A 57,171-nucleotide genomic window follows, 5' to 3' on the forward strand; every position below is an offset into this window, starting at 1 on the left:
CGGTCGACCGGCCCGACGCCGACGAGCCCGGTTTCCTGTCCCCGGTCGCCACCGACGACGACGGCGCCAGCCGGCTCGCCGAGGCGCTGCGGACGCAGGGCGTGCCGGTACGCCGGGAGACGGATCTGGCGGCGGCGCTGCGTACCGCCGGGGCCGGGCCGAGCACGCTGTTCGTGCCCGCGCCCGGCCTGGTGCACCCGGACCTGCTCGACGGGCTGACCACCCTGCCGCCCGGCAGCCGGCTGGTGCTCGTCGAGCCGTCCCGGCGGGTGCTCGCCGAGTTGGACACCCCTGTCGAACCGGCCGGCGGGCGCTGGGCCGCCCGCGCGGTGCCGCCGGACGCCGACGGCACGCCCTGCCCGCTGCCCGAGGCGGTCCGGGCCGGCACGGCCGCGATCGACCTCCAGCGGTACGCCGGACCGGCCGAGGTGGACCACTGCTACGGCGGCGCGCTGCTGCGCGTCCCCGGCCGGGTCGAGGTGGTGCTGGCCGGCGCCAGCGACCCGTTCCGCAACGACCGGATCGGCGAGTGGGGCAACGAGGCCCTCGCCACCGGCCTGCTCGGCGGCGACCGCCCGCTGGTCTGGCTCGACCTGCCCGAGCCGGCGTCGGCCCCGACCGCTCCGAGCTGGTCCCCGGAGCCGTTCACCGAGGAGCCCGCTCCGGCCGGCAGCGGCAGGTCGGAACGGCCCGACCCGCCCGACCGCGCCGATCCGCCGCGGGAGAACCCGCTCTGGGGCGCCTTCCCGCAGTGGTTCTGGGCCCTCCTGGTGCAGCTCGCCCTGGCCGGCCTGCTCGTGGTGCTCTGGCGGGCCCGCCGGCTCGGGCCGCCGGTGTCGGAGCCGCTGCCGGTGACCGTCCGGTCCGCCGAGACGGTACGCGGCCGGGCGCGGCTCTACCGCCGGGCGGGCGCCCGGGACACCGTCGCCGCGACGCTGCGCGCCGCCGCGCTGGACCGGCTGACGACCCGGCTCAACCTGCCCCCGGGCACGCCCGACGACGAGGTGGCCGCCCGGGTCGCCGAGCGCGCCGGCGCCGACCCGGAACGGGTGGCCGACCTGCTCCACGGCCCCGCCCCGGAGAAGGACCGCGAGCTGCTGGAGCTGGCCCGCGAACTGGACGTCCTGACCCGTACCCTGGCCCCGCATCCCAGCGAAGGAGACACCCGGTGACCGGACCCGTCACGACCACCGCCCCGTCCGGCGCCCGCGCCGCCCTGCACCGGCTGCGCGCCGAGGTCGCCAAGGCCGTCGTCGGGCAGGACGCCGTGGTGACCGGCCTGGTGATCGCCCTGCTCTGCCGGGGGCACGTGCTGCTGGAGGGCGTACCGGGAGTGGCCAAGACGCTGCTGGTGCGGACGCTGGCGGCCGCGCTCGACCTGGACGCCAAGCGGGTGCAGTTCACCCCCGACCTGATGCCCGGCGACGTCACCGGCTCGCTGATCTTCGACCAGCGCACCGCCGCGTTCACGTTCCGGGAGGGGCCGGTCTTCACCAACCTGCTGCTCGCCGACGAGATCAACCGCACCCCGCCCAAGACGCAGTCGGCGCTGCTGGAGGTGATGGAGGAGCGGCAGGTCTCCGTCGAGGGCGAGCGCCGCCCGCTGCCCGACCCGTTCATCGTCGCGGCCACCCAGAACCCGGTCGAGTACGAGGGCACCTACCCGCTGCCCGAGGCGCAGCTCGACCGTTTCCTGCTCAAGCTGACTGTGCCGCTGCCGGAGCGCGAGGAGGAACTGGGCGTGCTGCGGGCGCACCACGCCGGCTTCGACCCGCGCGACCTGCGTGCCGCGGGCGTACGCCCGGTGGCCGGCGCGTCGGACCTGGCCGCCGCCCGGGCCGAGGTGCGGATGGTGCACGTGGCCGAGCCGGTGCTCGGCTACATCGTGGACCTGTGCCGGGGCACCCGGTCCGCTCCGGCGCTGGAGCTGGGCGCGTCCCCCCGGGGCGCCACCGCGCTGCTGAACGCCGCCAAGGCGTGGTCCTGGCTGGCCGGCCGCGACCACGTCACCCCGGACGACGTCAAGGCGGTCGCCCGGCCCACGCTGCGGCACCGGCTGCGCCCGCGTCCGGAGGCGGAACTCGAGGGCGTGACTGTGGACGCCGTGCTGGACTCGGTGCTGGCCACCGTGCCGACGCCGCGATGACCTGGCGGGCGGGTCTGCTGCTGGGCGCGGGCGCGCTGACCCTGCCGGCCTGGCCGGCGCCGTTCCTCGGCGTCGCCGTACTGACCGCGACGGTGCTGCTGCTGGTGCTGCTCGACCGGGCGATGGCGGTCCCGCCGGACGCGCTCACGGTGACCCGGTCCGGGGAGCGGACGGTCCGCCTCGGCGGCACCGCCACCGTCACCCTGCACCTGGCCAACCCCACCGATCGCACGCTCCACGCCCAGGTACGCGACGCCTGGGTGCCGTCGGCCGGGGCGCGCCCGGACGTGCCGCCGGACCGCCTGCTCACCGTGCCGCCCGGTGGCACCGCCACGCTGCCGGTCCGGCTCACCCCGACCCGGCGCGGCGACCGGCCGGCGGTGGCGCTGACCGTACGCTCGCTCGGGCCGATGCGCCTGGGCGCGAGGCAACGCGCCGGGCATCCCGCCACGCCACAGTGGACGCTGCGGGTGCTGCCGCGCTTCGACTCCCGCCGGCACCTGCCGGAGAAGCTGGCCCGGCTGCGGGTCATCGACGGCGTGCAGGTGACCCGGGGGCGCGGTCACGGCACCGAGTTCGACACGCTGCGCGAGTACGCGGTGGGCGACGACGTCCGCTCGATCGACTGGCGAGGCAGCGCCCGCCGCGCCGACGTGCTGGTGCGCACCTGGCGCCCGGAGCGGGACCGGCGGCTGGTCTGCGTCCTGGACACCGGCCGCACGTCGGCGGTACGCCTCGGTGACGAGCCGCGGCTGGACACCGCCATCGACGCGGCGCTGCTGCTCACCGCGCTCGCCGCCCGGGCCGGTGACCGGGTGGACCTGCTGGCGGCGGACACGGAGATCCGGGCCCGGGTGACCGGCAGCGGCCGTCCGGCGCTGCTCGCCCGGCTGGTCGACGCGGTGGCGCCGTTGCAGCCCGCGCTGGCCGAGACCGACTTCGAGCTGATCGCCGCCGAGGTGCTGCGCCGGGAGCGGCAGCGCAGCCTGGTGGTGCTGTTCACCGCGCTGGAGGCGGGCGCGATCGGCGACGGGCTGCTGCCGGTGCTGCCCCGGCTGGCGACCCGGCACCGGGTGGTGCTGGCCGCGGCCGGCGACCCGGTGCTGAACCGGCTCGCCACTGCCACCCCGGCCGGCCCGGACGACCCGTACGCGGCCGCGTCGGCGTGGCGGGCGCTGGCCGAACGGGACCGGGTACGCGCCGCCCTGTCGCGCTACGGCGTGACTGTGGTGGACGTACCGGGGCACCGGCTGGCCCCGGCCGTCGCCGACACCTATCTGCGGCTCAAGTCTCTCGGCCAGCTCTGACCGCGCGCCGGCCGAGCACCAGCGCGTACGCCAGGAAGGCCAGCCACACCGCGGCGCCGGCGGCCACCCGCAGCGGGATCGGCACCGGCGCCGGGGTCACGAACGCCTCGATCAGCGCGGAGACCGCGAAGAGGCCGACCAGGCCGGCGGCGACCACGACGGCGAGCCGTCCCGCCTCGGCGACCGCGCGGCCGCGCCCGAGGTGCGCGGGCGGAGCGATCCAGGCCCAGGCGGTCCGCAGTCCGACCCCGGCGGCGACGAAGATGCCGGTCAGCTCCAGCAGTCCGTGCGGGGTGATCATGCCGAAGAAGACGTCCGCCCGGCCGTAGGAGATCATCACGCCGCCGACCACGCCGATGTTCAGCGCGTTCTGCCACAGCAGCCAGAGCACCGGTACCACGAGCACGCCGGCGGCCAGGCACTGGGCGGCCAGCCAGGCGTTGTGCGTCCACAGGTGGAACGCGAACGTGGGCGCGGCGAACTCGGTGTAGTAGCCGGCGAAACCGGAGTCCACGAGCTGCCGGGCCGCCTCGGGGCCGACGAACGCGGCGGCGGTGTCCGGGTTACCGGCGACGAACCAGATGAGGAAGGCGCTCAGGGCGCTGAACGCCGTGGCCACGCCGCACCACCACGGCCAGGCCCGGTAGAGGGCGGCGGGCAGGTCGGCGGCCAGGAACCGGCCCACCGCCGCCCAGGACAGCCGGGGGCGGCCGGTGACCCGGGCCCGGGCGGCGAGGACCAGGTGGGACAGGCGGTTCACCAGCGTCGGCTCGGGTGCCCGGGCGCGCAGCGCGGAGAGGTGTGTGGCGCTGCGCTGGTAGAGCGCCACCAGTTCGTCGACCTCGGCCGCGTCGAGGCGACGCCGGCCGGTCAGGTGTTCCAGCCGCCGCCATTCGGCGCCGTGCTCGGCCACGTACGCGTCGAGATCCACTCACCCTCCCCCGTTCAGCGTCCATGGTGTTCACTGTCGGGGTGCGCGCGCAACCTCCCCCACCGCCCAGTTGGGCCGACGCCGGTCTGGTCAGCGGCGAGGCGGTGGAGCTGGACGTCCGGGTGGCCCGGCTGGGCTCCCGGGTGCTCGCCCTGCTGATCGACGCCGTGATCCAGCTCGTGCTGTTCCTGCTGCTCGGCGCAGTGCTGGCCATGGTGGCGCTCGCCCTGCTGGGCGACCTCCTCGACGCCGCGCTGGCCGGCGCGCTCCAGGTCGTGCTGCTGGTGCTGGTCCTGCTCGGCTATCCGGTGGTGATGGAGCGCTTCGCCGGTGGCCGGACGGTGGGCAAGCTGGCCGTGGGGCTGCGGGTGGTGCGGGCCGACGGCGGCCCGGTGGGGGTGGGCCAGTCGCTGACCCGGGCGCTCGTGGGCGTCGCGGTGGAGTGGCCCGGGCTGGTGCTGCCGCTGCTGAGCTGGGCGGCGAGCGTCACGGTGATGCTCACCGACCCGCGCGGCCGCCGGCTGGGTGACCTGGTCGCCGGCACGCTCGTGGTGCACAGTCGAGGCGCCGCGCTGTGGCGGCCGCTGCCGCCGGCTCCGCCGCCGCTGCTGGCCTGGGCGACCACGCTCGACCTGACCCGGTTCGACGACGGGCTGGCGCTGGCCGTCCGGCAGTATCTGGACCGGCTGCCTCAGCTCGCCGAGCCGGACCGTTCCCGGCTGGGCCGGGCGTTGTGGGTGGAGGCCGCGGCGGTCACCTCGCCGCCTCCGCCGTGGTCCGCGCCGGACTGGGTCTACCTGTCCGCCGTGCTGGCCGAGCGGGGGCGCCGGGCCGCGCTCCGGCTGGGCCGCGCCCGGGCGGTCACCGCCACGCTCTGGCCGGAGCTGGTCCCGCCCCCGGCCGCGGTGCCGCACGCCGTCGCGCCGGCCACCCTGCGTCCCGCCGCGCCGGCCGTCGGCCGGTTGCGGTCCGCGGCGCCGGAGGCCGCCCCCGATCCGGTACGCCGCTGAGCCGGGCTCAGCCGAACAGCCCTCGCCCCCACCAGTCGGCAGCGTCGCGTACGCCGGGCGGGCAGGCGAACAGGCCGCTGGAGACGTGCCGCAGGTACTCGTTCATCGCGTCGTTGCGGGCCAGCCGGGTCTGGATCGGCACGAACTGCCGGCGCGGATCCCGCTGGTAGGCGATGAAGAACAGACCGGCGTCGAGCCGGCCCAGCCCGTCCGAGCCGTCCACGAAGTTGTAGCCGCGGCGCAGCAGGCGGGCGCCGTTGTTCGCGTCCGGGTGGGCGAGCCGTACGTGTGCGGTGTCGGCGATGAGCGGCTCCCCGTCGTCGCCCTTCGCAGCGAAGTCCGGTTCGTCGAACTCGTCCCGGAGGCCCAGCGGCGCGCCGCTGCCCTTGGTCCGCCCGACGATCATCTCCTGCTCGGCCAGCGGGCTGCGGTCCCACGTCTCGATCAGCATCCGGATCTTCCGGGTGACCAGGTAGGAGCCACCCGTCATCCACTCCGGGCCGTCACCGGGCTGCACCCAGAGCTGGTCGCGGAGCAGGCCCGCGTCCTCGGCCTTGAGGTTGGCGGTGCCGTCCTTGAAGCCGAACAGGTTGCGCGGCGTGGCCTGGTCCCGCGACGTCGACGAGGTACGCCCGAAGCCGAGCTGCGACCAGCGGACGCTCACCACGCCCATGCCGATCCGGGCCAGGTTACGGATGGCGTGCACCGCCACCTGCGGATCGTTGGCGCAGGCCTGAACGCAGAGGTCGCCGCCGGACAGCTCCGGCCTGAGCGCGTCCCCGGCGAAGTGCGGCAGGTCGGCGAGGGCGGCCGGGCGGCGGGCGGCGATGCCGAAGCGGTCCCGGCCCTGCGCGTCGCGGAACAGCGTCGGCCCGAAGCCCACAGTGAGGGTGAGCTGCGACGGGGGCAGTCCGAGCGCCTCGCCGGTGTCGTCCGGCGGGGCCTCGGGCATGCCGCCGACGGCGCCGATCACCCCGGCGTCCTTGCCGGCGGTCATCCGGGCCGCGGCGGCGGTCCACTCCTGGAGCATGGCGACCAACCGGTCCCGGTCCTTCGTGACCACGTCGAACGCGACGAAGTGCAGCCGGTCCTGGGCCGGGGTGGTGATGCCGGCCTGGTGCTCGCCGAGGAACGGCACCGACCCTGCGGCGGAGCCGGTGGCTGAGGCCTCGTTCCCGCCGGCGAGCAGCGCGCCAGCGCCGCCCGCCACCCCGGCGACGCCGGCCACACCGACGCCGGCCAGGGTCATCGCCCGGCGCCGGGACAGGCCGCGACCGGTCCGCTCGCGGTTCGGCTCGCTCGTCGCGTCACCACCGGCCGGGCCGGTCATCGCGCGACTGCCGCCGCGACCTTGCTGACCGGCTCGGCCAGCGCGTTCACCGCGTCCGACAGCTCCTTGAGCTCGGCCTTGCCGAGCTGGGTGTGCAGCTTCCAGCCATCGCCGTCCCGGTGCTTGCCGAGGGTTGCCTCCACGTTCGCGAACTCGCTGTCGAGCTGCTTCACCAGGTCGGGCGCGCGCTGCTCCAACGCCGGGCGCAGCGCCGCGATCGCCGCCTTCGAGCCCTCCAGGTTGGCGTTGAAGTCCCAGAGGTCGGTGTGCGAGTAACGCTCCTCCTCGCCGGTGATCTTGCCGCTGGCGACCTCGTCGAGCAGCGCCTTGGCGCCGTTGGCGAGCTGGAGCGGGGTGAGCTTCTCGGCGTCCGCCTTGGCGACGATCGCCTTCACGTCGACCAGGAGCCGGTCGGCGATCGGGCCGTCCTTGCTGACGTCCCCGGTGGTCCAGAGGTCCTTCTCGATCCGGTGGAAGCCGGTGAACTCCATGCCCTCCTCGACCACCTCCTCGCGGCCGTCGATCTTCGGGTCGAGGTCGCCGAAGCTCTCCGCGACCGGCTCGATCCGCTCCCAGTAGGTGCGGGCCACCGGGTACAGCGCCTTGGCCTTGGCCACGTCGTTCGCCTTGACCGCCGCCACAAACTCCTCGGTCTTCGTCAGCAGCGCGGCGGTCTGGCTGCGCACGTACCGCTGGTAGCTCTCGGTCGCCTGGGTCAGCGCCGCATCAGGGGCGACAGTCGCGGCGGTGCCGGAGACCTTCAGCGCGCCCCGGATGCCCCGGCCGCTCATCCCCGGCTTGCAGGCCGTCTCGTACGTGCCGGCGGTCAGCTCGACGCGCAGCTCGCGGCTGAGCCCGGGGGCGATGTTCTCCACCTCGCCCATCACCCGGTCACCGGCCGCGTAGACGTAGAACTCGTTGACCTTGGAACCGGTGTTCGTCACCTTGAAGGTCACCTGACCGGCGTCGATCTCGGTGTCGCCGACCTCGCAGACGGTGTCGGTGGCCTTGACGGCGATCGGCCCGCCGTTCGTGGCGTCGGCGTCGTCACCGCCCCCGCAGCCGGTCAGGCCGGCGACGGCGAGCAGCCCGGCGGCGGCGGGCGCGACGAGTCGAGTGGTACGCATCGTGCGGGGTCTCCTCGGAAACGGGCGGGTCAGGAGCGGGGGGACGGAACGGCGGCGTCGGCGGCCGGCGCGGCGGACGTCTCGGCGGCCGGCTCGTCGGGCTGAACCGGCTCGGCGGACTGCACCGGCTTCGCGGGCTTGGCCGGCTTGCGCAGGAAGAGGACGAGCACCGGCACCGCGTACGCGACCCAGGCGACCAGTTCCAGCACCGTCGGCGCGGCGGTGACGTTGAACATGCCGGCGAGCAGTGCGCCGTACCAGGAGCCCGGGTCGAGCGTGCCCGAGATGTCGAAGGCCAGGTCGTTCAGGCCGGGCAGCACGCCGGCCTCCTGGAAGTCGTGCACGCCGTACTTGAGGATGCCGGCCGCGACCAGGATGAGCAGCGCGCCGGTCCAGGTGAAGAACCGGCTCAGGTTGATCCGCACCGCGCTGCGGTAGAGCAGGAAGCCGATCACGACGGCGGTGGCGATGCCGCCGGCCAGGGCGAGCAGCGAGCCGGGCCCGGTTCCGCCGGCGGCGCTCTCGGCCGCGGCGTAGAAGATCAGCGCGGTCTCCAGACCCTCGCGGATCACCGCGAGGAACGCCATGCCGGCGACCGCCAGGGAGCCGACGGCGAGCGCGTCGGTGAGCTTGCCGCGCAGCTCACCGGCGATGGTGCGGGCGGCCCGGCGCATCCAGAAGATCATCCAGGTCACGAAGACCACGGCGGCGACCGAGGTGACCGCCTCGAACAGCTCGCGCGACTCGGAGGTGCGCAGCAGCGAGGTGGAGGTGTACTGGATCAGGGAGCCGAAGCCGACGGAGAGCGCCAGGGCCAGGCCGACGCCGGCCCACACCTGCGGCAGCCGGTCCCGGCGCTGCGACTTGACCAGGAAGGCGACGAGGATGCTGACCACGAGCGTCGCTTCCAGGCCCTCGCGCAGGCCGATCAGGTACGTGGCGAACATGGATACTCCGTAGTCAGGCTTGCCTCAGTTAACTTAGGGCAGCCATACCTTGCTCCTGTTCACAGCAAACGTCAAGCCGATCCGGGTAACGTCACCCGGTTCGACATCCGCCGGACTCCCCCGTACGCGAAAAGGACCGGGACGGCCGCGCGGCGGCCGACCCCGGTCCTTTCGGGAGCGTGGGACTCAGTAGCGGTAGTGGTCCGACTTGAACGGGCCCTCCGGGGAGACGCCCAGGTAGGCGGCCTGCTCCTTGGTCAGCGTGGTCAGCTTCGCGCCGAGCGCGTCCAGGTGCAGCCGGGCGACCTTCTCGTCCAGGTGCTTGGGCAGCACGTAGACGCCGATCGGGTATTCCTCGGTCTTGGTGAACAGCTCGATCTGGGCGATCGTCTGGTTGGCGAACGAGTTCGACATCACGAAGCTCGGGTGGCCGGTGGCGTTGCCCAGGTTCAGCAGGCGGCCCTCGGAGAGCACGATGATGGCGTGGCCGTCGTCGAAGCGCCACACGTCGACCTGCGGCTTGATGTTCTCCCGGGTCACGTCGCTGCGCTTGGCCAGGCCGGCCATGTCGATCTCGTTGTCGAAGTGGCCGATGTTGCCCACGATGGCCTGGTGCTTCATCCGGGCCATGTGCTCGTTGGTGATGACGTCGAAGCAGCCGGTCGCGGTGATGAAGATGTCGGCCTGCTCCACCACGTCGTCGAGCGTGGCGACCTGGTAGCCGTCCATCGCCGCCTGGAGCGCGCAGATCGGGTCGACCTCGGTCACCACGACCCGGGCGCCCTGGCCGCGCAGCGACTCGGCGCAGCCCTTGCCCACGTCGCCGTAGCCCATGACGACAGCCATCTTGCCGCCGATCAGCACGTCGGTGGCGCGGTTGATGCCGTCGATGAGCGAGTGGCGGCAGCCGTACTTGTTGTCGAACTTGCTCTTGGTCACCGAGTCGTTGACGTTGATGGCCGGGAAGAGCAGCGTGCCGGCGCGGTGCATCTCGTAGAGCCGGTGCACACCGGTGGTGGTCTCCTCGGTGACGCCCTTGATGCCGGCGGCGATCCGGGTCCAGCGCTGGCCGTCCTCGGCCAGCGAGCGGTGCAGCAGTTCGAGGATGACCGCGTACTCCTCGGAGTCGGCGGACTCGACCGGCGGCACGACGCCGGCCTTCTCGAACTCGGCGCCCTTGTGGACGAGCAGGGTGGCGTCGCCGCCGTCGTCCAGGATCATGTTCGGGCCCTGCCCGTCGGGCCACGCCAGCACCTGCTCGGTGCACCACCAGTACTCCGGCAGCGTCTCGCCCTTCCAGGCGTAGACCGGCACGCCGGCCGGGGCCTCCGGGGTGCCCTCGGGGCCGACCACGATCGCCGCGGCGGCGTGGTCCTGGGTGGAGAAGATGTTGCAGGACGCCCAGCGGACCTGCGCGCCGAGCGCGACAAGGGTCTCGATCAGGACGGCGGTCTGAACGGTCATGTGCAGCGAACCGGTGATGCGGGCGCCGGCCAGCGGCTGGGCCTCGGCGAACTCACGCCGGATCGCCATCAGGCCGGGCATCTCGTGCTCGGCGAGCCGGATCTCCTTGCGCCCGAACGCGGCGAGCGACAGATCCGCCACCTTGTAGTCGCCCTCGGCGAGGGTGCTCGGCCGGGCCTGCGACGACGCGCCGCTGGAGGCCGCCGGGAGGGTGCTGGTCATGGAAGCTCCTGTCGAACGATGGTGGTGCGCAGCCTTCCACCTTACGCTCGCGGGCCACTCGACCCGTGCCCGGTTGGCCGACCGCGCAATCGGCCGGTCGGCGGACAGCGCACGGGGCGGTCGGTCGTGAGCGGACTTTCCACCCACGGCCCGGCCGCCCCGCGCATCCCCCCGGTTTGGTTCCCCCGCACGTCACCGGACCTTCGTCGCGACAACGCTGCGTACCCATAGAGTCACACCACGCAGCGTGACCGTCAAGCCATTTCGGGAAAGTCGGACTTGCGCAGATCAGTGCATGCCGCAAGTGGCGACGAACGCCTCGCCCGCCCCGCCCACCGTCAGCGGGCCACCGGCCGCCGTACCGACCGCTGCCTCACCCGCGTCCAGCGTCACCACGCCCACGCCGTCGTCAACGGTCAGCTTCCCGGCCCGGCAGAGCACCACACGCGGCCCGGGCAGCGTCAGCCGCACCCCCGGCGACCCGGCAGCCACCTCGACCCGGTGCAGCGCGAAGTCCTCCACCGGCACCGGCCAGGTCAGCACCCCCGGCTCCACCTGCTCCGGCCGCAGCACCGGCTGGGTCAGCACCTCGAACCGGAGCACCCGCAGCAGCTCGTCCACGTCGACCCGCTTCGGGGTCAGCCCGCCGCGCAGCACGTTGTCACTGGCCGCCATGATCTCGACGCCGGTGCCGTGCAGGTAGGCGTGCAGGTTCCCGGCCGGCATCCAGATGCCCTCGCCGGGCGCCAGCCGGACGTGGTGCAGCAGCAACGCCACCACCACGCCCGGGTCGGCCGGATAGCCCGACGCGAGCGTGCGAACCAGCTCGGCGTCCGCCGAGGCCGGCCCGGCCTCCGCCGCCGCCAGCACGGCCGCCACCAGCCCCGCCCGCTCCGCCCGGGGCCAGCTCAACAGCAGGCGTACCGCCTCCCGCAGCCCCGCCGGCCCGTCGCGCAACGCCGCCACCACAGGCTCCAGCGCGGGTACGCCGAACGCGGCGATCGCCGCCGCCGACTCCCCCGGATCGCGGAAGCCGCACAGCGCGTCGAACTCCGAGAGCGCCACCAGCAACTCCGGCTTGTGGTACGGGTCGACGTAGTTGACCCGCCCCACGTCGGCGGCGTGCCCGGCGCGGGCCTGCTCGGCGTCCGGATGCGCCTGGAGGCTCAGCGGCGCGTCGGCGGCCAGCACCTTCAGCAGGAACGGCAGCCGGGTGCCGAACCGGCCGACCAGCCGCTCACCCAGCCAGTGGCCCGGCTCGGCCACCAGCAGTTCGGTGAGGCTGACCGGTCGGCCGTCGCGCTGCACAGTGGCCGGGGCGCCCGGGTGGGCGCCCAGCCACAGCTCCGCCTCCGGCCCGTTGCTCGGCACCGGCCGCCCCTGCAACTCGGCGATCGCGGTGCGCGAGCCCCAGGCGTAGTCACGGATCCGGCCCTGCAACAACTCCATCGGTCAGCTCCCGGGCCGCCCGGCCACCTCGTCGGCCGGCTGCGCCCCACCACTGGTCACGGCCTCCGGGACGGCGGTGTCCGCCGCCTGCCCGGTGCCGGCCCGCTCGGCGGCGGGCGAGTAGATGTCCGGCTCCAGGTAGATCACCCGGGCGGTGGGCACCTCGCGGCGGATCCGCGCCTCGACCGCGTTGATGTCACGCGCCAGGTCCTGGGCGGTCTCCCAGGCCGGCACCGCGATCTTCGCGGCCACCATCAGCTCCTCGGGGCCGAGGTAGAGCGTCTTCATGTGGATGATCCGCTCGACCTCGGGACCGCTGGTCACAGCCTGCTCGATCTTGTCCAGCTCGCTCTGCTCGGCACCCTCGCCGAGCAGCAGGCTCTTGGTCTCGATCGCCAGCGTGATCGCGATGATCACCAGCAGCACACCGATCATCGCGGTGCCCGCGGCGTCCCACATGCCGTCTCCGGTGATCAGCGTCATGCCGACGCCGAACAACGCGAAGACCAGACCGACCAGGGCGCCGAAGTCCTCCAGCAGCACCACCGGCAGCTCCGGCGCCTTGGCGCGACGGATGAACCGGACCCAGGACTGCTTGCCCCGGACCAGGTTCGACTCCTTGATCGCGGTACGGAAGGAGAAGCCCTCCATCACGATCGCCGCGACCAGCACCACCACCGGCACCCACTGCCACTCCGTGATCGCGTGCGGGTCGGACGCCTTGTGGTACGCCTCGTAGAGCGCGAACAGGCCACCGATGCTGAACAGCACGATCGCCACGATGAAGGCGTAGATGTAGCGCTCCCGGCCGTACCCGAACGGGTGCTGCGGCGTGGCCTGCCGCTTGGCCCGCCGGCCGCCGAGCAGCAGCAGGCCCTGGTTACCCGAGTCGGCCACCGAGTGGATCGACTCGGCCAGCATCGACGACGAGCCGGTGAGGGCGAACGCGATGAACTTGGTGACGGCGATGCCGAGGTTCGCCGCCAGGGCGGCGACGATCGCCTTCGTGCCCCCGTTTGCGCTCATTCCCCGCCTCGCTCGATGCCCCGTGTGCTCACTGGTTTGCCAGCTCCTTCATCTCCGTGATTGCCGGTACCGCCATCGGGTCCAGCCCGTGCGCCAGGGCCAGGTAGATCGAGGCGAAGTCGGGGACCGCCACCAGCGACGCGAGCCGCTCCAGCGCGGAGCCGCCCTCGGCGGTCACCACGTCGCAGCGCACCCCGCGCCGCTCGGCAAGCGTCTGCACCGCGTCCGCGCGGCGCTCCTCGACCGCCAGCGGCTCGTCGGTGTCGTCGTCGGCGTTGAGCCCGCCGTCGCGCAGCAGCACCAGCCGTAGCCGGGTGCCGTCGGGCTCGTCGTCGCCCGGGTCGGCGAAGATGTCCCGCTCGCCCTCGGCCAGACCGCCGAACACGCCGTCGAGCAGGCCGACGCGGCCCCGGCCCGCCTCGCCCAGCGCACCGGCGACCACCGGGTAGCGGGCGTTCGCGGACAACGTGTCACCGAACCGCCGGGCGGCCACGGTGGCCAGCGGGGACGAACCCCACACGATCGGGATCGAACCGGACAGGCCGAGCGCCAGCGACTTCGCCGGGTTGACGAAGGACTCGGCGGTCGGCCGGCATCGATCGGCGTCGGCGTCCAGCCGGGCCGCCGTCTCGGCCAGATCCGCCTCGTTGACCTTCACGAGCCCGAGGGTACGGGCGGCCAGCAGAACCGGCACGGTGAGCGCCCAGAGGCTGGCCCGGGCCGGCGCGCGCCGGGGCACCGGGATGAACGGCGCGCGGGCCCGCTCGGCCACCGACTGGAGCTGCGAGTCGGGCGCGCCGACCGCGACCAGCCGGGCACCGCGCCGGTGCGCCGCCTCGGCCGCGCCCAGCGCCTCCGGGCTGCGGCCCGACGCGCTCACCGCGATGACCACGTCCGCCGCGCCCACCCAGCCCGGCACGCCGGCGCTGCGGTGCGGGATGACCGGCACCGGGCAGCGCGGCCCGGCGACGGTGGCCAGCACGTCACCGGTACGCCCGGCGGTGCCGATGCCGGCGATGACCACCGCGCGGGGTCGCCCGTCGTCGGCGAGCACCGACAGGTTCGCCTCGGCGGCCAGCGCCGCCGACTCGCGCACCTGGGCGCCCGCGGACGCGGTGAACCGGAGCATGCCGCCCGGATCCCGCTCGGAGAGCTGCGCCGCGTCGTCCAGCAGGGCCTCGTCGGCCTGCCGGTGGCCGCTGACCCCGGCCGTACCCTCCATCACCGCGACGACCCGCCCCGCGCGTCGTCGGCGGCGGGTCCACCGCGCGCCTCGTCCAGCAGGAGCACCGGGACGTCGTCCCGGACCTCGAAGATGCGACCGCACTCGGTGCAGGTGAGCGTCTGCGCCTGCGCGTCGTAGTCGAGCGGGGCGTGGTGCGTGTCCGGGCAGGCGAGGATGTCGAGCAACTGCGGGTCCAGGGCCACGGCGCGGCTCCTTCCACGTATGCGGTCTCACCGGTCGGCGGTGCCGATCGGCGCACGCGATCTTATCGGCCGAGCGGCCCCGGCACCGGGCCCCGTTCGGCCCCGGTGTTCCGTCCTCCGGCCGGGCAGGTGGCGGCTACCGGGTCACGGCATGACCACCCACAGTCACGGTAACCCCGGGACCGGGTCGGGTTCCGGCTCAGTCCGGCAAGCGGGGCAAGACGCTCGTCGCATCCCCGGCAGGCGGGGCCGGCGGCGTCGGAGCGGGCGCGGGCGCGCCGTACACGTTGCCGGCCGGGCGGGGCGGTGTCGCGCCCCCGTACACCGTGGGGGCCGGCCCGGGCGTGCCGGAGCGGTAGGTGGTGGTGCTGCGCGGCAGCGGGACCGGCGGGAGGCCGGCGTCCACGCCGCCACCGCTGCGGTCGGCGCGGTTGCGGCGCAGCAGCAGGACGATGAGGGCGGCGCCGACGAGCACCAGCCCGATACCGAACCACATGATCATGGAACCTCCGAACGACGAGTCGTCGGCCGCGGCGGTGGCCGGGGCGACGGCGGCGGCCACCGGCGACGTGTCGGTCGCCTCGGCCGGCGTGGTCTCGCTCGCGCTGGGCGTCGGCGAGGGCTTACGGGACGGGCTGGGACTCGGCGTCGGCGCGCCCACCAGCCGGGCCGACCCGCCGGCGCGGCCGAGCACGTCGCCGTTCGCGGCGCTCGCCTCACCGGCCAGTTCCAGCCGGCCGCCGACGGCCCCGGCCAGGAAGGACACCCGGTAACGCACGGTGACGCCCTTGCCCTTGCACAGCGGCCGGTCGACCGGGGCCACCGCGGCGGTGGCGACGGCGCCGCCGTCCCCGGAGACCTGCACCGGCACCCATCGGCCGCCGGACGCCACCTGCACCCGGACCTGGTCGGCCCGCAGGCCCTCCAGCCGGAGCCCGACAGCGGTACGCAACTGCACGCAGCCGTCCGTGCGCTTGCGCACCTCGACCGCCACCGTCCCGGGCGGACCACCGGCGGTGAAGCTCTTCGCCGAGCGCAGTCCCACCCGGTCGTCCCGGGCCGACGCCGGTGACGCCGGGACGGCGATCAGGCCACCCAGCAGCGCGCCGACCATGGCCCACCGCGCCGCGTGCCGCCCTGCCGACATCTCCACCTCACCGTTGCGTCCGGACCGGATCCGCCGGTCAGGTTACTACCGGCCCCTCCGGGCACCCGCGCATCGAGCACGCCACATGTGTGCCGCGCCACGCGATCACCGCCCGCCCAGGTCACCGCCCGACGCGCCTGCATCGGCGAGCGCCCGCCGGCACAGCCGGTCGGCCGTACGGGTGGTCTCCGGCAGCCGGTACCGGGGCGTCAGTGCCAGTACCCGCTCCACCGCTTCGTCCAACCCCATCCGGTGCCCGACGCTCACGAAGACCGGCCGGACACCGTCCTGAGTCCGCAGCACCCGCCCGACCACCTCGCCCTCGTCACACAGGTCGGCGCTGTCACCACGCTCGGGACCGGGGCCCGTCCACGAGCCGACGAGCGGCGTCTTGCCCACCCCGATCGTGGGCAGCCCGGTCACCAGGCCCAGATGACAGGCCAGCCCGAACCGGCGCGGGTGCGCCAGCCCGTGGCCGTCACAGACCAACAGCTCCGGACGGGTGGTGAGCCGGTCCAGCGCGCCGAGCAACGCCGGCATCTCGCGGAACGCGAACAGTCCCGGCACGTACGGGAAGGCGGGCCGCCCCACGCACACCGCCTCGTCCACCACGTCGAGGGTGGCCGCGTCGAGGACCGTGACGGCCGCTGCGAGCAGGTCACGGTCCTGCGCGTACGCCACGTCCAGCCCGGCCACCGTCGCGGGCGCGGCAGGACCGGGCCCGACCAGGTCCACCCGGGACCGCAACTCCTCCTGTACGCGTCGCGCCTCCGCCACGTCGGCGGGCGGCAGGTAGGGCACGGGCTGGCCGTCGGTGGAGGGCATGGCGTTCCGGGCCGTTGTCAGGAGGCGATGGTGGGGTCGGCGGCCGGGTCACCGGCCTGCTGGAGCTGCTCCTCGAACATCACGAAGGTCCGCCGCCGGATCCCCTTGATCAGCGCGGCTTCCTCCGCGGTGAACGGTCGCCTCTCCGCGACGGCGGGCGCCGCGATCGCCCGGACCGTCTCGTAGAGCGCGAAGACCGGCCCCTCTCCGCTCAGGTAGCGTCCGCGCAACTGCTCGACGTGCTGCACGAAGGCATCAGCCGAGCGCACGTAGATCTCGCCGCCCACGCCACCGATCACGTCGTCGACGAGCTCGTCCGCCGGCCGCCAACCCCCCGTCGAGCGGTCCAGCTTCCAAGCGGCGTGGCCGCCATCCGGTGTGGCGACCAGCTTCACAGGCGTGTCGTAGTGCTCGAAATAAGCGGGAAGTTCGACGCCGTCGACTGTAGCCATCACTCACGCTCCTTGTGCAGCGCCGTCTGAAGAGCCTCCCAGAACAGCTCACGCTGGCGCCGAAGCACCGCCCGACGAATGGCGGACTCTGTCACCGTCACGCTACGTCCCTCCTCACGAGCGACCGCTTCGAGGTCGCGCCGCACTTCGAAGAGGGAGTGTTCCCAGGTCGCCACTCTGTCGAGTGGCGCCAGTTGCAGCCGGAACTCAGCGATGTGCCCGTTGGAGGCACGAAGGAACATCTGTACGTCTCGGTATCCACTTTTCTGTGGGCTCTGGAAGCGGTCTTCGAACTTCACCAGATCCAATCGCCCGTCGTTCCTCAGACGTGCCAGTCCGCCGTAGAGTTCGTCGAGGTTGCCAAACGAGACGTAGCCGCCCGCGAGATCCTTCAGCTGTGACGCATCGCCGCCGTAGCCCTTGATCTTGTCCTCAGCCCGCCCACGGTCCTTGGGCTCACGACGCGGGTGATATTCGGCACCACCACCGCATGACTCTGCCAAATCCCGCCCCAGGGCGTTGAGCTCCGACTGTGCGACAGCGGCTTCCTCATACAACTGGTCCAAGAACTGCTTTCGATACGCGGCGTCACCGAGTCGCGTTAGATCGAAACCCGGCTGCGCGGCCTCCGCGCCATCAGTCGTAAAGGATTCGCTCACCGCCAGGTGAGCGCCTGTCAATCGAGTCGGCATCAGGGCCGGCGGTTCCGTCGATGCAACGACGTCAGCCCCCCGTTCCCGGATCTCGCCTACCACGTCCTGCAATACGTCGATGGCCTGCTGGTGGCTGGCCAGGTGGTGCAGGGTCAGCGGCCGCGCGGTCAGCGAGTTGGCGAGTTCCGGCGTCGCCAGGATCATCCGGACCAGGTCGGGCCGCTCCGCGAGTTGCCGCACCAGCGTCTCGGCCAGCAACTCCTCGCGTCGCGGCGGCGCCTCCCAACTCTGGTCGAGCATCCGCTGCACACGCGGGTCGGCGAACAACCGGGTGAGGTCGGCGGCGGCGGTCTCGTCGAGCCCGGGTACGAGCCGCCGCAGCGTCGGCACGTCGGCGTGCTGCGCCAGCTCGACGGGCGTCACCCCGGCGGCGAAGGCGTCGTCGAGGTTCCCGCTCTGCGCGAGCGCGTCGCGCACGTAGAGCCCGGCGGCGATCCGGTCGGCGTGCGCCTGCCGGTGGTCCTGGTGCACCCGGGCCGGTTCCGGCTCGACCGGCGGCGCGCTCCCCGGCAACGGTCCGTCGCCCCGGCGGTAGATGGTGGTGGACTCGCCGAGCAGGTGGACGTGGTTGAAGTCCGGGACGTGGCCGTCTGCGATCGGCGGCGGGGCCGGCGGCCGTGGCGGCACCGGACGGGGTAGCGGCTCGGGCAGGACGCTGTAGGTGCCGGGCGGCCGGCCGGCGAGCGGCATCGGCCGGCCGTCGGGGCCGAGCACCAGAGCGTCGACGCCGACGACGTTGCTGCGGGCCGGACGGCCGCTGTGGTGGTAGATCGGCCGGTCCGCCACGTCGCCCGTCTGCGGGTCGAGGAAGAGGATCGTGCCGCTCTGGTTCAACGCCACCCACGCGTGCGATCCGCCGCCCTCGAAGCTGGTGATGAGGAACGCGTAACTGCCGTGACCGCCCGACGCGAGCTGCGCGTACAGGTCCCGGTAACCGCCGTCCACCAACAACTGCCGGTCCCGGCCGGTGATCCCGGGCCGATCCGGCCGGCAGAGGTTCTGGAACCGGCCGCCGGTCGTCTGCTCGACCCGCAGCGGTCCGTCCGCCTCCCCGCCCACCGGCCGGTTCACGTCGCCGTGCAGGTAGCCGTCGAACGTACGCGGCGCCGCGACGCGCGGCCGTCCGTGGACCCAGGTCTCGAACAGCGACAGCGTGCAGTCGAGGCAGTTGATCCCCCGGGTGGCGTCGGCCGCCGGTCCGCCGTCGTTCGCGAGGCGGAACCAGCCACCGCGCCGGGGATCGGCGGTACGCGTCACGCTGCCGTCGGGGTTGCGGGGCATCTGCCGTTCGAGGTCGGTCTGGTGCAGCGCGAGTGGAGGCCGGAGCCCTCCCCGGCGGCCGTAGGGCCGGGACCTGTCGATCGGCTCGGGGTGGCCGTGACCGGTGAGCGCGGAGTGGTCGGCCGTCTCCACCGCGCCGACGGCCAGGTCCGCCACGTCGTCGTTGATGCGGTAGAAGTCGAGGTCGTCCTCGACCACCACCTCGCGCGGCAGACGCTGGCCGGCACGGACTGCCTCCACCTCGTCGACGGCTCGGTAGTGCAGGCGTTCTCGCCGCCGGCCCTCCCACACGTGCCTGTCGGCGAGCTCGTGCCGCCCGGCTTGGCGCAGTTCGTGGGCCTGCATGAGGAGCCAACGCGCCGCCTCGTAATGCTGTTCGGCGAGATCACGCAGCTCCCTGATCTGCGCCTCCCGTCTGTTCTCCTCGTGCAAGGCACGCTGGGACTGCAGATAGCCCTGGTAGCGCCGCCGGTCCAGACCCTCCCGATCGGCCTTCAGCCGCGCGGCGCGCTGCTCAGCGGTCTCACGGGGCCACGCCTGGACATGGGGCGGGCCCGGGTGGGGCCCCGGGGAGTCGGTAGGAGGGCGATGCGGAGCCAAGGACTCCAGCAGCGGAAAACGGGGGTTCGGCCCCGGTCGGGGCTCGGGCCCGACGGCCGGCGCTCCCGGGTGCGGCCCCGGCTGAGGGTTGACCGGTGAGACCGGCGGCGGTCCCACCTGACCTCCGGTGCTGATGGGCGCGGTCCGGTCTGCCGTAGGTGGTGGCGCGGCCTGCGGGTGGTCGGTAGGCGGCGCAGGCAGTGTCGCCGGTGCGGCCGCCGTCTGTACGGGTGTGGTCGAGGGCGGTGTCGCGTGGTCGATCGGCGCTACAACCGGACCGGCGACGCCATGGACTCCGGTCGAGGACGGACCTGCGACGGGCGCGTCCGTGATCACCGAGGACAACGTGGGGCTCGTGGTGACCGTCGGACGTGCCACGTCGTGCGGGACGACATTGTTGTGCGGCGGCGTGGTCGTGGGATCCGGCGCCGGGCGGGGCAGGTCCACGGCGAGCGGGTGCGGACCGGCGGCGTGGGGCGTGACGTGTGTGGGTGTCACGGGAACGGCGCCGGCGATCGTGTCGTCGCCCTGGACGACCGGCTCGGCGACCCGCTGGGCCGGGATCAGCCCGACGGGATCGGCGGCGACCGGCACGTCCAGGCCGACCGGGGACACCGTCAACCCGCTCAGCTGCCCGTCGAGGCGGCGTTGCAGTGCCGAGTCCGCCTGGTTGGTGGCGGACCCGGTGGCGCCGGAGGCAGCCGCGCGCGCCAGATCCTCCAGCGACGGCCCTTGGCCGGTCGCCAGACCCGCCGCGGTCTCGGCGAGAGTCTCCCCGCCCATCTCCCGCCCGAACCGCTCGCCGATCTCCGCGAACCGCCCGTTGGCGTGCCGGCCCAGCCCGGCCAGTGGCGCGACCGCGCCGCCGGCGAATCCACCGAGCGCCGACGTGCTCACGTCGGTCAGGTCGAGGCCGTCGCGCCGGCCGGTGGAGTTCTGGTACGCCTGCGTGCCGAGGCTGGTGCCCGCCTCCTGACCGGCCTCCAGCAGTCCGCCGATCGCGGCCCGTCGAGCCAGCGTGCGGGCACCGGACCTGGCCACCTCCTTGGCAGCACGTTCGCCCGCCTCTTTGAGGCCCTGCTTGACCGCCTTGCGGGCGAGTTGAGCCACCAGCCGCTTGAAGATCTGCTGCACCACGACCCGCGTGGCGGTGATCGCGGCGGCCGCCGCCGGTGAGGCGGCGCCCAGGGTGAGCACTGTGGCGACCGCCAGGGACAGCAACTCGACAACCAGGATGCCCAGCTCGATCCAGGCTTCCAGCTTCGCGCCCTCGATGTCGCAGCCGCAGGAGTCCACCAGACGTGCCAGCTCGTCTGTGGCCGCGACCAGGACGTGCAGTGGAGCGTCCTGGCCTTCGGCGAGCTTGTGCCACGCCGTGTCGAACGCGCCGGCGACCAGGCCGACTCCCCCGTACCCGCTCTTGACCTCGCCGGCAGCGGTGATCGCGTCGTCACGCGGACGGGTCAGGACGCCTGCTACGCCGTACCACTGGTCGGCCAGGTCCCAGACGGCGCGCTCGTTGCCCTCCGGCCATTCGACGCCGACCACCCAGTCGAGCGCCTCGTAGATCCAGCCGGGCAGGTCCCACGGGCAGAAGTCGAGCGGGTGCGGGATCGGGCTGGGCAGCATGCTCACGCGCGGGTCCTCCGGTGGTCAGCGCCGGGGCCGATGGGGGTTGTGCCCTTGCTGCGGGATCGTCCCGAGGTCACGGGCGTTGCTCAGGTCCGTCTCCACGGTGGCCGCGACCGAGCGGACGACGTCCGACCCGAGCACCTCCAGCGACCGGCCGAGAAGCTCCCACGCGCGCAACAGCGTCTCGGCGTAACCCTGGTAGTGCTTGTCGAACGCGGCGCCGATGTCGTCCCGGCCCCAGGGCCGCTGCGCGCTCGCGTGGGCGATCGGCTCGCCCGTCTCCCGCCGGGCCGCGCTCACCGCCCGCCCCGACAGCGCCAGGTCAGCCCCGCCGCGCCGGGCCCGGTCCGGGTCCAGCCAGATCTCTCCCCCGGCCACCTGTCACTCGCCGCGGGCCAGCACGGAGTCGGCCCGGCCGAGCAGCGCGCCGAAGTCATGGGTACGCAGGAATTCGACCGAAGGCGAGCCCGGCGGCAGGTATCCGGAGACCAGTTCGCGGGTGGCGGCGCTCGCCGCGGTGGAGGCGCGCAGCACGGTCTCGGTGATCTTCCGGCTCAACGCACGGGCGTCCCGGTCCTGGAATGCCGCCGGGCTCACCTCGACGCTGATCAGCTCGCCTCGCGCTCCGACGACGGCGGTCACCTGACCGTCGTCGGAGCGTTCGGTGACCCGCAACTCGGCCAGTTTGGTCTGGAGATCGTCCAGACCGGACCGCAAGCGCTGGTATTGGCCGTACACCTCGTCGAATCGCGCGCGTAGTGCACGGTTCGCATCCCGGTCCGCACTCTCGGCCACCGTCGCTCCCCTTCCGTCACCGTGGGTAGGGCCGACCATACCGGGTGCCACGAAATCCGTGGGGTCCGGTAATTTCAGGTGGTGATCGAGCGACAGCAGGCCGAGCAGATCGCCTCGGTGTGGGCCCGGCGGGACTCCGACCGCCTCGGTTTTCCCTGCACGCCGGAGGTCGAGGAGTTCGACCTGGGCTACGTGGTGAGTTCCGTCGTGTCCACCGAGGCCCGGGCGCTCCCCGGCGACCTGCCGACCACTGTGATCGACAAGGAGACCGGCGAGGTGTCCACGTGGCCACGGGTGCCGGCCGCGGCGGTCGAGCGGATGTACCGGCAGCGGCGTCCGGCCGAACCGCGCCCGCCGCGTACCGTCGATCCGGCCGCCCAACTGCTGCGTGAGCTGACCCGCCTGCCCACGCCCGGCGCGGCGGCGCACCTCACGCTCGACGGCCGGCAGCACGTCGCGCAGGGCGCGAAGGGCGAGATCGAGGTGCGCCACCATCCGCTGGTCCAGTCCTATCTGGACGAGCTACCCGCGGGGCATCTGGTACGCGGCGGGGAACGGCACGCCGAGATGATCGTCGTCTCCGACGCGCTGTACGACCACGACCACCGTCGCGCCGCCGAAGGTCTGCCGCCGCTGTCCATCGAGGACGCCCGCGACCTGCTCGGCAGCAGCCGGATCGAGGTTTACCGGAATCGCGAGCCGGGCGACCCGCTGGGCGGCCAGGCGGATCTTCCCTGCGACTCGTGCGTCCGGTTCCTGGTGCGATTCGCGGTCCTGCCGTGGTCCGACCTCGCCTTCGTCGAGGAGTGGCGTCCGGAGCCGCGCGAGGTCATCGAGCCTGGGCGTTTCCCGGACGAGGTCGCCCATGCCCTCATCGACGGCGGCTGGCAGATCAGCATGTTCAACGAGGCACTCGCGATGGGCGCGATGACCGAGACGAAGGCGGTCGCGGGGCAGCATCACCGGCACGAGGCGTTCCCCGCCGCCGAGGCGGCGCTCACCGCGTTCCCGGCCGTCCTGAGCCGACGGCGCGGGCCCGGCGAGCAGGTCTGGATCAGCCGGTTCACCACGAATCCGCTGCGGGCCGCCCACACCGCCGACTCCCTCGCCGACTTCGCCGCCGTCCTGGGCGCCCGTCTCTTCCCGCTCGGCAGCGAGCGTCAGGAGAGCATCCTCGCGATCGACGAGCACGGCCGGATCTTCGCCCTCGACCAGGCCGGCGAGTGGTTCCTCGGCCCCGACATCGACGCCGCCCTCACCACCCTGCTGCTCGGCCGCACCCCCGCCCGGGTCCGCGACGACGGCACCTGGTGAGCGGCGGGCGAGCGGTCAGAGGGCCACGCCGGTCAGCACCGTGACCCGCGGCTCGGTGTAGTCGTCCATCGCGCTGCGCAGCCCTTCCCGCCCGACCCCGGAGCCCTTCATCCCGCCGTACGGCATCTGGTCGGCCCGGTACGACGGCACGTCCCCGACGATCACGCCACCGACCTCCAGCGTGCGGGCGGCGTCGAACGCCACGTCGAGCCGGTGGGTGAAGACGCCGGCCTGGAGGCCGTACGCGGAGTCGTTGACGGCGGCGAACGCGGCCCGGTCGTTCACGACCGGGGCGACCACCAGCACCGGTCCGAACACCTCCTCGGCGCACACCTTCGCGTCGGCCGGCACGCCGCTGAGCACAGTGGGCGGGTAGGTGGCGCCGTCGCGCCGCCCGCCGGTCTCGATGACGGCGCCGGCGGCGACCGCCTCGTCCACCCAGGTCTCGACGCGCTGCGCCGCCTCGACCGACACCAGCGGACCGACGTCGGTCAGCTCGGAGCGCGGGTCGCCGGTGCGCAGCGCCTGCACCGCCGCGACGAGCCTGGGCAGGAAGCCGTCGTAGAGCCATTCGTGCACGTAGACCCGCTGCACCGCGATGCACGACTGCCCGGCCTGGTAGTTGGAGAACGTGGCGATGCGGTGCGCGGCGAAGGTCAGGTCCTCGTCCGCCGCCCAGTCCTCGCAGATGACCGCCGCCGCGTTGCCGCCGAGTTCCAGAGTGACGTGCTTGTCCGGCGCGGCCCGGCGGATGGCCGCGCCGACCGGTCCGGAGCCGGTGAACGACACCACCGGTAGCCGCGGGTCGGTGACCAGTTCGGCGGCGCGCTCGTTCGGCAGCGGCAGCACCGAGAACATGCCCTCGGGCAGGTCGGTCTCGGCCAGGATCTCGCCGAGCAGCAGCGCGGTGAGAGGGGTGGCCGGGGCGGGCTTGACCACGATCGGGGTGCCGACGGCGAGCGCCGGGGCGACCTTGTGGGCGACCAGGTTGAGCGGGAAGTTGAACGGGGTGATGCCGAGCACCGGCCCGCGCGGCACGCGCCGGACCAGGGCGATCCGCCCGGTGGCGGCGGGGTCGGTGTCGAGCCGTTGCAGCTCGCCGGAGAATCGGCGGGCCTCCTCGGCGGCCCAGCGGAACGTGGAGATCGCGCGCCCGACCTCGGCCTTCGCCCATTTGACCGGCTTGCCGTTCTCGGCGGTGATCAGCGCGGCGACCTCGTCGGCCCGCTCGGCGAGCCGGCGGGAGACGTGGTCCAGGGCGGCCGCGCGGGCGTGCGCGGGCAGGGCCGCGGCCTCCGCGGCCACCGCGGCGGCGCCCGCGACTGCGGCTTCGAGCTGGTCAGCCGTGGCGACCGTGGTACGCCCCACCGGCTGCCCGTCGTACGGGTGGGTGACTGTCAGCTCGTCCTCGCCGTGGGCGGGGCGACCGGCGACGTAGAAGGCTCTCGGCTCCACGACCGGCAGCCTAGACCACAGACGCCCACGCGGAAACAGTTGCCCAAACCCTTGTCTGCCTCGGATTTAGTAGCCAAGATGGCAGTCAGATTGCGATAACCTCCGCTGACCCTCCCCCCGGCCACCTTCTCGGAGACTTCTGATGAGCGACCAGCAGCAGCTGCGCAACTTCGTCAACGGCGAGTACGTCGACCCGGTGGACGGCGGCTACGCCGACCTGATCGACCCGTGCACCGGCGAGGTCTTCGCCCAGGCCCCGGTCTCCGGCGCGGCGGACGTGGACGCGGCGATGAAGGCCGCCTCCGCCGCGTTCGAGACCTGGCGGGACGCCACACCGGCCGAGCGGCAGCGGGCGCTGCTGAAGTTCGCCGACGCGGTGGAGTCGCGGGCCGCCGAGCTGGTCGACGCGGAGGTCCGCAACACCGGTAAGCCCCGGCAGCTCACCGCCGACGAGGAGCTGCCGCCCGCGGTGGACGAGCTGCGCTTCTTCGCCGGGGCGGCGCGCCTGCTGGAGGGGCGCTCGGCGGGCGAGTACATGGCCGGGCACACCTCGTACGTGCGGCGCGAGCCGATCGGCGTCTGCGCCCAGGTCACGCCCTGGAACTACCCGCTGATGATGGCGGTGTGGAAGATCGCCCCGGCGCTGGCGGCGGGTAACGCGGTGGTGCTGAAGCCGTCGGACACCACGCCGGTGTCGACGCTGCTGCTGGCCGAGATCGCCGCCGAGCACCTGCCCCCGGGTGTGTTCAACGTGGTCTGCGGCGACCGCGACACCGGCCGCACGCTGGTCTCCCACCCGACCCCGCAGCTCGTGTCGATCACCGGCTCGACCCGCGCGGGCATGGAGGTCGCCGCCGCGGCGGCGCCGGACCTGAAGCGGACGCACCTGGAGCTGGGCGGCAAGGCCCCGGTGGTGATCTTCGACGACGCGGACGTGGCGGCGGCGGCCGAGGCGATCGCGATGGGCGGCTACTTCAACGCCGGTCAGGACTGCACGGCGGCGACCCGCGTGCTCACCGGTCCGGGCATCCACGAGGATTTCGTGGCCGCGCTGACCGAGCAGGCCCGCAACACCCGCACCGGCGCGCCGGACGACGCGGACGTGCTCTACGGCCCGCTGAACAACGCCAACCAGCTCGCCCGGGTCAGCGGCTTCGTGGACCGGCTGCCGGACCACGCGAACGTCACCACCGGCGGTGCCCGGGTCGGCGAGCGTGGCTTCTTCTACGCCCCGACAGTGGTCTCCGGCGTACGCCAGGCCGACGAGATCATCCAGGACGAGGTGTTCGGGCCGGTCATCACCGTGCAGCGCTTCTCCGACGAGGACGAGGCGGTGCGCTGGGCCAACGGCGTGGACTACGGCCTGTCCGCCTCGGTGTGGACGCGCGACCACGGCCGGGCCATGCGAATGACCCGCCGGCTGGACTTCGGGTGCGTCTGGGTGAACACGCACATCCCGTTCGTCTCGGAGATGCCGCACGGCGGCTTCAAGCACTCCGGCCACGGCAAGGACCTGTCGGTCTACAGCCTGGAGGACTACACCCGGGTCAAGCACGTCATGCACAACATCGAGGGCTGATCCGATGGCCACGAGCGAGGAGCTGCACAAGCGCCGGGTCGAGGCGGTGGCGCGGGGCGTGGGCAGCACGATCCCCGCGTACGTGGACCGGGCGGGCGGCGGCACGATCACCGACGTGGACGGCCGCGAGTGGATCGACTTCGCGGCCGGCATCGCCGTCACCAACGTGGGCAACTCCGCGCCGCGCGTGGTCGAGGCGGTACGCGCGCAGGTCGAACGCTTCACCCACACCTGCTTCATGGTCGCGCCGTACGAGTCGTACGTGGCGGTCTGCGAGCAGCTCAACGCGCTGACGCCGGGTGGCTTCGAGAAGCGCTCGGCGTTGTTCAACTCCGGCGCCGAGGCGGTGGAGAACGCGGTGAAGATCGCCCGGCACGCGACCGGGCGGCCCGCTGTGGTGGTGTTCGACCACGCGTACCACGGCCGGACCAACCTGACCATGGCGCTGACCGCGAAGAACATGCCGTACAAGCACCGGTTCGGGCCGTTCGCCGGTGAGGTCTACCGGGTGCCGATGTCGTACCCGCTGCGCGACGGCGGGCTCGACGGCGCCACCGCGGCGGCCCGGTCGATCGAGATGATCGAGAAGCAGGTGGGCGCGGAGAACGTGGCGGCGCTGCTGATCGAGCCGATCCAGGGCGAGGGCGGTTTCGTCGTACCCGCTGAAGGTTTCCTGCCGGCGCTGCGCGAGTGGGCGACGGCGGCCGGGGTGGTGTTCGTCGCCGACGAGATCCAGACCGGTTTCTGCCGCACCGGCGACTGGTTCGCCTGCGAGCACGAGGGCGTCGAGCCGGACCTGATCACGCTGGCGAAGGGCATCGCGGGCGGCCTGCCGCTGGCGGCGGTGACCGGCCGGGCGGACCTGATGGACGCGGTGCACGTCGGCGGCCTCGGCGGCACGTACGGCGGAAACCCGATCGCCTGCGCCGCCGCGCTCGCGTCGATGGAGACGATGCGGGAGCTGGACCTGGCCGCCGCCGCGCGCCGGATCGGCGCGGTGATGGGCGAACGGCTGCGCGCGATCGCCGCCGGTGACCCACGCGTGGTCGAGGTACGCGGCCGGGGCGCGATGCTCGCGATGGAGATCGTGGTGCCGGGCACGCTGACCCCGGACCCGGCCGCCACGGCGGCGATCTCGGCGGCCTGCCACGCGGCCGGGCTACTCACCCTGACCTGCGGCACCTACGGCAACGTGCTGCGGTTCCTGCCTCCGCTCGCCATCTCCGACGACGAGCTGGGCCGGGGACTCGACATCCTGGCGGCCGCCTTCGGCTGACCCCGGACGTGGGACACCATGGGCCCGATCTCCCCCAGGACCGGCCCATGGTGTTCCGCCCGGGGGATCAGCGGAGCAGCTCCACAGTGTTGCGCCGGACCAGGTTCTTGCCGGGTTCCCGGATCGCGTCCATCGCCGCCGTGTTCAGCAGCACGCAACTACCAGACGGCCCGGTCACCGTCACGGTCACCACCTTGTTGTTGTCCAGGTTCGTCACCCGCAGCCGGGTGCCGAGCGGGAACTGGCCGCTGGTGGCTGCGGGCGCCCCGCCCTCGGCGAAGAACGTGAGCGCGCCGGAGCAGACGCTGCCGCCGATCGGCTGCGCCGCGCCCGGCCGGGTCTCACCCGGCTGCGCACCGGGCGCCGGGGCGCCGCCGCCGTCGAGGCGTTCCACCACGTTGCGGCGGATGACGTTCTTGCCCGGCTCGCGTACCAGGTCCATGGCGGCGGCGTTCAGCAGCACGCAGCTCCCGGACGGCCCGGTCACCGTCACCGTGGCCACCTTGCGGTTGTCCAGGTTCGTCACCCGCAGCCGGGTGCCCACCGGGAACCTGTCGCTCGTCGCGGCCGGCGGCCCGCCCTCGGCCGAGAAGGTCACCGACCCGGCGCAGACCGATCGCGCGGCCGGCGCGGTGTCCGCGAAACCGAGTCCGGTGCCCACCGAGACCGCCACAGTGGCGGTCACCGCCACAGTCGCCGCCAGCACGTGCTTGCGCTGCACCCTCACGTTCTCTCCCGTCGTCGCTGTCGTTCGACGCGTGGTACGGACGGGAGGGCCGGACCGTTCACCCGGATGCGTGGGCTACAGCGGACCGTAGCGGGTGTGTGGCGCTCCGGTCATCAGCGCCCAGTACCTGTCGCCGTAGGACCAGTGCCACCACTCCGTCGGGTAGTTCACCAGCCCTGCGCCGCTCAGCGCCGCCACCAGCACGTTCCGGTTGCGCCACGCGCTGACCGAGATGTGCCGGGCCGCGGTGAAGCAGGCGTCGGCGCTCTCCTCCGGGGTGGCGTCGAGCGCTGTGCCCATGTCCAACTCCGCCCCGTCGGCGTCACACAGGGTGAGGTCGACTGCTCCGCCGGTGCTGTGCGGGGCCACCTCGACCGGCGAGACGAACTTGGTGGTCTCCCGGTGCAGCCGGTCCGCCGGCCAGTCCGGGTGGCGCCGCCGCAACTCGTCCCGGTAGCCGGTGAAGATGTCCAGCTGCGCCCGGTACGGCCGGTACCCCTCGACCACGAGCAGGCGCAGCCCGGCCGGCAGCGCGCGCTGCGCGGCCAGCAACCGGTCCGCGACCCCGAGCCGCACCCGGGCGTACGCCCCGGCGGGGTCGGCGGCCCGCCCGTCCACCCGCAGCCCGGGCACCTCGCGCAGGTCCACCAGGGGTTCGCCGTCGTCCCGGCTGGACACCGCGGCGACCCGGGGGTCGGAGAGCAGGATCACGGCGTACCCCCGGGGTGTTCGCGCGACGGCCGGGCCGCCTGCCGGGCGAAGGCGAGCGCGACGAGCCGGTCCACCACCTCGGGGTACGCGACGCCGGACTCGGCCCACACCTTCGGGTACATCGAGTGGGCGGTGAAGCCGGGCAGCGTGTTCAGCTCGTTGACGAACAGGTCGCCGGTGGCCTCGTCGTAGAGGAAGTCGACACGGGCCAGGCCCCAGCCGCCGATCGCGGTGAACGCCCGCACCGACAGGTCGCGGATCCGCTCGGTGACCTCGTCCGGCAGCGGCGCCGGGACGATCATCGGGTCGGCGTCGCCGAAGTACTTCTGCCGGTAGTCGAACCAGACGCCCGCGACCCGGACCTCGCCGACCGCCGACGCCTCCGGCTGCCAGCCGCCGAGCACGCCGCACTCCAGTTCCCGGCCGGTCACGCCCTGCTCGACGAGCACCACGTGGTCGTGCCGGAACGCCTCCTCCACGGCGGCGATCAGGTTGTCGCCGTCGGCCACCCGGGAGATCCCGATCGAGGAGCCCATCCGGGCCGGCTTGACGAACAGCGGCCCGCGCAGCCCGACCACCAGCTTCTCCGGGTCGGACGCGGCCCGCCAGGTCGGTTCGTCGAACCAGACGTACGGCGTGGTCGGCACGTCCTCGGCCCGCAGCGCCCGCTTCATCGCCACCTTGTCCATGCCGACTGCGGAGGCGAGGATGCCGCACCCGACGTACGGCACGCCCAGTGACTCCAGCAGCCCCTGCACCACGCCGTCCTCGCCGTACGGGCCGTGCAGCACCGGGAACACCACGTCCAGTTCGGCGTGCACAGTCGCGGGGGCGTCGGCCGCGCCGACCGCGACGGTGCCGGTTGTCGTTCCGCGTCGCAGCTCGACCGCCGGACCGGTGACCGGCAGCCGGTCGTCGATCGCCCGCCCGGCCGTCACGGTGCCGAGGTGCTGCGCGAGCACCGGTTCGGGCAGCAGCCGGATCCCGCCGGTACGGGTGATGCCGAGCGCCACCACCCGGTGCCCCTGCCCGGCCAGGGCCCGGGCCACGCCGAGCGCCGAGGCGCAGGAGACCTCGTGTTCCGCCGACGGGCCTCCGAACAGGACACCGATCCGCACTGTCTCTCTCATGCCGCCACTCCCACAGTCATCCGGTCGCCCGCCAGCCGGGCCACCAGGTCCGCTTCCACGTTTCCGCCGGTCAGCACCACGCCGACAGTCATCTGCCGCCTGCCTTCGGGCGGCCACGGCGCCCCGCCCCCGGGGCGGGCGACGCCGCCCGCGCCGGCCGCCTCGCCGAGGCGCAAGGCGCCGGCCAGGGCGGCCGCGCCGGACGGCTCGACGAGCACCTTCAGGTCCAGCAGGAGCAGCCGGAACGCCTCGGCGATCGCGTCGTCGTCGACACGGACCACCCCGCGTACGCGGTTGCGGGCCACCGCGAACGGCAGGTCACCGACGCAGCCGGGACGCAGACCGTCGGCCAGGCTCGGCGCCGGGGCGACAGGTGTGGGCCGTCCGGCGGCCAGGCTGCGCGCCAGCGAGTCGCAGCCGACCGGCTCCACGCCGTACACCTCGATCGGGGTTCCGGCCGCCGCCAGGCAGGCACCGGCGATGCCGCCGCCCCCGCCCACCGGCACCACGAGCGCGTCCAGCGGTGTGCCGCGTCGCGCCGCCTCCTCGATCAGTTCCAGGCTCGCGCTGCCCTGACCGGCCACCACGTCCGGGTGGTCGTACGCGTCGACCAGCGGGTGGCCCTCCACCTCGGCGATCCGCCGGGCGACTGCGAGGCGTTCCTCCACAGTGGTGCCGGCCCGGACCACCCGGGCCCCGGCGGCCCGCGCCCGGTCCACCTTCACCGGCGCGGCGTCCTCCGGCAGCACGACGGTCGCGGCCAGCCCGTGCCGCCGCGCGGCGAGCGCCACCGCGACGGCGTGGTTGCCGGTGCTCTGCGCGATCACGCCGGTGTGCCCGGCGGCGGCGAGCCGGCCCACCGCCAGCATCGCGCCGCGCATCTTGTACGAGCCGCCGTCCTGGAGGTTCTCCGCCTTGAGCAGGATCCGGGCGCCGGCCAGGCGGTCGATCGCCGGGCTGTGCAGCACCGGGGTACGCACCACCCGGCCGGACAGCACGCGGGCGGCCTCCTCGACATGTGTGCGGTCCGGCAGTACCGGCGCGTCGATTCGGGGCATGGTCTCTCCTTCGGGATTCGAGTGGGCGCGGCGGCGCGGCAGGTCGAACAGCCAGTGCGCGCCGAGCGCGGTGAGGCAGCGGTGCGCGGCGAGGCTCAGTGCCAGCACGAGCGCGGTGAGCAGGACCGGGTAGACGGTCACCAGCAGCGCCCGGGCCGGCCCGGGCAGGCCGGCCAGCGGTGCGGCGAGGAGCCGGTCCAGCAGCGCCAGCACCGGCATGTGGATCACGTAGACACCAAGCGTGCGGCGGCCGAGCCGGGCCAGCGCCGGACCGGCCAGGCGGTGCCGGGCCAGCCGGGCGGCGGCGGTCAGCCCGAACGCCACAGCGATCACGGAGACGAGCAGGTACACGCCGGGCCACCTCTGCGCGCCGGCCGGCGCCATGGCGGCCAGCCCGATCGCGTACGCAAAGCCGGTGCCCACGAGCCGGCGGGTGTTCGCGCCGTCCGCCCACCGGGTGAGGTACGGCCGCAGGTGCACGCCGGCCAGGAAGAACACCAGGTTCTGGTAGACCTGCCCCCGGTTCCCGGGGCTGTCCAGCAGCCCGGTCGCCGCCACCGCGGACAGCGCGCCCGCAGCGGTCAGCAGCATCGCCGGGTGCACCCGGCGCAGCGCCTTCGCGATCGCGAAGTAGAGCGCCAGCGCGTACAGGTACCACAGATTCGAGGGCGTCACGGTGAGCTGGGCCAGCAGCTCACCACCGTCGGTGGCCCGGTCGGTCGGGAAGTCCGGTGCCGACGCCAGCAGCGCGGTGTGGATGAGCAGCCAGATCGCGTAGAGGTAGAGGTTCCGCGCGATCCGGGGCCGCCCGGCCACCCGCCACGGGCGGGCCACCGCGTTCGCCGCGAAGATGCCGGAGAGCGCGAAGAACAACGGCATCCGCAGCGGCAGCAACTGCTCGCCGAGCAGCCCCCACGCACCCGGCACCGGCAGGCCGACCCGCCAGTCGACGCGCAGGTAGTCCTTGACGACGACGTGCCACAGCACCACGAGCACGATGCAGGCGCCCTTCGCCACGTCGGCCCAGAGCACCCGGCCGTCGGGCGGCACGTTCCCCTCGGTACGGGTCGGCACTGCGGTCTCCTCTCCGGCCGTCTGCGGGTGGAAGGCGGCTCCGCCGGTCCCGTCCTCGGGCAGGTGTCATCGCGGGACGCCGCGACGGCGGCTCCCGGAGTCGTGTGTGGGGTGGTCAGCCCACGGGGGGCAGGTGGACGTCGACCCGCAGGCCGCCGTCCGGCCCCGGACGCGCGGCGATGATGCCGCCGTGCGCCTGGGTGATGGAGCGGGCGATGGCCAGGCCGAGCCCGGCGCCGCCGCCCTGGTTGGTCCGGTCCCGGGCGAGACGCCGGAACGGTTCGAACAGCCCGTCGACCGCCTCGGCGGGGACGCTCTGCCCGCTGTTCATGACGGTCAGCGCGGGGTCGCCGCCGACCGTGACGACGAGCCGGCCGCCCTCGCGGTTGTACTTGATGCCGTTCTCCACCAGGTTCGTAACCAGGCGTTCCAGCAGTACCCGCTCGCCGGTCACGATCCGGGGCGACAGCTGGGCCTCCACCGTCACGCCGGCCTCGGCGGCCCGGTCGGCGTACGCGGCCAGGACGCCGCTGACGATCTGTTCGAGGCGTTGCGGGGTGGAGGACCGCAGGCCCTGGTCGCTCTCGCTGAGCGCGAGCAGCCCTTCGATCAGCCGCTCGTTGCGTTCGTTCGTGGCGAGCAGTTGGGCGGTCAGCAGTTCCAGTTGCTCGCCGGTGAGCGACTGGGCCATGCCGACCTCGATCAGGGTGCGTTGCACCGCGAGCGGCGTACGCAGTTCGTGCGAGGCGTTCGCGGCGAACCGCCGCTGTCCCTCGTATCCGGCGGTGACCCGGTCCAGCATGTCGTCGATCGCGCGGCCGAGCCCGGCCAGCTCGTCCCGGCCGCCGCGCCGGATCCGGTAGCCGAGGTTCTGCGGCCCCAGGTTCGCGATCGGGGCGGCCAGGTCGTGCACCGGGCGCAGGCACCAGCGAGCAGCGCCCCACACCGCGAACCCGATGGCCACCAGCACCAGCAGTTCGATGAGCATGGGCAGCAGCGGGACGAACGGGCGGCCCGGCTCGCACACCGCGCCGATCGTGGCGAGGCCGCAGAACCGCTCGGCCTGCCCCCACACCATTTCGAGCAGCGACTTGACCAGGTTGGGCAGCATGAACCCGGCGAGCAGGGCGAGCACCCCGACCAGCAGGATGCGGCGGCGGGGGCTCACTCCGGCCCGCCGATCCGGTAGCCGGCCTTCGGCACCGTGTGGATGACGGACGGCTGGCCGAGCTTCTTGCGCAGGGTCATCACCGTCACCCGGACCGCGTTGGTGAACGGGTCGGCGAACTCGTCCCACGCCTGTTCCAGCAGCTCCTCGGCGCTCACCACCCGGCCACCGGCCCGCATCAGCACGTGCAGGACGGCGAACTCCTTCGGGCTCAGCCCGAGCGGGCTGCCGTCCCGGGTCGCGGAGTGCCGGGCCACGTCGAGCACCACACCGTGCTGCTCCAGCACCGGCGGGAGGGCCGGGGTGGATCGGCGGCCCAGCGCCTGCACCCGCGCCACCAGCTCGGCGAACGCGAACGGCTTGGTCAGGTAGTCGTCGGCGCCGAGCCCGAGGCCGGCGACCCGGTCCCGGATGCCGGCGGCGGCGGTGAGCAGCAGCACGCGGGTGCCGGCGTCCGACCCGGCCAGGCTCCGGCACACGTCGTCGCCGGTGGCGCCGGGCATGTCCCGGTCCAGCACCGCCACGTCGTACCGGTTGACCCCGATCCGTTCCAGCGCGCCGTCCCCGTCGTAGCAGACGTCGACAGCCATGGAGAACCGTCGCAACCCCTCGGCGACCGTGTCCGCCAAGAGCCGCTCGTCGTCCGCCACCAGCACCCGCACCGTTGCGCTCCCCCGTGTCTTCCCTCGTCGTCCGGCACACCTTCGCAGGCCGGAGTTAAGGGTTCCGTAAGCGTCCGCAGCAGCCATCCTCCACGCGGGCCGGGCTGCGACAACCGGCGTGGGGCCGTCTGGGCCGTTCGTCCGGTACGCGGGCGGCGCGAGCACCGCTCAAGTGACCCGGATCACGCATTGGCGCTCGGGGGTGAGGTGGGTCACGATGGGTGGAAGGAGGCGCTGGTGGCTGACCCGTGGCTCGCCCTGGAGTTCGGCGCGGATCCGGCGGAGCGGATCGCGCAGATCGGTGCCGCCCACGAGGCGTTCCTCGCCGCCGGCACCACCTCCGGCCGGGTCCGGGAGGTGGTGGCCCGATCCTGGGAGCGGTCCGCGCTGCTCGACCCGGAGACCACCGCGCCGGTCGACCTCGCCGACGACGCGCTGGAGACGTACCGCGCCGCGCACCCGCTGGCCCGGGTGATGCCGCTGTTCCGCGACCTGCTCGGCGGCATCGCGCAGGACGGCGCGCACCTGATGGCGGTCTGCGACGCCGCCGGGCGGCTGCTCTGGGTGGAGGGCCATCCCGGGGTGCTGCGGCACGCCGAGCGGATGAACTTCGTACCCGGCGCCCGCTGGGACGAGGCCCACGCCGGCACGAACGCCCCCGGCACCGCCCTCGCCGTCGACCACGGCGTGCAGATCTTCGCCACCGAGCACTTCGTCCGGCCCGTGCAGCGCTGGACCTGCGCCGCCGCGCCGATCCACGACCCGGCCAGCGGCGCGCTGCTCGGCGCCGTCGACATCACCGGCGGGGACCACCTGGCCAACCCGCAGAGCCTCGCCCTGGTCCGGGCCACCGCCCGGGCCGCCGAGGCGTTCCTGGCCGGTGCCGCGCCCGCCGCGCCGGACGTGGCGTACGTGTCGGCGCTCGGACGTGACGAGGCGGAGTTGCGCGTCGGCGGCCGGCGCATCCGGCTCGGCCGGCGGCACAGCGAGCTGCTGGTGCTGCTGGTCGACCATCCCGAGGGGCGCACCGGGGAACAGCTCGGCCTCGACCTCTACGGCGACGACAGGCGGCACCCGGTCACGCTGCGCGCCGAACTGTCCCGGCTGCGCCGCGTGCTCGGCGAGGAACTGCTCGACTCCCGCCCGTACCGGCTGCGACCGGCCGTGCGCGCCGACTTCCGTACCGTCACCGAACTGCTGGAACGTGGCGATCCGGCGGCGGCGCTGCGCGCGTACCCCGGGCCCTTGCTGCCCCTGTCGGACGCGCCGGGAGTCGCGCGACTGCGCCGCCTGGTCGACGGCCAGTTGCGCGCCGCCGTGCTGGCCGGCGCCGACCCGGGGCTGCTCGCGGCCTGGACCGCGACGGCGGCCGGGTCCGACGACCTGGCCGCCTGGCAGGCCCTGGCCCGGGCGTTGCCGCCGGGCGCGCCCCGTCGGCCGCTCGCCGTCGTGCGGGCCCGCCAGCTCGCCGAGGAGTACGCGCTGCCGCGCGCAACGTTCCTGCAACGTCCCGGAAACTAGCCTGCCCGCCATCCACCCCAGACGGACGGCGGAGGTACCCATGACGCGCTACGACGCCCCCACCCACTGGCAGTCCCGCTACGACCACTACATCGGCGGCGAGTACGTGAAGCCGCACGGTGGGAAGTACTTCGAGAACCCGACCCCGGTGACCGGGCAGACCTTCTGCGAGGTGGCCCGGGGCACCGCCGAGGACGTGGAGAAGGCGCTCGACGCGGCGCACGGCGCGGCCGACGCGTGGGGCCGCACGTCGGTCGCCGAACGCTCGCTGATCCTCAACCGGATCGCCGACCGCATGCAGGACAACCTGGAGTCCCTCGCGATCGCCGAGACGTGGGAGAACGGCAAGCCCGTACGCGAGACGCTCGCCGCCGACCTCCCGCTCGCGATCGACCACTTCCGCTACTTCGCCGGTGCGATCCGGGCGCAGGAGGGGTCGCTCGGCGAACTCGACGACGACACGGTCGCCTACCACTTCCACGAGCCGCTCGGCGTGGTCGGGCAGATCATCCCGTGGAACTTCCCGATCCTCATGGCGGTGTGGAAGCTCGCCCCGGCGCTGGCCGCCGGCAACGCGGTGGTGCTCAAGCCGGCCGAGCAGACACCCGCCTCGATCCACTACCTGCTCTCGCTGATCGGCGACCTGCTGCCGCCGGGCGTGGTGAACGTGGTGAACGGCTTCGGTGTCGAGGCGGGCAAGCCGCTCGCGTCCTCGCCGCGGGTGGCGAAGGTGGCGTTCACCGGCGAGACCACCACCGGGCGGCTGATCATGCAGTACGCCAGCGAGAACATCAGGCCGGTCACGCTGGAGCTGGGCGGCAAGAGCCCGAACATCTTCTTCGACGACGTCAGCGCCGCCTCCGACGACTTCCTGGACAAGGCCCTGGAAGGCTTCACCATGTTCGCCCTGAACCAGGGCGAGGTGTGCACCTGCCCGTCGCGGGCGCTCATCCAGCAGGGCCACTATGCCGACTTCCTGGCCGCCGCCGTGGACCGGACCCGGCAGATCACGCAGGGGCACCCGCTGGACACCGACACGATGGTCGGCGCGCAGGCGTCCAACGACCAGCTGGAGAAGATCCTGTCCTACCTGGACATCGGGCGGCAGGAGGGCGCTCGCGTCCTCACCGGCGGTGAGCGGGCGGACCTCGGCGGCGAGCTGTCCGGCGGCTACTACGTCCAGCCGACCATCTTCGAGGGCGACAACTCGATGCGGATCTTCCAGGAGGAGATCTTCGGCCCGGTCGTGTCGGTGACCTCCTTCGCCGACCTGGACGACGCCGTGAAGATCGCCAACGACACGCTGTACGGGCTCGGCGCGGGCGTGTGGACCCGGGACCTGAACACCGCGTACCGGGCCGGACGGGCCATCCAGGCCGGCCGGGTGTGGACGAACTGCTACCACGCGTACCCGGCGCACGCGGCGTTCGGCGGCTACAAGCAGTCCGGCATCGGCCGGGAGAACCACAAGATGATGCTGGAGCACTACCAGCAGACCAAGAACCTGCTGGTCAGCTACTCGCCGAAGAAGCTGGGCTTCTTCTGATGGGCGACACCGTGACCCTGACCCCCGCGGCGGCCGACCTGATCCGGTCGCTGCGGGGGCAGCACGGCCCGCTGATGTTCCACCAGTCCGGCGGCTGCTGCGACGGCAGCGCCCCGATGTGCTACCCGGCCGGTGAGTTTCGCACCGGCGGCTCGGACGTGCTGCTCGCCTCGCTGGCTGTCGACGGGGTGCCCGAGCCGGTGGAGTTCTGGATGTCGAAGGCCCAGTGGGAGCTGTGGCGGCACACCCGGCTCACCGTCGACGTGGTGCCCGGCCGGGGCAGCGGGTTCTCCCTGGAGGCCCCGGAGGGCGTCCGCTTCCTCATCCGGTCCCACCTGAACCGCTGATCTGTCCGAGATCTTGCAGCTCGCGGGCATCGCGGCGGTGGGATGCTGACGCCGTCCACTTCGGAGTACGCGTCCCACCACCGCCCGACAGGAGACCGCGCATGAACCCGGTCCGACAGCCAGTGCTCGCCGCCGGCCTCACCGCCCTGGCCACCGCCGCCACGCTCGGGCTCGCGCCGGGCGCCGCCGTCGCCGCCCCGGCCGCCTCCCCCAGCATCTCCGTCAACTGGTTCGGCGCCGCCGACGTGCGGGCGCACACCGCCACCGTCGGCGGTCGGTTCGACTGCGGGGCCGAGCGCGGCCTCGCGTACATCGAGGTGCACCTGGAGCAGCGGGTACGGCGCGGGTCGGTCACCGGCTTCGGGTTCGGCGTGATCGGCGCGTGCACCGACGAGCGCACCGCCGGCACGTGGACCGCGACCATCCCCGCCGACCAGGGCAGATTCCGCCCCGGCCCCGCCACCACCATCGCCCGCCTGGTGATCGAGCCCAACTCCCTCACCGAGACCACCGAACGCGTACGCCTGCGCCCCCACTGCGCCCGCCCCTGACCGCATCGGCGGCCTCCGGTCAGGCGATCTGCCGGAGGTCGTCGCCGTAGTCGAAGATGATCCGCAGCCGGGCGCCGAGGGCATTGGCGTACCGGCTCAGCGTGGCCACCTCGTTGACGTCGAGGTCGCCGTTCTCGATCTGGCTGACCCGGCCCGGCGTGACCCCCATGATCTCGGCGACCTGCCGCTGGGTGAGCCCCAGCCGCTTGCGCTCCTCGGCCAGGTGGAACGCGCTCACCCACGCGTCGGTCCGGGCGCGCTCCGCCTCGTACGCCTCGTCGTCACCGCCGAGTTCGGCGCGGACCTCGTCCCAGTGATAGAACTCCGTCACGACTCCCCCCTTCGCTCGCGCTCGCTGTCGAGCCAAGCCTTGTAGGCAACCTCCGCCGCCGGAATGTGCTGCCGGTACCAGCGGGTCCAGTTGCCCGCCTTGTTGCCGGCGACCAGGAGGACCGCCTGCGACCAGGGATCGAAGACGAACAGCACCCGGATAGCCACGTCCCGACCGGAGCGGGGCCGCAGCTCCTTCAGATTACGGAGACTGCTTCCACGCAGCGTGTCCACGAGCGGGCGACCCAGCCCCGGCCCGACCTCGGCCAGCTTGTCCACCGCCACCCGGACGCTCTCGTACGACGACGGGTCGTGGTCCCGCAGGTCGCGCAGCCAGTGCCGGACCTCTCCGGTGACCCGCACCGACCAGCGCTTCCCGTCCGCACCCATGCCCCGACTATAGCCCGGGCTAAACATCCCGGACTACCAGTCAGCGGTTGTCCAGGAGCGGCTGGGTGGGGTTCCACGGGGGTCCGCCGGCGGCGTCGTGGCGGCGGCGGGCTATCGCGGACAGCGCCTCCAGCACCACCCGGTTGCCCAGGTACGCGGTGATGTCGGCGTGGTCGTACGGCGGGGCGACCTCGACCACGTCCAGCCCGACCACAGGCAGCTCGTAACAGACCCGGCGCACCGCGTCGAGCAGTTGCCGGGAGGTGAACCCGCCCGGCTCGGGCGTGCCGGTGCCGGGTGCCATGCCCGGGTCGACCACGTCCACGTCGACGGAGAGGAACACGCCCTCGCACTCGTCGGTCGCGATGTCGAACGCCTCGGTGAGGCAGGTGTCCAGGCCGCGCGCCACGACTTCGGTCATCTCGTACGAGCGCATCCGCTGTTCCGCCATCCACGCCAGCGTGTCCGGGCCGGGCCAGTAGCCGCGCAGCCCGATCTGCAGGAAGCGGTCGCCGCGTACCGCACCGGACTCGATGAGCCGGCGCATCGGCTGGCCGTGGCCGTGCAGCGAGCCGAACTCGACGTCGCCGGTGTCGGCGTGCGCGTCGAAGTGCACGAGCGACACCCGGCCGAGCCCGTGGTGCCGGGCCACGCCTGTGGCGTCGGGCAGCGCGATGGAGTGGTCGCCGCCGAGCACCACCGGGATCGCCCCGGCGGCGGCGACCGCGTGCACGGCGGTCTCCAGCGCGGCCAGCGAGCGCTCGATGTCGCCGCTGAACATCTCCACGTCGCCGGCGTCGTAGACGCACAGGTCCTTCAGCCCGTCGACGCGCAGCGCCAGCGACGGGCGGGAGCCGTCGTGCGGCAGGTAGCAGGCCTGCCGGATGGCGGACGGCCCGAACCGGGTGCCGGGCCGGTGCGAGGTGCCGCCGTCGAACGGCGCCCCGATGATCACCACGTCCGCGTCGGCGTACGTGACCGGTTCCTCGACTGTGCACGGCGGCACACCCAGGAACGTGATGTCGGGACCGTACATCGGGCCGTACCGGGTCATCGTTCCTCCATCCCCCACGGCGAACCGTAGCCGGTGAGCAGGTCCAGGAAGGGGATCGGCGGGAACGCCTCCGGGCCGAGCACGCCCGTGCCGGACCAGGCGCCGGTGGCGAGCAGTTCCAGCGCGACGACCGGGTTGACGGCGGTCTGCCAGACCACCGCCTGGTGGCCGTACTCGGCCATCGACCACTCGTTGTCGACCACGTGGTAGAGGTAGACGCGGCGGGGCCGGCCGTCCGGCCCGGTGCCGGTGACGTACGTGCCGGCGCACGTCTTGCCGCTCATCCGGTCGCCGAGCGTGGCCGGGTCGGGCAGCGCGGCGGCCACCAGGTCGCGCGGCGACACGTCGACCCCGCGTACGCGCACCGGCTGGGTGGAGTCCAGCCCGAGCTTGTGCAGCGTGCGCAGCACCTCGATGAACTCGGCGCCGAGGCCGTACTTGAAGGTGACCCGCTTCGCCGGCACCCAGCGCGGGATGAGCAGCACCTCCTCGTGCTCGACGTTGACGCACTCGACCGGGCCGATCCCGGCCGGGAAGTCGAACACCTCCGGCTCGCTGAACGGTTCGGTGGTGAACCAGCCGCGCCCGGCCTCCCAGATCACCGGCGGGTTGAGGCACTCCTCGATGGTGGTCCAGATGGAGAACGAGGGCGCGAACTCGTACCCGGCGACTGTGAGGTTCGCGCCGTCGCGTACCCCGATCTCGTCGATCTCGGCGAAGAGTTCGTCGGCGGCGTAGCGGGCGAAGACGTCGGACAGGCCCGGTTCGACGCCGATGCCGCAGAGCGCGAGCCGTCCGGCGGCGGCCCACCGCTCCGCGACGGCGAACTGCTCGTCGCCGAGCTTGACCCCGGTCTCGGCGTAGGGGTGCTCGGGGTGCGGCCGGGACAGCGACATCGCCATGTCCAGGTAGTCGGCCCCGGCGGCGAACGCGCCGTCGAAGATCGGCATGACGAAGCGCGGGTCCACCGCGTTGAGCACGTGCGTGATCCGGTGTTCCCGGCACAGCGCGGCCACCGCGTCGGCGGAGGCGGCGTCCACTGTGGCGGCGACGAACCGGTCGCCGTGCCCGGCGACGGCCCGCGCGGCCCGCGCCGGGTCGTGGTCGGCGACCACCATGATCTCGAAGAAGGTACGGCGGGCGGCGATGGATACGGCGGCGGAGCCGACGCCACCGGCGCCGACGAGGAGGATACGCATCAGGAGTCGAACCCCAGTCCAAGACGGTCGAGAGTACGGAGCCAGAGGTTGCGCCGTCCGTCCCGCGCATCGGCGCGGGCGAGCGACCATCGGGTGAGGTTGATGCCCACGGACCGGGCCGGTTCCGGCGGGAACGGCAGCGGCTTGCGGCGCACCAGGTCGAGCCGGGTCAGCGGGGTGTCAGTGCCGGAGAGCAGGTCGAGCGTCACGCGGGCGCCGAACCGGGTCGCGCCGACGCCGAGCCCGGTGAACCCGGCGGCGTACGCCAGGCGTCCGGAGTACGCGGTGCCGAAGAACGCGCAGAACCGGGTGCAGGTGTCGATGATGCCACCCCAGCGGTGGCTGAACCGCAGCCCGTCCAGTTGGGGAAAGGTCGCGAAGAAGTGCGACGCCAGCGTGGTGAAGGTGGCCTCGCGCTGCTCCAGCGCGGGCGCCACCCGGTTGCCGTAGTGGTAGACGGCGTCGTAGCCGCCGAACAGGATCCGGTTGTCGGCGGTGAGCCGGTAGTAGTGGAACTGGTTGCCGGTGTCGGCGAGCCCCTGCCGGTGCCGCCAGCCGATCGCGTCGCGCTGCGCCCCGGTCAGCGGCTCGGTCATCAGCGCGTAGTCGTAGACCGGCACGATCCAGGAGCGCAGCCGGCGCAGCAGCGGCGGGAACGCGTTCGTGGCCAGCACGACCTGCCGCGCCCGTACCGCGCCGGGCGCCGCGTCCGCGCCGCCCGCCGTGGTGGCGCGCAGCCCGGCGCCGTCGCCGGTCAGGCCGGTGACGCGGGTGTGCTCGTGCACGCGTACGCCCAGGTCGAGCGCGGCCCGGCGCAGTCCCCAGGCGAGCTTCGCCGGGTCGAGCAGGGCCACCCGGTCGCGGTCCCACATCCCGCCCAGGTACGTCGGCGACGCCACCTCGGCGCGTACTTCGTCTCGGTCGAGCAGCCGCACGTCGTGGCCGTACCGGCGGGCCAGGTCGGCGTCGGCGGCGAGCCCGTCGAGCTGGTACGGCTCGACAGCAACCGCCAGTTCGCCGGTGCGTTCGAAGTCGCAGTCGATGTCGTACTTCGCCACGGTGGCGGCGATGGCGTCGAGGTTCTCCCGGCCCAGCCGTTCCAGCTCGCCGATCTCGCCGGGGAACCGCTCGACGCCGTTGGCGAGCCCGTGGGTGAGCGACGCGGCGCAGAACCCGCCGTTGCGCCCGGACGCCGCCCAGCCGCACGTGCCCGCGTCGACGAGCAGGACGTCGCGGTCCGGGTCGGCCTCCTTCGCGAGCAGCGCGGTCCACAGCCCGGCGTAGCCGCCGCCGACCACGAGCAGGTCGGCGGTGTGCGTCCCGGTCAGCGGCGGCAGCGGGTCGGGGCGTTCCGGGCGGTCCAGCCAGTACGACACGGGCGCGGCGTCGGCCAGCGCCCGGCCGGTATGCGGGAGTGTCATGGCTTGCCCGCCGGTGTGGCGACCATCGCGAGGGCGGCCCGTCGCGCCCGCCGCCCCCGCAGCGAGGTGGCCCCGACCAGCAGCAACGCGATCACGAACATGGCCGTGCCGATCACGTTCACCTGCGGCGGGATGCCCCGCTGGGAGGCGCCCCAGACGTACATCGGGAACGTGACAGTGGTGCCGGCGTTGAAGTTCGTGATGATGAAGTCGTCGAAGCTGAGCGAGAACGCCAGCAGCGCGGCGGCCACGATGCCGGGTAGCACGAGCGGCAGTGTGATCCGGCGGAACGTCTGCCACTCGCTGGCGTACAGGTCCATCGCGGCTTCCTCCAGCCGCCGGTCCATGCCGGAGAGCCGGGCCTTCACGGTGACCACGACGAACGACACGCAGAACATGACGTGCGCGATGACGATGGTCCAGAAGCCCTGCGGCACCCCGGCGGCGACGAAGAGGGCGAGCAGCGAGGTGCCCATCACGAGTTCCGGGGTGGCCATCGGCAGGAAGATCAGCCCGTTGAGCCCGGAGCGGCCGCGGAAGCTGTGCCGGACCAGGGCGAACGCCATCAGCGTGCCGAGGAGCGTGGAGACGACCGTGGCGATGAGGCCGATCTGCATGCTGCGCACCACGGCGTCGCACATGTCCGAGGTGGCGCAGGGCTGCTTCCAGTTGTCGAGCGTGAACTCGTTGAAGTCGTAGGAGAGCCGGCTGGAGGGCCGGTTGAAGGACAGGCCGGCGACCACCATGATCGGCAGCGTCAGGTAGCCGAGGACGAGCAGTGCCACGCCCATCACCCACCGGTCGGCGAGCCAGCGCCTAAGTTTCACAGCGCCCGCCTTTCGTTCGCGACTGCGGGGCTCCGCTTCGCTGCGCTCCTCGCGCTCACAGAACCTCCTCCGTGCCGGCCTTCCGCAGGTAGACGAAGACGATCGCCAGGATCGCGGCCATCAGCAGGAACGACAGCGCCGCGCCCTGCGGATAGTCCAGCCGGACCAGGAACGCCGAGTCGATGACGTTGCCGATCATGTACTCGTTCGGCGTACCGAGCAGCTCGGCGTTGATGTAGTCACCGGTGGCCGGGATGAAGAACAGCAGCGTGCCGGCGATCAGACCGGGCATCGACAGCGGCAGCGTGACCTTGGCGAACGCGCGCAGCGGGCTCGCGTACAGGTCGCTCGCCGCCTCCAGCAGCCGGGAATCGAGCCGCTCCAGGCTCGCGTACAGCGGCAGCACCAGGAACGGCAGGAAGTTGTACGTCAGGCCGAGCACAACGGCGATCGGGGTGGCGAGCAGCCGGCCGTCCGGGCCGAGCAGGTGCACGTCGCGCAGCAGCCCGACCAGCGCGCCGTTGTCCGACAGGATGGTCTTCCAGGCCAGCGTGCGCACCAGGAAGCTGGTGAACATCGGCGCGACCACCGCGACCAGCAGCAGGTTCTTCCACCGGCCGGCCTTCTGCGCGATCGCGTACGCCAGCGGATAGCCCATCAGCAACGCGAGCACCAGCGCGATGGCCGAGTAGAGGAACGACCGGGAGAACTGCGGCCAGTACGCCTGCAACGCGTCCGGGTAGTTGCTGAACGCCCAGGTCATGGCGTACCCGGTGGAGAGCGAGCCGGCCGGGTCGTAGAGGCTGGCCGAGGCGAGCTGCACCAGCGGGAGCGCGAAGAAGACGAGCAGCCAGACCGCGCCGGGCAGCAGCAACAGGTACGGCAGGAGGCGGCTGCGCCCGCGCCGCACCGGCGGCGGCACCGGCTTCCCGGCGGAGGTCGGTACGTGGGCCAGCGCGCTCATGCCGACGCACCCACCGGCGGCTCGTCGAGCAGCGGCGCGGTCTGGTCGTCCTCACCGGCGGCCCGGGGCAGCAGGAACGCGTGCCGCGGATCCCAGTGCGCGGTCACCGCCGTACCGACGGCGAGGCGGCCGCCCAGCCCGCTGTTCGCGGCGAACGCGGACAGCTCGCTGCCCCACGCGGTGCGCACCAGGTACTGGGTGCTCACCCCGACGTAGGAGGTGTCGGTGACGATGCCGCCGACGTGCTGGTGCCCGGCCGGCACCCCGTCCGGGCCGTCGGCCAGGTGCAGCTTCTCCGGACGTACGCCGAGGAAGGCCGGCCCGTCGGTGAGCCGGGCCCGCCCGGCGGGCACCGAGAAGCGCGAGCCGTGCGCCGTGACCAGCACGTCGTCGGCGGCGCGACCGCCGGCTTCGGCGGCGAGCAGGTTGGACTGGCCGAGGAAGTTCGCCACGAACGCGGTGGCCGGGTACTCGTAGATGTCGGCGGGCGCACCGAGTTGCTCGATCCGGCCGGCGTTCATCACCGCGACCGTGTCGGCCATCGTCATGGCCTCCTCCTGGTCGTGGGTGACGTGCACGAACGTGATGCCGACCTCGGTCTGGATCCGCTTCAGCTCGATCTGCATCTGCCGGCGCAGCTTGAGGTCGAGCGCGCCGAGCGGCTCGTCGAGCAACAGCACCTGCGGGTGGTTGATGAGCGCCCGGGCCAGCGCGACGCGCTGCTGCTGGCCGCCGGAGAGCTGGGCCGGGCGGCGCCGCCCGTACCCTTCGAGCTGCACCAGGGCGAGCATCCGCTCCACCTGGTCGCTCACCTTGCGGATGCCGCGGCGGCGCAGCCCGAACGCCACGTTCTCGTGGATGTCCAGGTGCGGGAAGAGGGCGTAGCTCTGGAAGACGGTGTTCACCGGCCGCTTGTACGGCCGCAGCCCGGCGATGTCCTGCTCGCCGAGCAGCACCTGCCCGCTCGTGGGCTGCTCCAGCCCGGCGATCATCCGCAGTGTGGTGGTCTTGCCGCAGCCGGACGCGCCGAGCAGGGCGAAGAACGAGCCCTGCGGGATGGTGAGGGTGAGGTCGTCGACGGCGGTGAAGACGCCGAACCGCTTGGTCAGGTCGACCAGTCGCAGGTCACCGGCCGGGGTCTGCTGCCCCTTCACGCGCCGATCACCTGCTGGAACTTGGTCTCGTACTCCTTCTCCTGCGCTTCGTCGAGCGCCATGAAGACCTTGGCCTTGGACAGCATCGTGTCGTCCGGGAAGATCAGCGGGTTGGTCGCCAGATCCGGGTCGATCTTCTCCATCTCGGCCTGCGCGCCCTGCACGGGGCAGATGTAGTTGACGTACGCGGCCAGCTTCGCCGCCACCGCCGGGTCGTAGTAGTGGTTCATCAACGCTTCGGCGTTGGCCTTGTGGGTGGCCTTGTTCGGCACCAGCATGTTGTCCGACCAGAGCATCACGCCGGACTCGGGCACCACGAACTTGATCTTGTCGTCCTCGAAGCCGAGCTGCACGACGTCGCCGGACCAGCCGATGCACGCGGCGATGTCGCCCTTGGCCAGGTCGGGCGCGTAGTCGTTGCCGGTGAACCGCCGGATCTGCTTGCTGTCCACCGCCTTCTTCAGCTTGTTCAGCGCGTCGTCGAACTGGGCCGGGGTGAACTTGGCCGGGTCGTGGCCGAGCGACTGGAGCAGCAGGCCGATGGTGTCGCGCATCTCCGACAGCACTGTCACCTTGCCCTTGAGATCGGGGCGGGTGAGCAGCTCGTCGACGGTGCGGATCTCCTTGGCGACCTTGGCGTTGTACGCGAGCCCGGCCAGCCCGGACTGCCACGGGACCGCGAGCTGGGTCTCGGCGTCGAAGGAGCGCCCGCGCAGCGACGACAGCAGGTTCGCCTCGACGTTGGGCATCTTCGACTTGTCGAGCTTCTGCACCCAGCCGAGGCGGATCATCCGGGCGGCCATCCAGTCGGTGAGCACCATGATGTCCCGGCCGGTGCTCTGACACCCGGCGAGCTGGTTGCGCACCTTGCCGAAGAACTCGTTGTTGTCGTTGACGTCCTCGGTGTACGTCACCTGGATGCCCGACGCGGCGACGAACGCATCGAGCGTGGGGCGCTTGGACTCGTCCTTCTCGTCGGTGTCCATGTACTGCGGCCAGTTCGAGAAGGCGACCTTCTTCTCGGTGGCGGACAGATCCTCGCTCTTGCAGCCGGCTTCGGTCTGCTGGGCGCCCTTGGTCCCGCAGCCGGCCAGGGTGCCCGCGGTGGCGAGCAGCGCGGCCGAGCCGACGGTCCCGGTGAGCAGACCACGCCGGGTGAGGGGCCGGAGGGGACTACGCATGTGACGACTCCTTGGGGGGCATCGTCGGCGGCGGGACGGGGGCGGCGCGCCGGCGGGAGGGTCAGTGGCGATGGACGACTGATCCTGACATGAGAAAACCTCTCTCACAAGGGATTCCGTTGCCGGAATAGCCAGTCGCCACGAAATACGCCAGACTGCGCGGGGCACTACGCTCAACACGGAGAATCGGACACGAGGAGCGTCGATGGTCAACCGGCACCAGGAGAACTCCAACGGCGCCCGCCGGGTCACGGTGCGTGAAGGAGCCAATCACGCTCTGCTCGACGACGTGGCCAAGCAGATCATCGAGCAGCTCCAGGAGGACGGGCGCCGTCCGTACGCGAGCATCGGCAAGGCGGTCGGCCTCTCCGAGGCGGCGGTACGCCAGCGGGTGCAACGGCTGCTCGACGCGGGCGTCATGCAGATCGTCGCGGTCACCGATCCGCTCCAGCTCGGCTTCCCCCGCCAGGCCATGATCGGGCTGCGCACCGACGGCGACCTGGAACCCGTCGCCGACCGGCTGGCCGAGTTCGAGGAGATCGACTACGTGGTGATCACCGCCGGCTCGTTCGACCTGCTGGCCGAGGTGGTCTGCCGCAACGACGCACACCTGCTGGAGATCCTCCAGAAGCTGCGCGGCGTGCCCGGGGTGCTCTCCACCGAGGCGTTCGTCTACCTGAAGCTGCGCAAGCAGACCTACAGCTGGGGCACCGCCTGATGCGGATTCCGTCGGCAGGAAAGTGATATGGCGCTGAATCCGTCGCGCTGAAGCTTGTTCGCTTGCCTTATCGGCATCGCCTGTGGGATAACCGTGGGCAGAGCGGCCGGTGTCACCCCTGACCGGCCCGAGACCCGATGGGGCTGACATGGCCAACGCCACCGACCATCTCTGGATGCACTTCACCCGCATGGCGAGCTACCCGGCCGGCGAGGTTCCGACAATCGTCCGGGGCGAGGGCGCGTACGTCTGGGACGCGCAGGGCCGCCGCTACCTGGACGGGCTGGCCGGGCTGTTCGTGGTGAACGCCGGTCACGGCCGCGCCGAGCTGGCCGAGGCCGCCGCCAAGCAGGCCGGCGAGCTGGCCTACTTCCCGCTCTGGTCGTACGCCCACCCGAAGGCCGTCGAGCTGGCCGAGAAGATCGCCACGCTCACGCCCGGCGACCTGAACCGGGTCTTCTTCACCACCGGCGGCTCCGAGGCCGTCGAGGCGGCGTGGAAGCTGGCCCGGGCCTACTTCAAGCGCACCGGCAAGCCCACCAAGCACAAGGTGGTCAGCCGCTACATCGCCTACCACGGCACCTCGATGGGCGCGCTGTCGATCACCGGCCTGCCCGGCATCAAGACCGACTTCGAGCCGCTGGTGCCCGGTGGCATCAAGGTGCCGAACACCAACTTCTACCGGGCCCCCGAGCACGGCGACGACGCCGAGGCGTTCGGCCGGTGGGCCGCCGACGAGATCGGCCGGGCGATCGAGCGGGAGGGGCCGGAGACGGTCGCCGCCGTCTTCCTGGAGCCGGTGCAGAACTCCGGCGGCTGCTTCCCGCCGCCGCCCGGCTACTTCGAGCGGGTACGCGAGATCTGCGACGCGTACGACGTGCTGCTCGTCAGCGACGAGGTGATCTGCTCCTGGGGCCGGCTCGGCGAGTACTTCGGCGCCGTCCGCTACGGCTACCAGCCGGACATCATCACCACCGCCAAGGGCATCACCTCCGGCTACGCCCCGCTCGGCGCGATGATCGCCAGCGAGCGGCTGATGGAGCCGTTCCTCACCGAGACCGGCATGTTCGCGCACGGGGTGACGTTCGGCGGCCACCCGGTCTCCTGCGCGGTCGCGCTGGCCAACCTGGAGGTGTTCGCCCGGGAGGACCTGATCGGGCACGTCCGGGCGAACGAGGGCGCGTTCCGGTCCACCCTGGAGAAGCTGCACGACCTGCCGATCGTCGGCGACGTCCGGGGCGACGGCTACTTCTACGGCATCGAGCTGGTGAAGGACAAGACGACCCGGGAGACGTTCGACGAGGCCGAGTCCGAGCGGCTCCTGCGCGGCTTCCTGTCCACAGCGCTGTTCGACGCCGGGCTCTACTGCCGGGCGGACGACCGGGGCGACCCGGTGGTGCAGCTCGCCCCGCCGCTGATCGCCGACCAGCAGCACTTCGACGAGATCGAGCAGATCCTGCGCGCGGTGCTGACCGAGGCGTGGTCCCGGCTCTGACGCCGATGACCGACTACCGGCATCTGTCGTACTGGCTGTCCGGCCTGGACGAGCCGCTGACACCGCGACCCGGGTTGCCCGGCGACACGGACGCCGACGTGGCGATCGTGGGCGCCGGGTACACCGGGCTGTGGACGGCCTGGTACCTGGCCGAGGCCGACCCCACGTTGCGCGTCGTCGTGCTGGAGCGGGAGATCGCCGGGTACGGCGCATCGGGGCGCAACGGCGGCTGGTGCTCGGCGCTGTTCCCCACCTCGCTGCCGGCGCTGGCCCGGCGGCACGGCCGGGACCGGGCACTGGCCATGCAGCGAGCCATGCACGCCACGGTCGCCGAGGTGGGGCGGGTCGCCGCCGCCGAGGGCATCGACTGCGACTGGCGGGCCGGCGGCACGGTGATGCTCGCGCGTGGCGAGGCCCAGCTCCAGCGGGCCCGCGCCGAGGTCGCCCAGGCCCACGCGCACGGGCTGACCGACGACGACCTGAGGCTGCTCGACGCCGCCGAGGCCGCCGCGCGCTGCGCCGCCGAGGGGGTACGCGGCGGCACGTACACCCCGCACTGCGCGGCCGTACACCCGGCGAAGCTGGTCCGGGGTCTGGCCCGGGCGGTGGAGCGCCGGGGCGTACGCATCCACGAGCGCACCCCGGTGACCGCGCTGCGGCCGGGCGCGGCGGTGACCCCGGCGGGCGTGGTCCGGGTGCCCGTGGTGGTGCGTGCGACGGAGGGCTACACGCCGGGGCTGCCAGGCCAGCGGCGGACCGTGGCGCCCGTCTACTCGCTGATGGTGGCCACCCCGCCGCTGCCCGAGGAGACGTGGGCGCGGATCGGGCTGGCGGAGCGGGAGACGTTCTCCGACTACCGGCACGTCATCGTGTACGGCCAGCGCACCGCCGACGGCCGGCTCGCGTTCGGCGGGCGGGGCGCGCCCTACCACTACGCCTCCCGGGTCCGGCAGGGCTTCGACCGGGAGCCACGGGTGTTCGCGGCGCTGCGCCGGGCGCTCGGGGAGCTGTTCCCGGTGCTCGGGCCGGACGTGCCGGTGACGCACGCCTGGGGCGGGCCGCTCGGCGTGGCCCGGGACTGGGCCGCGTCGGTGGGGCTGGACCGGCGTACCGGGCTGGCCTGGGCCGGCGGGTACGTCGGTGACGGCGTCGGCACCAGCAACCTCGCCGGGCGTACGCTCGCCGACCTGATCCGGGGCGTGGAGAGCGACCTCACGGCGCTGCCCTGGGTCGGGCACCGCTCCCCCCACTGGGAACCGGAGCCGCTGCGCTGGCTGGCCATGAACGCCGGCCTGCGGGTGATGTCCTCAGCCGACCAGAGCGAGCACCGCACCGCCCGCCCGTCCCGCCGAGCCGATCTCTTCAACCGCTTCCTCGGCCACTGACCGCGCCACCCATCCCGGCGCACACCCCGTTGATCATGAAGTTAGCGGCACTCAGGGAGATCGAAAACGCCGTCAACTTCATGATCGACCGGTGGAGGGCCGGGGCCCGCGGGCCTGAACGGCGGTCGGTCAGTGGTGGGGTGGGATGACCCGGAGGTGGCCCCGGCGGCCCTGCTGGGGGGTCTGGGGCTTGGCGGGCTCGTCCTCCGGAGGACGGGGCGGGGCGGGGCGTGCGGCCTCGCGTACCGCCTCGGCCAGCGCCACCAGGTCGTCGGTGGTGGGCGGCGGCGGCTCGAACTCGCCCTCGTGCCGCACCACGTCCCAGCCGCGCGGGGCGGTCAGGCTACGGGCGTGCGGCTCACACAGGTCGTACGTGTGCGGTTCGGCGAACGCCGCGAGCGGGCCCACCACCGCCGTCGACTCGTTGTAGACATAGGTCAATGTGGCGACCGCTTGCCGGGGGCAGCCGTTACGGGAGCAGCGCCGTGGTGACCTCACGGCGGCAGGGTATCCCCATTACCGGGTCCGGCGCACCGCTTCGCGTTACGACACGCCCGTCATGGTGATCACAATTCCTCCGATCGGCGCAGCGGCACGCCGGACGGCCGCGCGACGGCGGGTGGACCGCCGACCCGGGCTACCCTGTGCGTCATGACGAGCCCCCAGAACCGCCGCCCCGGCTCCGGCCGGCGCACCCACCGTGACCGGCACGGTCGCGGGCTGCGCGGGCGGCTGGTGCCGGCCACGGTGCCGCTGGCGCGGACGAAGGCCGAGGTCTTCGACGATCTGGTGCTCGACACGGTGGAGACGCTCGAACGCCGGTTCGCCAAGGAACTGGCCGGGGTGGAGTTCGCGGTCGAGGACGTCCCGCCGGATCTGAACGTCTACGACTCGGACGTGCTGGAGGACGGCGAGGTGCCGCTCGCCCGGCTGCTGCCCGGGCGGCCCGGCCGCCAGGAGGTGCCGCCGCGGATCGTGCTCTACCGGCGGCCGCTGGAGTTCCGCGCGATGGATCGCGAGGACCTCGCCGACCTGGTGCATGACGTGATCATCGAGCAGGTGGCGAATCTGCTCGGGGTCGACCCGGACGAGCTGGCCTGACCGGCTGACCGGACAGGCGCCGCCACCCGGCCGGACGCGCCGGCCGGACAGCGACCCGGGTCCGGGCGGCCCCCACCGCCCGTGGACCCGTACGTGGATCAGGCGGCGACCCGCCGCTTGAGCTTGCGCCGCTCCCGCTCGGAGAGGCCACCCCAGATCCCGAACCGCTCGTCGTGGCCGAGCGCGTACTCCAGGCATTCCGTCTTCACTTCGCACCGCGAGCAGATGCGCTTCGCCTCGCGGGTCGAGCCGCCCTTCTCGGGAAAGAACGCCTCCGGGTCGGTCTGCGAGCAGAGCGCTCGCTCCTGCCACTCCGGCGCGTTCCCGAGCAGGTCGGCCACCTCGAGCTGGCCGTCCATCGATTGCCTCCTTGTCGCGCACCGGCGTCATTCGCCGCTGCAACCCCCCACGCGAAAGGCGTGCCTGTCCGTACGGTCACCATTTGTTGCGTTCCGTGCGAACAACCCCATTCAAATTACACGCGTGTAATGCGTGCGCCGTCAAGCCAAACTTGATAATGGAGTCGCCCTCCCGACACGTCCGTGACGACCGCCGCGGTCGCCCGTAGCCTCGCAACCTGCCCTATCGATTCAGACCCCGGACGAGTAACGCCCTCCCCGGCGAGTTGCCGGAAGTTTTCTGCCGTGGCGCATCGCCGGCAGGCCGGCCGGACGCCCCCGCCGGCCGCTCGCACCAAGATCAGAATTGGTGGGGCAAAGGGTAACCCGCTTCCCGCTGTACCGCCCGTCGAGCCGTCCAACGCCGACCGCGCCCCGTCCATCATGTGGACCGGGCGCGGGTTCCGGCGCGACTGACGGATCAGTCCAAGCGGGCTGGTGAGCTGGTGGGCCAAACGAATTCGGCGATCGACCCACCGGTGACCGAGATTGCGCCGGCGGACGTACTCTCGTCCCACCAGACGGTATACACACCCGCCTCCAGATCCGGGTAGACGGCACTGTGGAACACCCCGTCCCGGACGTGCCGCTCGCGTACGGCGGAGTGGGTCCGCGGGCCGTCGAGGTCCACGCGGCTGATCTCGATCTCCCGGCCGTGCAGGTCCCGCCCGGTGTGGATGATCAGCGCGCCCCGGTCGCCGCCCAGGTCGAGCACGACGCTGCCGACCTCCGACGGGCCGAGATCGTGATGGTGTGACATTCGCCGGCTCCCGTCAGGACTTCTTCGCCTGCGGGTTGCCGAACCCGTCGTACGGCGTGCCGAGGAACGGGAAGTCGGCCAGGAACGGCGCTGTCACGTCGGCCGCGCTCAGGCCCGGTGTCACCGCCGCGGCGGCGGCGTCCGGCCGGAACGTCTTGTCGACGAGCGGCACGGTCAGCCCGGCGATGGCGCGCAGCGCGATCGTCACCACGTCGTCGGCGGGACGGCGGCCGTTGGGGAAGCCGGCCAGGTCGCCGCCGAGCACGCCGAACCGGTCCGGTTTGCGGCTGGGCCGGATCGCCGTGTTCAGCCGCAGCATGTCCGCCTGGACGTCACCGGTGGTGTTGGCGAAGCCGTCGATCAGTCCGGCCGGGACGCCGGTGAGCAGGATCGCCACCAGGTCGGCACGCGGCTTCTTGGACTTGTTGAGCGCGTCCAGATTGGGGAACACACCCGGGTAGAGCGCCGGCAGCAGCCCGGCCAGCTCGGGCCGCTCCACGAACCCGGCGAACCGCTTGTCCTCCGACGGCGGCAGCGTGTTCCAGACGTCCTTCCTGGACATCGGCACGATGACCTCGTTGAACAACGGGTTACCGAGCCGCGACACCTGCGTGAAGGGTCCGGCGGCGGTGTCAGCGGCGACCCGGTCACCCAGCACCCGCACCTGCTGGCGGGACGCACTGGTCCAGACCCCGATGGTCGAGGCGCGGTCGGCGTAGCCGTAGCGGGCCGCCTTGCGGCGTACCTGGTTGAGCGGCACCTGCACGGCGAGACTGTGCACGTTGAGCCGGTCCAGCGCGTTCACCGGCTCGCCCTCGTCCCGGAACAGCTTCTTGCCGGCGACGTGCAGCTGCTGGAACGGCCGCAGCGTACCCAGGTCGAACACCGCGCCCAGGTCGACGAAGAAGCCGTCGGCCCGCTGCCCGGCGAACACCTTCTCACCGGTGGACAGCTTGAACGTCGCCTGCCGGACCAGGTTCTGGTAGTTCGGCGTGGACAGCGGCCCGACGTTGCACGGCGGGCAGGGCAGTTTGTGCGCCAGCACACGCGCGCGGCCGTCGGCGATCCGGGTCAGCCGGTAGAACTGCCGCCGGTTCCAGTTCTTGCTCTCCAGCGACTCGATCGGCCCGGTGTTGTAGAGAAAACTGTTCTGGTTCGTGATCTCGGTAGTGAATTCGAAACGATAGGTGACGTCCGGATAACCGTCGCCGTCGTTGTCGATGTGAATCTCGTACCGGACGTCGTCACCGAACTCGAAGAAGTTCGGGCCGCCGGACGGGAGCTGCACCGGCACGTAGTTGGCGATCAACGTGACCGTGTCCGGCTGGCTCGGCGTGACGAACGCGTACAGGTCGGAACTGTCGGCGACCGGATCCTTGGCGATCTCCGGGGCCTCGCGGTGAGAGGACATGGCGGACGCACCTTCGTCGGGGGAACGGAAGTCGGAACCGGCGCCGGGAGCCCGCGCCGGTGGAGGGTGGATCAGCGCCGGCCGGCGGCGCGCACCAGGCGGTCGGCCAGGCCGCGGTCGCGTACCTCGACCCGGGTGGTGCCGACGAAGACGTCCATGACGCCGGTGGCGGCGTCGCGGAGGTGGACCACGATCGGCTCGTCGCGCCGGCTCGCCGTGGGGGCGTTCTGGGCGGCGGACAGGCCCGGCACGGTGAGGGCGGCGGCGCCCAGTGTCGCGCTCGCCGCGGCGGTGAGCGTCTGCCTGCGGGTCAATCGCGGCCAGGTCCGCCGTTTCGGCGCGTCGGTGGTCTCGTCAGTGCTCATCGGCAACCTTTCCGGACCGGCGCCGCAGCGCCGCAGCGGGCCGGGCGCCCGGACACCGCCGGGCCCCGGTTCGGGGTCACCGGCGGCGGTCCTCGCCGAAACCGCCGCCGGCATCCACAGGTACGGCGCGCGGCGGGGAAAGGTTCGACCTCAGGCGCGGGCGTGACCGTACGCGGTCGTCCGCTTGCGGAACGGCCGCCCCGCGGCGGTGGCGATGGCCCGCAACTGCTCCTCGGTACGGGCCGACCCGTTGCCCGAGCCGGCCATCCGGGAGATCGTCTCCTCCATCAGCGTGCCGCCGAGGTCGTTGCAGCCGCCGCGCAGCATCTCCACTGTGCCTTCGTCGCCGAGCTTCACCCAGGAGCACTGGATGTTGTCGATCCGGCCGTGCAGCAGCAGGCGGGCCATCGCGTGCACCACCCGGTTCTCCCGCCAGGTCGGGCCCGGGCGGGCGATGCCGGCCAGGTAGATGGGCGCGTTGGTGTGCACGAACGGCAGCGCCACGAACTCGGTGAACCCGCCGGTACGGTCCTGCACGCCGGCCAGCACCCGGAAGTGGGCGAGCCACTGGCCCGGGTGGTCCACGTGGCCGTACATCATCGTGGAGCTGGACCGGATGCCCAGCTCGTGCGCCGTGCTCACCACGTCGACCCAGGCGGAGGCCGGCAGTTTGCCCTTGGTGAGCACCCAGCGCACGTCGTCGTCGAGGATCTCGGCGGCGGTGCCCGGAATGGTGTCCAGCCCGGCCTCGCGGAGCTGGAGCAGCCACTCCCGCACCGGCACGCCGGCCTTCGCGGCGGCGGTGACGATCTCCATCGGGGAGAACGCGTGCACGTGCATGTCCGGCACCCGCGCCTTGATCGCGCGGACGATGTCGGCGTACCCGGTCACCGGCATCTTCGGGTCGATGCCGCCCTGGAGGCAGACCTCGGTCGCGCCGGCCGTCCACGCCTCCTCGGCCCGGTCGGCGACCTGCTCCAGCGAGAGCCGGAACGCGTCGGCGTCGCTCTCCCGCTGGGCGAACGCGCAGAACCGGCAGCCCACGTAGCAGACGTTCGTGAAATTGATGTTGCGGTTGACCACGTAGGTCACGTCGTCGCCGACCGCGTCCCGGCGCGCGTCGTCGGCCAGCCGGCACAGCTCGTCGAGCGCCGGGCCGTCCGCGCCGAACAGCGCCAGCGCCTTCGCCTCGTGCGCCGGAGTCAGCAGCGCGGCCGGGTCGTCAGCGGCGAGCCGCAGGCCCGCGCGCAGGTCGGCGTCCGCGCCACCACCCACTGGTACGCCGGCGCGCGCCTCCGGCGCCACCTTGCCGGCCACCTCGGCCCAGTCGCCGTACACGCTGTCGAAGTCGCCCCGCCGGTCGTCGGTCCGGCCGGTGACGTCGATGGTGACGTGCAGGTCGGTCCGGCCGCCGTAGCCCGACTCCGGCTCCTGCCAGGGCCGTCCCTCCGGGCGGGCCACCTCGACCGCGAGCCCGGTGGCCGGGTCGGCGAGCGCTGTGACGTGCGGCAGCAGGCGCGGATCGAGCCACGGCTCGCCCGCCCGGACGTACTCCGGGTAGACGGTCAGCCGCTCGCGCAGCGTGAACCCGGCACTCACGGTACGCGCCGCCAGCTCGTCCAGGTGCGGCCAGGGCCGCTCCGGGTTGACGTGGTCGGGCGTGACCGGGGAGACGCCGCCCCAGTCGTCGATGCCGGCGCGCAGCAGCAGGTCGTACTCGCCCGCGATGAGGTTCGGCGGGGCCTGGATGCGGGCCTTCGGGCCGAGCAGCACCCGGGCCACCGCCACTGTGGCGGCCAGGTCGTGCAGCTCGGCGTCGGGCATGCCGCGCATCGCGGTGTCCGGCTTGGCGCGGAAGTTCTGCACGATCACCTCCTGGAGGTGGCCGTACTCCCGCATCGCCCGGCGGATCGCGAAGATCGCGTCGACCCGCTCGGCCCGGTTCTCGCCGATGCCGATCAGGATTCCCGTGGTGAACGGCACCCCGACCCGGCCGGCGTCGTCGAGCACCCGCAGGCGTACCGCGGGTTCCTTGTCCGGTGAGCCGAAGTGCGGGCCGCCCGGTTCGGACCAGAGCCGGGTGGCGGTGGTCTCCAGCATCATGCCCATGCTCGGCGCGACCGGCTTGAGCCGCTGCAACTCCGACCAGGTGAGCACGCCCGGATTGAGGTGGGGCAGCAGGCCGGTCTCCTCCAGCACCGCCACCGCGCAGGCGCGCAGGTAGTCCAGCGTCGAGTCGTACCCCCGCTCGTCCAGCCACCGGCGGGCCGCCGGCCACCGCTCCTCGGGCCGGTCGCCGAGCGTGAACAGCGCCTCCTTGCAGCCCTGCGCGGCGCCCTCGCGGGCGATCGCCAGCACCTCGTCGCGTTCCAGGTAGGCGGCGGGCAGCCGGTGCGGCACGGTGGCGAACGTGCAGTAGTGGCAGCGGTCCCGGCAGAGCCGGGTGAGCGGGATGAAGACCTTCTTCGAGTACGTCACCACGCCCGGCCGCCCGGCGTCGCGCAGCCCGGCGTCGCGGATGTCGGAGGCGATCCGGAGCAGCTCGTCGAGCATCGGCCCGCGAGCGGCGAGCAGCGCGCCCGCCTCGCCGGCGTCGAGCGCCCGGCCGGTGGCGGCCCGCCCCAGTGCCCGCCGGATGCTCGCCTCGGTCGGTTCGGGGTCGCTGCGATCAACCATCCGCCCAGCCTAAGCGCTGCCGGACGGCCGGATGCCCGCCCCCGGCCGCGGTCCGGGCACCGGGACGACCCGGGTGAGCTGCCGCACAGCGGCGGGCGACGGTGGCGGCCCAGGTGGCGGCGGGCGACGATCTCCGTCGCCCGCCGCGCGGGGCTCAGCGAGGCTGGTTCGGGTCCTCGCGGTCGAACCGCTGGGTGCGCTCGTCGTCGGCGGCCGGCGACGGCGCCCCCGGCTCGGCGGACTGGCGCGGGATCGCCTGCGTCGGGTCGGCCGACGGCGGCTGGCCGAACGGCGGCACGGGGTGCGGCGAGCCGTACTGCGGCGCCTGCTGCGGCCCGGCGAACGGGACACCGGACTGCGGGTCGGCGGACGGCGGACCGGAGTGCGGAGC

53 protein-coding genes (2 of these 53 cut by a window edge) are annotated in these 57,171 nt (G+C 73.0%); 15 read left to right on the top strand and 38 right to left on the bottom strand.

Annotated elements, in window-relative coordinates:
- The 3 genes in view from BFV98_RS14345 to BFV98_RS14355 are tightly spaced (each overlapping or abutting the next) and all read left to right on the top strand, a layout consistent with a single transcriptional unit that may run on beyond the window.
- Positions 1-1,172 carry the 3' portion of a DUF4350 domain-containing protein gene (locus tag BFV98_RS14345; protein ID WP_071096662.1) on the top strand. 130 nt of this gene lie to the left of the window's left edge, so the window shows 1,172 of its 1,302 coding nt (coding positions 131-1,302); the start codon falls outside the window, past its left edge; it ends in the stop codon at positions 1,170-1,172.
- The gene (locus tag BFV98_RS14350) at positions 1,169-2,146 is read left to right on the top strand and encodes a MoxR family ATPase (protein ID WP_071096664.1); all 978 of its coding nucleotides are present in this window, start codon (positions 1,169-1,171) and stop codon (positions 2,144-2,146) included. Before BFV98_RS14345 ends, BFV98_RS14350 begins: the two co-directional genes overlap by 4 nt.
- A complete protein-coding gene (locus tag BFV98_RS14355; RefSeq protein WP_013284205.1) occupies positions 2,143-3,453 on the top strand; it encodes a DUF58 domain-containing protein in 1,311 nt (436 codons plus the stop codon). Before BFV98_RS14350 ends, BFV98_RS14355 begins: the two co-directional genes overlap by 4 nt.
- Here BFV98_RS14355 and BFV98_RS14360 read toward each other — a convergent pair.
- Positions 3,431-4,384: a stage II sporulation protein M gene (locus BFV98_RS14360; RefSeq protein WP_013284204.1), complete on the bottom strand. Its 954-nt coding sequence runs from the start codon at positions 4,382-4,384 to the stop codon at positions 3,431-3,433. The genes BFV98_RS14355 and BFV98_RS14360 overlap by 23 nt on opposite strands.
- Positions 4,385-4,425: 41 nt before the next feature.
- Between BFV98_RS14360 and BFV98_RS14365 the strand changes: the two genes are divergently transcribed.
- Positions 4,426-5,394, top strand: a complete 969-nt coding sequence (locus tag BFV98_RS14365; RefSeq protein ID WP_225319573.1) for an RDD family protein — start codon at positions 4,426-4,428, stop codon at positions 5,392-5,394.
- 7 nt (positions 5,395-5,401) lie between these two features.
- Here the strand turns inward: BFV98_RS14365 and efeB are convergent, their stop codons facing one another.
- The 14 genes from efeB to BFV98_RS14435 all read right to left on the bottom strand — a co-directional run bounded on the left by efeB (position 5,402) and on the right by BFV98_RS14435 (position 21,832).
- The gene (efeB, locus tag BFV98_RS14370) at positions 5,402-6,724 is read right to left on the bottom strand and encodes an iron uptake transporter deferrochelatase/peroxidase subunit (protein WP_013284202.1); all 1,323 of its coding nucleotides are present in this window, start codon (positions 6,722-6,724) and stop codon (positions 5,402-5,404) included.
- On the bottom strand, positions 6,721-7,851 hold the full coding sequence (gene efeO / locus BFV98_RS14375) for an iron uptake system protein EfeO (protein WP_013284201.1): 1,131 nt from the start codon (positions 7,849-7,851) through the stop codon (positions 6,721-6,723). The genes efeB and efeO overlap by 4 nt, the downstream gene beginning before the upstream one ends.
- Positions 7,852-7,880: 29 nt before the next feature.
- A complete protein-coding gene (gene efeU, locus BFV98_RS14380) occupies positions 7,881-8,798 on the bottom strand; it encodes an iron uptake transporter permease EfeU (protein ID WP_071096666.1) in 918 nt (305 codons plus the stop codon).
- Between the two features lie 186 nt (positions 8,799-8,984).
- The gene (gene ahcY / locus BFV98_RS14385) at positions 8,985-10,484 is read right to left on the bottom strand and encodes an adenosylhomocysteinase (protein WP_013474110.1); all 1,500 of its coding nucleotides are present in this window, start codon (positions 10,482-10,484) and stop codon (positions 8,985-8,987) included.
- Between the two features lie 288 nt (positions 10,485-10,772).
- Positions 10,773-11,933 (bottom strand): mannose-6-phosphate isomerase, class I, encoded by a 1,161-nt coding sequence (gene manA / locus BFV98_RS14390; RefSeq protein WP_071096668.1) that lies wholly within the window; start codon positions 11,931-11,933, stop codon positions 10,773-10,775.
- Between the two features lie 3 nt (positions 11,934-11,936).
- Positions 11,937-12,959: a cation diffusion facilitator family transporter gene (locus BFV98_RS14395; RefSeq protein WP_030271146.1), complete on the bottom strand. Its 1,023-nt coding sequence runs from the start codon at positions 12,957-12,959 to the stop codon at positions 11,937-11,939.
- Positions 12,960-12,987: 28 nt separating this feature from the next.
- The gene (locus BFV98_RS14400; RefSeq protein WP_071096670.1) at positions 12,988-14,184 is read right to left on the bottom strand and encodes an SIS domain-containing protein; all 1,197 of its coding nucleotides are present in this window, start codon (positions 14,182-14,184) and stop codon (positions 12,988-12,990) included.
- A complete protein-coding gene (locus tag BFV98_RS14405; protein WP_013284195.1) occupies positions 14,181-14,387 on the bottom strand; it encodes a Trm112 family protein in 207 nt (68 codons plus the stop codon). The genes BFV98_RS14400 and BFV98_RS14405 overlap by 4 nt, the downstream gene beginning before the upstream one ends.
- Positions 14,388-14,586: 199 nt before the next feature.
- Entirely contained in the window at positions 14,587-15,534 is a 948-nt protein-coding gene (locus BFV98_RS14410; protein WP_047892328.1) for a hypothetical protein, read from the bottom strand.
- Positions 15,535-15,639: 105 nt separating this feature from the next.
- Positions 15,640-16,359, bottom strand: coding sequence for a deoxyribonuclease V (gene nfi, locus BFV98_RS14415; RefSeq protein WP_071096672.1), 720 nt, complete (start codon positions 16,357-16,359; stop codon positions 15,640-15,642).
- Positions 16,360-16,376: 17 nt separating this feature from the next.
- The gene (locus BFV98_RS14420; protein ID WP_013474106.1) at positions 16,377-16,811 is read right to left on the bottom strand and encodes a hypothetical protein; all 435 of its coding nucleotides are present in this window, start codon (positions 16,809-16,811) and stop codon (positions 16,377-16,379) included.
- Positions 16,811-21,034, bottom strand: a complete 4,224-nt coding sequence (locus BFV98_RS14425) for a toxin glutamine deamidase domain-containing protein (protein ID WP_255368345.1) — start codon at positions 21,032-21,034, stop codon at positions 16,811-16,813. The genes BFV98_RS14420 and BFV98_RS14425 overlap by 1 nt, the downstream gene beginning before the upstream one ends.
- A gap of 24 nt (positions 21,035-21,058) precedes the next feature.
- Entirely contained in the window at positions 21,059-21,415 is a 357-nt protein-coding gene (locus BFV98_RS14430; RefSeq protein ID WP_071096675.1) for a hypothetical protein, read from the bottom strand.
- Between the two features lie 3 nt (positions 21,416-21,418).
- On the bottom strand, positions 21,419-21,832 hold the full coding sequence (locus tag BFV98_RS14435; protein WP_013284189.1) for a YbaB/EbfC family nucleoid-associated protein: 414 nt from the start codon (positions 21,830-21,832) through the stop codon (positions 21,419-21,421).
- Positions 21,833-21,910: 78 nt separating this feature from the next.
- On the opposite strand from BFV98_RS14435, the gene BFV98_RS14440 reads away from it, so the two are divergent.
- Complete coding sequence (locus tag BFV98_RS14440; protein WP_071096677.1) at positions 21,911-23,146, top strand: YwqJ-related putative deaminase; 1,236 nt, start codon at positions 21,911-21,913, stop codon at positions 23,144-23,146.
- Positions 23,147-23,161: 15 nt separating this feature from the next.
- On the opposite strand, the gene BFV98_RS14445 is transcribed toward BFV98_RS14440, so the two are convergent.
- Complete coding sequence (locus tag BFV98_RS14445; RefSeq protein WP_071096679.1) at positions 23,162-24,601, bottom strand: aldehyde dehydrogenase family protein; 1,440 nt, start codon at positions 24,599-24,601, stop codon at positions 23,162-23,164.
- 142 nt (positions 24,602-24,743) lie between these two features.
- Between BFV98_RS14445 and BFV98_RS14450 the strand changes: the two genes are divergently transcribed.
- Positions 24,744-26,180 (top strand): gamma-aminobutyraldehyde dehydrogenase, encoded by a 1,437-nt coding sequence (locus BFV98_RS14450; RefSeq protein ID WP_013284186.1) that lies wholly within the window; start codon positions 24,744-24,746, stop codon positions 26,178-26,180.
- A gap of 4 nt (positions 26,181-26,184) precedes the next feature.
- Positions 26,185-27,456, top strand: coding sequence for a 4-aminobutyrate--2-oxoglutarate transaminase (gene gabT / locus BFV98_RS14455; RefSeq protein ID WP_071096681.1), 1,272 nt, complete (start codon positions 26,185-26,187; stop codon positions 27,454-27,456).
- 67 nt (positions 27,457-27,523) lie between these two features.
- Here gabT and BFV98_RS14460 read toward each other — a convergent pair whose 3' ends face one another.
- The 6 genes from BFV98_RS14460 to BFV98_RS14485 form a co-directional block, all read right to left on the bottom strand.
- Entirely contained in the window at positions 27,524-28,183 is a 660-nt protein-coding gene (locus BFV98_RS14460; protein WP_071096683.1) for a hypothetical protein, read from the bottom strand.
- Between the two features lie 75 nt (positions 28,184-28,258).
- The gene (locus BFV98_RS14465) at positions 28,259-28,894 is read right to left on the bottom strand and encodes a M15 family metallopeptidase (RefSeq protein WP_030271163.1); all 636 of its coding nucleotides are present in this window, start codon (positions 28,892-28,894) and stop codon (positions 28,259-28,261) included.
- Positions 28,891-30,024: a D-alanine--D-alanine ligase family protein gene (locus tag BFV98_RS14470; protein ID WP_071096685.1), complete on the bottom strand. Its 1,134-nt coding sequence runs from the start codon at positions 30,022-30,024 to the stop codon at positions 28,891-28,893. The genes BFV98_RS14465 and BFV98_RS14470 overlap by 4 nt, the downstream gene beginning before the upstream one ends.
- Entirely contained in the window at positions 30,021-32,156 is a 2,136-nt protein-coding gene (locus BFV98_RS14475) for a pyridoxal-phosphate dependent enzyme (protein WP_071096686.1), read from the bottom strand. The genes BFV98_RS14470 and BFV98_RS14475 overlap by 4 nt, the downstream gene beginning before the upstream one ends.
- 115 nt (positions 32,157-32,271) lie before the next feature.
- Positions 32,272-33,324, bottom strand: coding sequence for a HAMP domain-containing sensor histidine kinase (locus BFV98_RS14480; protein WP_013474095.1), 1,053 nt, complete (start codon positions 33,322-33,324; stop codon positions 32,272-32,274).
- Positions 33,321-33,986, bottom strand: a complete 666-nt coding sequence (locus BFV98_RS14485) for a response regulator transcription factor (RefSeq protein ID WP_071096688.1) — start codon at positions 33,984-33,986, stop codon at positions 33,321-33,323. The genes BFV98_RS14480 and BFV98_RS14485 overlap by 4 nt, the downstream gene beginning before the upstream one ends.
- A gap of 237 nt (positions 33,987-34,223) precedes the next feature.
- Here BFV98_RS14485 and BFV98_RS14490 point away from each other — a divergent pair, with 237 nt between their 5' ends.
- The 4 genes from BFV98_RS14490 to BFV98_RS14505 all read left to right on the top strand — a co-directional run bounded on the left by BFV98_RS14490 (position 34,224) and on the right by BFV98_RS14505 (position 37,951).
- A complete protein-coding gene (locus BFV98_RS14490; protein ID WP_071096690.1) occupies positions 34,224-35,507 on the top strand; it encodes a diguanylate cyclase in 1,284 nt (427 codons plus the stop codon).
- Between the two features lie 40 nt (positions 35,508-35,547).
- On the top strand, positions 35,548-37,053 hold the full coding sequence (adh, locus tag BFV98_RS14495; protein ID WP_013284178.1) for an aldehyde dehydrogenase: 1,506 nt from the start codon (positions 35,548-35,550) through the stop codon (positions 37,051-37,053).
- Positions 37,053-37,400 (top strand): DUF779 domain-containing protein, encoded by a 348-nt coding sequence (locus BFV98_RS14500; RefSeq protein WP_013284177.1) that lies wholly within the window; start codon positions 37,053-37,055, stop codon positions 37,398-37,400. Before adh ends, BFV98_RS14500 begins: the two co-directional genes overlap by 1 nt.
- Before the next feature lie 101 nt (positions 37,401-37,501).
- A complete protein-coding gene (locus BFV98_RS14505) occupies positions 37,502-37,951 on the top strand; it encodes a hypothetical protein (protein WP_071096692.1) in 450 nt (149 codons plus the stop codon).
- A 19-nt stretch (positions 37,952-37,970) separates the two neighbouring features.
- Here the strand turns inward: BFV98_RS14505 and BFV98_RS14510 are convergent, their stop codons facing one another.
- From BFV98_RS14510 to BFV98_RS14550, 9 genes are read right to left on the bottom strand one after another with little or no spacing between them, the layout of a single operon-like run.
- Complete coding sequence (locus BFV98_RS14510; RefSeq protein ID WP_013284175.1) at positions 37,971-38,282, bottom strand: helix-turn-helix domain-containing protein; 312 nt, start codon at positions 38,280-38,282, stop codon at positions 37,971-37,973.
- Positions 38,279-38,671, bottom strand: coding sequence for a type II toxin-antitoxin system RelE/ParE family toxin (locus BFV98_RS14515; RefSeq protein ID WP_041798810.1), 393 nt, complete (start codon positions 38,669-38,671; stop codon positions 38,279-38,281). Before BFV98_RS14515 ends, BFV98_RS14510 begins: the two co-directional genes overlap by 4 nt.
- 40 nt (positions 38,672-38,711) lie before the next feature.
- On the bottom strand, positions 38,712-39,725 hold the full coding sequence (gene speB, locus BFV98_RS14520) for an agmatinase (RefSeq protein ID WP_071096694.1): 1,014 nt from the start codon (positions 39,723-39,725) through the stop codon (positions 38,712-38,714).
- Entirely contained in the window at positions 39,722-40,924 is a 1,203-nt protein-coding gene (locus BFV98_RS14525) for a saccharopine dehydrogenase family protein (protein ID WP_071096696.1), read from the bottom strand. The genes speB and BFV98_RS14525 overlap by 4 nt, the downstream gene beginning before the upstream one ends.
- Complete coding sequence (locus BFV98_RS14530) at positions 40,924-42,345, bottom strand: FAD-binding oxidoreductase (RefSeq protein ID WP_071096697.1); 1,422 nt, start codon at positions 42,343-42,345, stop codon at positions 40,924-40,926. Before BFV98_RS14530 ends, BFV98_RS14525 begins: the two co-directional genes overlap by 1 nt.
- A complete protein-coding gene (locus BFV98_RS14535) occupies positions 42,342-43,172 on the bottom strand; it encodes an ABC transporter permease (protein WP_240638097.1) in 831 nt (276 codons plus the stop codon). The genes BFV98_RS14530 and BFV98_RS14535 overlap by 4 nt, the downstream gene beginning before the upstream one ends.
- 55 nt (positions 43,173-43,227) lie before the next feature.
- A complete protein-coding gene (locus BFV98_RS14540) occupies positions 43,228-44,136 on the bottom strand; it encodes an ABC transporter permease (protein WP_013284169.1) in 909 nt (302 codons plus the stop codon).
- Entirely contained in the window at positions 44,133-45,290 is a 1,158-nt protein-coding gene (locus BFV98_RS14545) for an ABC transporter ATP-binding protein (protein ID WP_013284168.1), read from the bottom strand. The genes BFV98_RS14540 and BFV98_RS14545 overlap by 4 nt, the downstream gene beginning before the upstream one ends.
- Complete coding sequence (locus BFV98_RS14550; RefSeq protein ID WP_030271186.1) at positions 45,287-46,471, bottom strand: spermidine/putrescine ABC transporter substrate-binding protein; 1,185 nt, start codon at positions 46,469-46,471, stop codon at positions 45,287-45,289. Before BFV98_RS14550 ends, BFV98_RS14545 begins: the two co-directional genes overlap by 4 nt.
- Positions 46,472-46,676: 205 nt before the next feature.
- On the opposite strand from BFV98_RS14550, the gene BFV98_RS14555 reads away from it, so the two are divergent.
- From BFV98_RS14555 to BFV98_RS14565, 3 genes are all read left to right on the top strand, one after another.
- On the top strand, positions 46,677-47,189 hold the full coding sequence (locus tag BFV98_RS14555; protein ID WP_013284166.1) for an Lrp/AsnC family transcriptional regulator: 513 nt from the start codon (positions 46,677-46,679) through the stop codon (positions 47,187-47,189).
- 148 nt (positions 47,190-47,337) lie between these two features.
- Positions 47,338-48,684 (top strand): aspartate aminotransferase family protein, encoded by a 1,347-nt coding sequence (locus BFV98_RS14560; protein ID WP_030271188.1) that lies wholly within the window; start codon positions 47,338-47,340, stop codon positions 48,682-48,684.
- A gap of 5 nt (positions 48,685-48,689) precedes the next feature.
- Entirely contained in the window at positions 48,690-50,069 is a 1,380-nt protein-coding gene (locus BFV98_RS14565) for an FAD-binding oxidoreductase (RefSeq protein ID WP_071098888.1), read from the top strand.
- A 129-nt stretch (positions 50,070-50,198) separates the two neighbouring features.
- On the opposite strand, the gene BFV98_RS14570 is transcribed toward BFV98_RS14565, so the two are convergent.
- Positions 50,199-50,567 (bottom strand): DUF3499 domain-containing protein, encoded by a 369-nt coding sequence (locus tag BFV98_RS14570; protein ID WP_013284163.1) that lies wholly within the window; start codon positions 50,565-50,567, stop codon positions 50,199-50,201.
- Positions 50,568-50,720: 153 nt separating this feature from the next.
- Here BFV98_RS14570 and BFV98_RS14575 point away from each other — a divergent pair, with 153 nt between their 5' ends.
- Positions 50,721-51,170 (top strand): metallopeptidase family protein, encoded by a 450-nt coding sequence (locus BFV98_RS14575; protein WP_018787548.1) that lies wholly within the window; start codon positions 50,721-50,723, stop codon positions 51,168-51,170.
- Positions 51,171-51,268: 98 nt separating this feature from the next.
- On the opposite strand, the gene BFV98_RS14580 is transcribed toward BFV98_RS14575, so the two are convergent.
- From BFV98_RS14580 to BFV98_RS14605, 6 genes are all read right to left on the bottom strand, one after another.
- Positions 51,269-51,529 carry a WhiB family transcriptional regulator gene (locus BFV98_RS14580; protein WP_013284161.1) on the bottom strand — a complete coding sequence of 87 codons (261 nt, stop codon included), beginning with the start codon at positions 51,527-51,529 and terminating at the stop codon, positions 51,269-51,271.
- Between the two features lie 460 nt (positions 51,530-51,989).
- Positions 51,990-52,328, bottom strand: coding sequence for a hypothetical protein (locus BFV98_RS14585; protein WP_013284160.1), 339 nt, complete (start codon positions 52,326-52,328; stop codon positions 51,990-51,992).
- Between the two features lie 13 nt (positions 52,329-52,341).
- Positions 52,342-53,739, bottom strand: coding sequence for a DUF4331 domain-containing protein (locus tag BFV98_RS14590; RefSeq protein WP_013284159.1), 1,398 nt, complete (start codon positions 53,737-53,739; stop codon positions 52,342-52,344).
- 71 nt (positions 53,740-53,810) lie between these two features.
- Positions 53,811-54,104 (bottom strand): hypothetical protein, encoded by a 294-nt coding sequence (locus BFV98_RS14595; RefSeq protein WP_071096699.1) that lies wholly within the window; start codon positions 54,102-54,104, stop codon positions 53,811-53,813.
- Positions 54,105-54,254: 150 nt separating this feature from the next.
- Entirely contained in the window at positions 54,255-56,780 is a 2,526-nt protein-coding gene (locus BFV98_RS14600) for a bifunctional FO biosynthesis protein CofGH (RefSeq protein WP_071096701.1), read from the bottom strand.
- 154 nt (positions 56,781-56,934) lie between these two features.
- On the bottom strand, positions 56,935-57,171 hold the end of the coding sequence (locus BFV98_RS14605; RefSeq protein WP_071096702.1) for a hypothetical protein. It continues 699 nt past the right edge of the window; only the last 237 of its 936 coding nucleotides appear in the window; the start codon falls outside the window, past its right edge — the gene reads right to left on this strand; its stop codon occupies positions 56,935-56,937.

This window comes from Micromonospora sp. WMMB235 (genome assembly GCF_001855515.1).
GTDB classification, from domain to species: domain Bacteria; phylum Actinomycetota; class Actinomycetes; order Mycobacteriales; family Micromonosporaceae; genus Micromonospora; species Micromonospora aurantiaca.

Coding starts and splice junctions, on each gene's coding strand:
- BFV98_RS14600 (WP_071096701.1), bottom strand. CDS start 56,780: ATGGTTGATCGCAGCGACCCCGAACCGACCGAGGCGAGCATCCGGCGG.
- BFV98_RS14450 (WP_013284186.1), top strand. CDS start 24,744: ATGAGCGACCAGCAGCAGCTGCGCAACTTCGTCAACGGCGAGTACGTC.
- BFV98_RS14530 (WP_071096697.1), bottom strand. CDS start 42,345: ATGACACTCCCGCATACCGGCCGGGCGCTGGCCGACGCCGCGCCCGTG.
- BFV98_RS14515 (WP_041798810.1), bottom strand. CDS start 38,671: ATGGGTGCGGACGGGAAGCGCTGGTCGGTGCGGGTCACCGGAGAGGTC.
- efeU (WP_071096666.1), bottom strand. CDS start 8,798: ATGTTCGCCACGTACCTGATCGGCCTGCGCGAGGGCCTGGAAGCGACG.
- adh (WP_013284178.1), top strand. CDS start 35,548: ATGACGCGCTACGACGCCCCCACCCACTGGCAGTCCCGCTACGACCAC.
- BFV98_RS14420 (WP_013474106.1), bottom strand. CDS start 16,811: ATGGCTACAGTCGACGGCGTCGAACTTCCCGCTTATTTCGAGCACTAC.
- BFV98_RS14470 (WP_071096685.1), bottom strand. CDS start 30,024: ATGAGAGAGACAGTGCGGATCGGTGTCCTGTTCGGAGGCCCGTCGGCG.
- BFV98_RS14425 (WP_255368345.1), bottom strand. CDS start 21,034: ATGCTGCCCAGCCCGATCCCGCACCCGCTCGACTTCTGCCCGTGGGAC.
- BFV98_RS14550 (WP_030271186.1), bottom strand. CDS start 46,471: ATGCGTAGTCCCCTCCGGCCCCTCACCCGGCGTGGTCTGCTCACCGGG.
- BFV98_RS14560 (WP_030271188.1), top strand. CDS start 47,338: ATGGCCAACGCCACCGACCATCTCTGGATGCACTTCACCCGCATGGCG.
- gabT (WP_071096681.1), top strand. CDS start 26,185: ATGGCCACGAGCGAGGAGCTGCACAAGCGCCGGGTCGAGGCGGTGGCG.
- BFV98_RS14540 (WP_013284169.1), bottom strand. CDS start 44,136: ATGAGCGCGCTGGCCCACGTACCGACCTCCGCCGGGAAGCCGGTGCCG.
- manA (WP_071096668.1), bottom strand. CDS start 11,933: ATGGAGTTGTTGCAGGGCCGGATCCGTGACTACGCCTGGGGCTCGCGC.
- BFV98_RS14565 (WP_071098888.1), top strand. CDS start 48,690: ATGACCGACTACCGGCATCTGTCGTACTGGCTGTCCGGCCTGGACGAG.
- ahcY (WP_013474110.1), bottom strand. CDS start 10,484: ATGACCAGCACCCTCCCGGCGGCCTCCAGCGGCGCGTCGTCGCAGGCC.
- speB (WP_071096694.1), bottom strand. CDS start 39,725: ATGACCCGGTACGGCCCGATGTACGGTCCCGACATCACGTTCCTGGGT.
- BFV98_RS14585 (WP_013284160.1), bottom strand. CDS start 52,328: ATGTCACACCATCACGATCTCGGCCCGTCGGAGGTCGGCAGCGTCGTG.
- efeO (WP_013284201.1), bottom strand. CDS start 7,851: ATGCGTACCACTCGACTCGTCGCGCCCGCCGCCGCCGGGCTGCTCGCC.
- nfi (WP_071096672.1), bottom strand. CDS start 16,359: ATGCCCTCCACCGACGGCCAGCCCGTGCCCTACCTGCCGCCCGCCGAC.
- BFV98_RS14505 (WP_071096692.1), top strand. CDS start 37,502: ATGAACCCGGTCCGACAGCCAGTGCTCGCCGCCGGCCTCACCGCCCTG.
- BFV98_RS14575 (WP_018787548.1), top strand. CDS start 50,721: ATGACGAGCCCCCAGAACCGCCGCCCCGGCTCCGGCCGGCGCACCCAC.
- efeB (WP_013284202.1), bottom strand. CDS start 6,724: ATGACCGGCCCGGCCGGTGGTGACGCGACGAGCGAGCCGAACCGCGAG.
- BFV98_RS14590 (WP_013284159.1), bottom strand. CDS start 53,739: ATGTCCTCTCACCGCGAGGCCCCGGAGATCGCCAAGGATCCGGTCGCC.
- BFV98_RS14410 (WP_047892328.1), bottom strand. CDS start 15,534: ATGTCGGCAGGGCGGCACGCGGCGCGGTGGGCCATGGTCGGCGCGCTG.
- BFV98_RS14355 (WP_013284205.1), top strand. CDS start 2,143: ATGACCTGGCGGGCGGGTCTGCTGCTGGGCGCGGGCGCGCTGACCCTG.
- BFV98_RS14595 (WP_071096699.1), bottom strand. CDS start 54,104: ATGAGCACTGACGAGACCACCGACGCGCCGAAACGGCGGACCTGGCCG.
- BFV98_RS14500 (WP_013284177.1), top strand. CDS start 37,053: ATGGGCGACACCGTGACCCTGACCCCCGCGGCGGCCGACCTGATCCGG.
- BFV98_RS14525 (WP_071096696.1), bottom strand. CDS start 40,924: ATGCGTATCCTCCTCGTCGGCGCCGGTGGCGTCGGCTCCGCCGCCGTA.
- BFV98_RS14395 (WP_030271146.1), bottom strand. CDS start 12,959: ATGAGCGCAAACGGGGGCACGAAGGCGATCGTCGCCGCCCTGGCGGCG.
- BFV98_RS14555 (WP_013284166.1), top strand. CDS start 46,677: ATGGTCAACCGGCACCAGGAGAACTCCAACGGCGCCCGCCGGGTCACG.
- BFV98_RS14580 (WP_013284161.1), bottom strand. CDS start 51,529: ATGGACGGCCAGCTCGAGGTGGCCGACCTGCTCGGGAACGCGCCGGAG.